Origin of the sequence: Streptomyces sp. SDr-06 (genome assembly GCF_003324565.1) — a bacterium.
Classification (GTDB): Bacteria; Actinomycetota; Actinomycetes; order Streptomycetales; family Streptomycetaceae; genus Streptomyces.
The window spans coordinates 1-49,774 of sequence record NZ_QOLA01000034.1; the positions used below are offsets into that span (position 1 = coordinate 1).

At 74.1% G+C, this 49,774-nt stretch carries 40 protein-coding genes; 26 read left to right on the plus strand and 14 right to left on the minus strand.

Annotated elements, in window-relative coordinates; translation table 11 throughout:
- Positions 1-148: 148 nt before the first annotated feature.
- A complete protein-coding gene (locus tag DT019_RS36355) occupies positions 149-1,750 on the minus strand; it encodes an MFS transporter (RefSeq protein ID WP_114041276.1) in 1,602 nt (533 codons plus the stop codon).
- A 246-nt stretch (positions 1,751-1,996) separates the two neighbouring features.
- On the opposite strand from DT019_RS36355, the gene DT019_RS36360 reads away from it, so the two are divergent.
- Together DT019_RS36360 and DT019_RS39975 are read left to right on the plus strand one after the other, a co-directional pair.
- Positions 1,997-2,374 (plus strand): SH3 domain-containing protein, encoded by a 378-nt coding sequence (locus tag DT019_RS36360; protein WP_114041277.1) that lies wholly within the window; start codon positions 1,997-1,999, stop codon positions 2,372-2,374.
- A gap of 148 nt (positions 2,375-2,522) precedes the next feature.
- Complete coding sequence (locus DT019_RS39975) at positions 2,523-3,245, plus strand: XRE family transcriptional regulator (protein ID WP_189390250.1); 723 nt, start codon at positions 2,523-2,525, stop codon at positions 3,243-3,245.
- A 10-nt stretch (positions 3,246-3,255) separates the two neighbouring features.
- On the opposite strand, the gene DT019_RS36370 is transcribed toward DT019_RS39975, so the two are convergent.
- The 3 genes from DT019_RS36370 to DT019_RS36380 all read right to left on the minus strand — a co-directional run bounded on the left by DT019_RS36370 (position 3,256) and on the right by DT019_RS36380 (position 5,415).
- Positions 3,256-3,924: a lytic transglycosylase domain-containing protein gene (locus tag DT019_RS36370; RefSeq protein ID WP_114041278.1), complete on the minus strand. Its 669-nt coding sequence runs from the start codon at positions 3,922-3,924 to the stop codon at positions 3,256-3,258.
- A gap of 71 nt (positions 3,925-3,995) precedes the next feature.
- The gene (locus DT019_RS36375; protein WP_114041279.1) at positions 3,996-4,934 is read right to left on the minus strand and encodes a zinc-binding dehydrogenase; all 939 of its coding nucleotides are present in this window, start codon (positions 4,932-4,934) and stop codon (positions 3,996-3,998) included.
- Between the two features lie 28 nt (positions 4,935-4,962).
- Positions 4,963-5,415 (minus strand): nuclear transport factor 2 family protein, encoded by a 453-nt coding sequence (locus DT019_RS36380; RefSeq protein ID WP_114041280.1) that lies wholly within the window; start codon positions 5,413-5,415, stop codon positions 4,963-4,965.
- A gap of 181 nt (positions 5,416-5,596) precedes the next feature.
- Between DT019_RS36380 and DT019_RS36385 the strand changes: the two genes are divergently transcribed.
- Positions 5,597-6,505 (plus strand): LysR family transcriptional regulator, encoded by a 909-nt coding sequence (locus DT019_RS36385; RefSeq protein WP_223279942.1) that lies wholly within the window; start codon positions 5,597-5,599, stop codon positions 6,503-6,505.
- A gap of 17 nt (positions 6,506-6,522) precedes the next feature.
- Here DT019_RS36385 and trpS read toward each other — a convergent pair whose 3' ends face one another.
- The 4 genes from trpS to DT019_RS36400 all read right to left on the minus strand — a co-directional run bounded on the left by trpS (position 6,523) and on the right by DT019_RS36400 (position 10,866).
- The gene (trpS, locus tag DT019_RS36390) at positions 6,523-7,566 is read right to left on the minus strand and encodes a tryptophan--tRNA ligase (protein WP_114041282.1); all 1,044 of its coding nucleotides are present in this window, start codon (positions 7,564-7,566) and stop codon (positions 6,523-6,525) included.
- Between the two features lie 254 nt (positions 7,567-7,820).
- Positions 7,821-9,947: an FG-GAP repeat domain-containing protein gene (locus DT019_RS36395; protein ID WP_114041283.1), complete on the minus strand. Its 2,127-nt coding sequence runs from the start codon at positions 9,945-9,947 to the stop codon at positions 7,821-7,823.
- 320 nt (positions 9,948-10,267) lie between these two features.
- Positions 10,268-10,396, minus strand: a complete 129-nt coding sequence (locus tag DT019_RS40560; RefSeq protein ID WP_223279943.1) for a DUF6126 family protein — start codon at positions 10,394-10,396, stop codon at positions 10,268-10,270.
- Positions 10,397-10,470: 74 nt separating this feature from the next.
- Positions 10,471-10,866 (minus strand): hypothetical protein, encoded by a 396-nt coding sequence (locus DT019_RS36400; protein WP_114041284.1) that lies wholly within the window; start codon positions 10,864-10,866, stop codon positions 10,471-10,473.
- A gap of 97 nt (positions 10,867-10,963) precedes the next feature.
- Here DT019_RS36400 and DT019_RS36405 point away from each other — a divergent pair, with 97 nt between their 5' ends.
- From DT019_RS36405 to DT019_RS36415, 3 genes are all read left to right on the plus strand, one after another.
- The gene (locus tag DT019_RS36405; protein ID WP_189390252.1) at positions 10,964-11,836 is read left to right on the plus strand and encodes a hypothetical protein; all 873 of its coding nucleotides are present in this window, start codon (positions 10,964-10,966) and stop codon (positions 11,834-11,836) included.
- An 85-nt stretch (positions 11,837-11,921) separates the two neighbouring features.
- A complete protein-coding gene (locus tag DT019_RS36410) occupies positions 11,922-12,926 on the plus strand; it encodes an endonuclease/exonuclease/phosphatase family protein (RefSeq protein WP_114041308.1) in 1,005 nt (334 codons plus the stop codon).
- Between the two features lie 192 nt (positions 12,927-13,118).
- Positions 13,119-15,077, plus strand: coding sequence for an FUSC family protein (locus DT019_RS36415; protein ID WP_114041309.1), 1,959 nt, complete (start codon positions 13,119-13,121; stop codon positions 15,075-15,077).
- A 505-nt stretch (positions 15,078-15,582) separates the two neighbouring features.
- On the opposite strand, the gene snpA is transcribed toward DT019_RS36415, so the two are convergent.
- A complete protein-coding gene (snpA, locus tag DT019_RS36425) occupies positions 15,583-16,236 on the minus strand; it encodes a snapalysin (RefSeq protein ID WP_114041285.1) in 654 nt (217 codons plus the stop codon).
- A gap of 221 nt (positions 16,237-16,457) precedes the next feature.
- On the opposite strand from snpA, the gene DT019_RS36430 reads away from it, so the two are divergent.
- The gene (locus tag DT019_RS36430) at positions 16,458-17,402 is read left to right on the plus strand and encodes a LysR family transcriptional regulator (RefSeq protein ID WP_114041286.1); all 945 of its coding nucleotides are present in this window, start codon (positions 16,458-16,460) and stop codon (positions 17,400-17,402) included.
- Positions 17,403-17,617: 215 nt separating this feature from the next.
- Complete coding sequence (locus DT019_RS36435) at positions 17,618-19,078, plus strand: VWA domain-containing protein (protein WP_114041287.1); 1,461 nt, start codon at positions 17,618-17,620, stop codon at positions 19,076-19,078.
- Here the strand turns inward: DT019_RS36435 and DT019_RS36440 are convergent.
- Entirely contained in the window at positions 19,059-20,189 is a 1,131-nt protein-coding gene (locus DT019_RS36440) for a sensor histidine kinase (protein WP_114041288.1), read from the minus strand. The genes DT019_RS36435 and DT019_RS36440 overlap by 20 nt on opposite strands.
- 19 nt (positions 20,190-20,208) lie before the next feature.
- Positions 20,209-20,862 carry a response regulator transcription factor gene (locus DT019_RS36445; protein ID WP_189390259.1) on the minus strand — a complete coding sequence of 218 codons (654 nt, stop codon included), beginning with the start codon at positions 20,860-20,862 and terminating at the stop codon, positions 20,209-20,211.
- 156 nt (positions 20,863-21,018) lie between these two features.
- Between DT019_RS36445 and metG the strand changes: the two genes are divergently transcribed.
- The 4 genes from metG to DT019_RS36465 all read left to right on the plus strand — a co-directional run bounded on the left by metG (position 21,019) and on the right by DT019_RS36465 (position 26,259).
- Positions 21,019-22,599, plus strand: a complete 1,581-nt coding sequence (gene metG / locus DT019_RS36450; protein WP_114041290.1) for a methionine--tRNA ligase — start codon at positions 21,019-21,021, stop codon at positions 22,597-22,599.
- A 225-nt stretch (positions 22,600-22,824) separates the two neighbouring features.
- Positions 22,825-23,502, plus strand: a complete 678-nt coding sequence (locus tag DT019_RS36455) for a helix-turn-helix transcriptional regulator (protein WP_189390253.1) — start codon at positions 22,825-22,827, stop codon at positions 23,500-23,502.
- A 103-nt stretch (positions 23,503-23,605) separates the two neighbouring features.
- Positions 23,606-24,280 carry a DUF4255 domain-containing protein gene (locus tag DT019_RS36460; RefSeq protein ID WP_114041292.1) on the plus strand — a complete coding sequence of 225 codons (675 nt, stop codon included), beginning with the start codon at positions 23,606-23,608 and terminating at the stop codon, positions 24,278-24,280.
- Entirely contained in the window at positions 24,277-26,259 is a 1,983-nt protein-coding gene (locus DT019_RS36465; protein WP_114041293.1) for an ATP-binding protein, read from the plus strand. The genes DT019_RS36460 and DT019_RS36465 overlap by 4 nt, the downstream gene beginning before the upstream one ends.
- Positions 26,260-26,597: 338 nt before the next feature.
- Here the strand turns inward: DT019_RS36465 and DT019_RS36470 are convergent, their stop codons facing one another.
- From DT019_RS36470 to DT019_RS36480, 3 genes are all read right to left on the minus strand, one after another.
- The gene (locus DT019_RS36470) at positions 26,598-28,031 is read right to left on the minus strand and encodes a hydrogenase expression protein (protein ID WP_147267397.1); all 1,434 of its coding nucleotides are present in this window, start codon (positions 28,029-28,031) and stop codon (positions 26,598-26,600) included.
- A 226-nt stretch (positions 28,032-28,257) separates the two neighbouring features.
- Positions 28,258-29,832, minus strand: a complete 1,575-nt coding sequence (locus DT019_RS36475) for a peptidoglycan-binding domain-containing protein (RefSeq protein WP_114041295.1) — start codon at positions 29,830-29,832, stop codon at positions 28,258-28,260.
- Between the two features lie 50 nt (positions 29,833-29,882).
- A complete protein-coding gene (locus tag DT019_RS36480) occupies positions 29,883-33,131 on the minus strand; it encodes an AfsR/SARP family transcriptional regulator (protein WP_189390255.1) in 3,249 nt (1,082 codons plus the stop codon).
- A gap of 292 nt (positions 33,132-33,423) precedes the next feature.
- Between DT019_RS36480 and DT019_RS36485 the strand changes: the two genes are divergently transcribed.
- The 14 genes from DT019_RS36485 to DT019_RS36540 all read left to right on the plus strand — a co-directional run bounded on the left by DT019_RS36485 (position 33,424) and on the right by DT019_RS36540 (position 49,227).
- Positions 33,424-34,878 carry a hypothetical protein gene (locus DT019_RS36485; RefSeq protein ID WP_114041297.1) on the plus strand — a complete coding sequence of 485 codons (1,455 nt, stop codon included), beginning with the start codon at positions 33,424-33,426 and terminating at the stop codon, positions 34,876-34,878.
- A gap of 182 nt (positions 34,879-35,060) precedes the next feature.
- Complete coding sequence (locus DT019_RS39980; RefSeq protein WP_189390257.1) at positions 35,061-35,216, plus strand: hypothetical protein; 156 nt, start codon at positions 35,061-35,063, stop codon at positions 35,214-35,216.
- A gap of 325 nt (positions 35,217-35,541) precedes the next feature.
- A complete protein-coding gene (locus DT019_RS36490; RefSeq protein WP_114041298.1) occupies positions 35,542-37,128 on the plus strand; it encodes a phage tail sheath family protein in 1,587 nt (528 codons plus the stop codon).
- 60 nt (positions 37,129-37,188) lie between these two features.
- Positions 37,189-37,632, plus strand: a complete 444-nt coding sequence (locus tag DT019_RS36495) for a phage tail protein (protein WP_114041299.1) — start codon at positions 37,189-37,191, stop codon at positions 37,630-37,632.
- A complete protein-coding gene (locus DT019_RS36500) occupies positions 37,632-38,081 on the plus strand; it encodes a hypothetical protein (RefSeq protein ID WP_114041300.1) in 450 nt (149 codons plus the stop codon). Before DT019_RS36495 ends, DT019_RS36500 begins: the two co-directional genes overlap by 1 nt.
- The gene (locus tag DT019_RS39985) at positions 38,078-38,236 is read left to right on the plus strand and encodes a DUF6760 family protein (protein WP_162952566.1); all 159 of its coding nucleotides are present in this window, start codon (positions 38,078-38,080) and stop codon (positions 38,234-38,236) included. The genes DT019_RS36500 and DT019_RS39985 overlap by 4 nt, the downstream gene beginning before the upstream one ends.
- A gap of 2,517 nt (positions 38,237-40,753) precedes the next feature.
- On the plus strand, positions 40,754-41,833 hold the full coding sequence (locus DT019_RS36505) for a hypothetical protein (protein ID WP_114041301.1): 1,080 nt from the start codon (positions 40,754-40,756) through the stop codon (positions 41,831-41,833).
- Positions 41,834-41,880: 47 nt separating this feature from the next.
- Positions 41,881-42,318, plus strand: a complete 438-nt coding sequence (locus DT019_RS36510; RefSeq protein WP_053724988.1) for a phage tail protein — start codon at positions 41,881-41,883, stop codon at positions 42,316-42,318.
- 2 nt (positions 42,319-42,320) lie between these two features.
- Positions 42,321-43,043, plus strand: a complete 723-nt coding sequence (locus tag DT019_RS36515; RefSeq protein ID WP_114041302.1) for a LysM peptidoglycan-binding domain-containing protein — start codon at positions 42,321-42,323, stop codon at positions 43,041-43,043.
- Positions 43,040-44,968 (plus strand): VgrG-related protein, encoded by a 1,929-nt coding sequence (locus DT019_RS36520; RefSeq protein ID WP_114041303.1) that lies wholly within the window; start codon positions 43,040-43,042, stop codon positions 44,966-44,968. Before DT019_RS36515 ends, DT019_RS36520 begins: the two co-directional genes overlap by 4 nt.
- 10 nt (positions 44,969-44,978) lie before the next feature.
- Positions 44,979-45,419 carry a GPW/gp25 family protein gene (locus DT019_RS36525; protein ID WP_053724991.1) on the plus strand — a complete coding sequence of 147 codons (441 nt, stop codon included), beginning with the start codon at positions 44,979-44,981 and terminating at the stop codon, positions 45,417-45,419.
- Complete coding sequence (locus DT019_RS36530; protein ID WP_114041304.1) at positions 45,419-47,365, plus strand: putative baseplate assembly protein; 1,947 nt, start codon at positions 45,419-45,421, stop codon at positions 47,363-47,365. The genes DT019_RS36525 and DT019_RS36530 overlap by 1 nt, the downstream gene beginning before the upstream one ends.
- On the plus strand, positions 47,362-47,928 hold the full coding sequence (locus DT019_RS36535; RefSeq protein ID WP_114041305.1) for a phage tail protein: 567 nt from the start codon (positions 47,362-47,364) through the stop codon (positions 47,926-47,928). Before DT019_RS36530 ends, DT019_RS36535 begins: the two co-directional genes overlap by 4 nt.
- Positions 47,929-47,934: 6 nt before the next feature.
- Positions 47,935-49,227 (plus strand): zinc ribbon domain-containing protein, encoded by a 1,293-nt coding sequence (locus DT019_RS36540; RefSeq protein ID WP_114041306.1) that lies wholly within the window; start codon positions 47,935-47,937, stop codon positions 49,225-49,227.
- Positions 49,228-49,774 lie beyond the last annotated feature (547 nt).

Sequence of the window (49,774 nt, forward strand, 5' to 3'; positions counted from 1 at the left end):
TGACGTTCCCCTCACCCTGTTTTCCCAGCGACCCCGCCGGCCCTTGCCGACACCACCGATACTCCCGCCGGGGGCAGGCAGCGCGGCAGAGCGAAGCGTCCTGAGTGCCGCAGGACAAATGTCATGGCCGACGCGGGCCCGGCCCGCCTCACATGTGGACGGGTCCCTCCGTGGGGCCGACCGCTGGGCGGGGTGGGCCCTTGCGGTAGAGGACCACCGACACCAGGAGGCCCAGGGCGAAGAACGCGGCCGACCACCAGTACGCCGTCGAGTAGCTGTGCAGCTGGGCCTGGACGCGGGCCGCGGGGGTGGGTTGGCGGCCCGCCAGGTAGCTGGTGGCGGCGCTCGTCGCGAGGGTGTTCAGGAGGGCCGTGCCGATCGAACCGCCCACCTGCTGGCTGGTGTTGACCATCGCGGAGGCGACGCCCGCGTCGTGCGCGGCGACTCCCGCCGTGGCCATGCTCATCGCTGGCGCGAAGATCAGGCCCATGCCGACGCCCATCACGAGCAGCGGGGGCAGGACATGGGCGGCGTACCCGCTCGTCGCGTCCAGGGCGGTCATCCAGGCGAGCCCCGCCGCGCCGAGTCCCATGCCCAGCGGCACGATCGGCTTCGCGCCCAGCCTGGGAACCAGCTTGTTCTGCGCGACGACCGAGCTCACGATCATCGCGAACACCATCGGCAGGAAGGCCAGCCCGGTCTTGACCGGGGAGTACCGCAGGACCTGCTGGAGGTAGTACGTCAGGAACAGGAACACGCCGAACATGCCCGCGCCGGAGATGAACATGGCGAGGTAGGACGCGCCCCGGTCCCGGTCCAGGACGACGCGCAGCGGCAGCAGCGGATGCCTCGCCCTCGTCTGCCACGCGGCGAACGCGATGAGCAGCACGCCGCCCGCCGCGAGGAATCCCCACGTCTGCGCGGAGCTCCAGGCGTGCGTCTCGGCGTTGGAGAACCCGTAGACGATGCAGAAGAGTCCGGCCGAGACGAGGACCGTGCCCGGGATGTCGAGCTTGGGGCGGTCCAGCGGCGCACCGGGGTGCAGCAGGCGCAGCGCGCCGAGGAAGGCCAGGGCCGCGAAGAGGAGGTTGACGTACAGGCACCAGCGCCAGTCGAGATACTCGGTGAGCAGGCCGCCGAGCAGCAGGCCCACCGCGCCGCCGGTGCCCGCGACCGCGCCGTAGATGCCGAACGCCTTGGCGCGTTCCTTGGGGTCGGTGAACGTGGTGGTGAGCAGCGAGAGCGCGGCCGGCGCGAGCAGCGCTCCGAAGACGCCCTGGAGCGCGCGGGCGGTGACCAGGACCTCGAAGCTGGGCGCTGCGCCGCCGATCGCGGAGGCCAGCGCGAAGCCGACCAGGCCGGTCAGGAAGACGACCTTGCGTCCGACGAGGTCGGCGATCCGGCCGCCGAGCAGCAGCAGCGAGCCGAAGGCCAGCGCGTACGCCGTGACGATCCACTGGCGGTTTCCGTCGCTGAAGCCGAGATCGCGCTGCGCGGAGGGCAGCGCGATGTTCACGATGGTCGCGTCGAGCACGACCATGAGCTGGGCGAGCGCGATGACGCCGAGCACGAGCCAGCGGTGTTCGTGCCGGGCCCCGGTGTGCGGGGGCGGCGGCACGCCCTCGCCCGCGTAGGCGGCGGCCGGTGGCGGGGTGCTCACGGGTGGCCGGGTGGTGGAAAGGTCCTCGGCCGCGGCCGCTATGCGCTCGGCGCGACCTACCTCGACAGAGTCCTTGGTGTGACGGCCCATGTGCCGGTCTCCTCGGTGATCTCCCGGTGGTGATCGCCCCTTCCTCACGCTAAGTGAGGCCCGGGGGTTCCGCCACGCGAGTGAACGCCCGGGGCGGTGCGCGGCTCAGCCACCGGTCCGCGCCCCGGCGGCCCCGTCCCTATTCGTCCCAGGCACGGCTGGGACGCTTGTGCGCGTCGCGCTCCGGACACAGGTGCTGACACAGGGTCACTTACTCGGGGACCCCGCACCTTGGAGAAGACACACATGAACCGAAGCACCGTGCGAAGCGGCGTCGTCGCCGTCGCCGCCCTGCTCGCCCTGTTCCCGGCCGCCGCGATGGCGGCGCCCGCCACCGCCGCCGCGAAGGCCCCCGTGGCCACGGCCCACCACCACAAGATCCACGCGCAGGGTGTCGTGGTCACCGGGCACGGCCGCCTGCTGCACATCCGCAGCGGCGCCGGGGTCACCTACCGGACCACCGGCACCCTGCGCTCGGGACGCCAGGTGTGGCTGGTCTGCAAGACGAGCGGCGGCTCGGTGCACGGCAACCGGGTCTGGTACCGGCTGGCCGGACACCACAGCCGCTACGTCTCGGCCCACTACGTACGGGTCTCGGCCGGATCCTCCGTGCCGTGGTGCTGAGCCGGCGGCCCTGACCCTCGGGGACGGTCGGTCAGGGCGCCGGTCCACAACTTCGCCCGTTCGCCCCAGGGGCCGGAGCTTGGCTCCGGCCCCGCTGGGGTACAGATGGCCCCTGAACGGGACTTTGTGGACTTATGGGAGGGACCGCGTGGCCCAATGGCGACAGCTGCCCGAGTCGACCCGACCCGAACTGAGGCTGCTGATCGAGGAGTTGCGGCACCTGAAAAAGGCCTCCGGGCTGAGCCTGGCCGGTCTCTCCGCCCGCACCGCCTACAGCAAGTCGGCCTGGCACCGCTATCTCAACGGCGACAACCTGCCGCCGCGTGACGCGGTCGACGCCTTCGGCGCCCTCGGCGGCGCCGAGCACCACGCCCGGCTGCTCGACCTCTGGGACCGCGCGGTACGGCCCCCCGAGCCCGCGGCCCCGCCCGAGGCGCCGCGCCCGGCGCCCCCGGCCGAGCCCGTCCGTGAACCGTCCGGCCGCCGCCCGCACCGGCGCACGGTGACCGTCGCCGCGGCGCTCGCCCTGGTGGGAAGCGCCGCCTGGGCCGCCCTTCCGCACCCGCCCGAGGCGACCCCCGCCGCGCCCGCGCCGCCCGCCTGCCGGGGCGCCAGCTGCCAGGGCGACGACCCCGCCGCCTCCCCCTGCCGCACCGACGCCCGCACTCAGAGCGCCCTGACCACGGCCTCGTACGCGGTGAAGCTCCGCTACAGCCCGTCCTGCGACACCATCTGGTCCGAGGTGCGCAACAGCTCGACCGGCGCCGACACCGAGAGCCCCATGCTGGTGGCCCCCGACCCCCGGCAGGCCGAGGCCTGCGCCGAGGTCAGCCACAAGATGCTGTGCACGGGCGACGTGCCGCCCGGCTAGCGGCTGCGGCTCAGCCCGCGACCACCGACCCGGCCTTCTTCCAGTTGTCCCGCAGCCGCGTCAGGTAGTCCGACGCCTGGCTCCCCATCTTCGCCCCCCGCGCGAACGCCGCCATGTTGCCGCCACCCGCGTTGTACCCGAGCGCCATCAGCTCCTCCCGCGTGTACGGACCCGCCCAGTGCGCGGGCAGCTCGGCGGACATGTCGTGCAGGTACCAGGCCGCCGCCTCCACCGCGAGCGCGCGGTCGTCGGGCAGCTCCTCCCACGAGCGCCCCGCGAAGTCGCGCCCCCGCTTGGTCTGGTCGAAGGCGGCCCGGTGCATGTTCGCGATGCCGAAGGCCGCGTCCGGCTTGTACTTCTGCCAGCTCCGCTCGAAGGCCGGATCGTGCGGCTTGTAGTCCTCGTTGTAGAGGATCGCCATCAGGAGCTGCGCGCTGACCCCGGCCTTCCTGGCGTACGTCCGCACCTGGCCCGCGTAGTCGGCGGGGTCGTACGTGCCGCTCTTCGACGGGGACGCGGACGGCGCGGGCGAGGCGGAGGCGCCGGGCTTCGCGGAGCGCTCCGGGCTCCCGCCGTCCGACGACGAGCCGCCGCCCCGCACACATCCCCACGCGACCAGCGCGACCACCGGCAGCACCAGCCATCGAACCCGCCCTCCGCGCCCGCGCTGTTCAGCCATCGCCGCCCTGTCCGTCCGGTCCGGGTCCCGTCGTCGCCGCCCAGTCTACGAATGGGCCTCTCCGGGCAGCATCAGCGAAGTGTCAGGACCGCGTTTCCGCGCACCCGGCGGGCCCTGAGGTCCGCGATGACCTCGGCGGTGCGGGACCAGTCCCGCACCGAGCCGATCTCCGGGTGCAGCCGCCCCGTCTCCACCAGGCGGACCAGCGCGGCGAGGTCACCGCCGTACGTCGTGTCGGAGACGGTGTAGTCGAAGTGGGCGATGCGGGCGCGGCCGGGTCCCTTGAAGAAGTCGAAGAAGTCGAGCGTCACCGGGGTGCGGCTCGCCTGGCCGAACCAGACCAGCAGCCCGGCGGGCCTGAGCCGGGCCAGCGCGGCGGGCAGCGAGTCGCCGCCGACCGGCTCCAGGACGATGTCGTACGGGCCCGTGGCCTCCGCGACCGACGTGACCACCTCGGCCGCGCCCAACTCGGCCAGCCGGGCGCCCCGTTCGGGAGTGGCGACGACGGCGGTGACGGCCGCCCCGGACGACGCGGCGAGCTCGGTGACGTAGTGGCCCACTCCGCCGCTCGCGCCGGTGATCAGGACGCGCCGGCCCGCGACGGGGCCCGCCGCGCGCAGCAGCCGCAGCGCGGTGATGCCCGCGAGCGGCAGGGCCGCGGCGGTCACCGCGTCGATGCTGTCGGGGAGTTCGGCGACGCCGGTGCTCGCCACCGCGACCCGCTCGGCCCAGCCGAACGCGGGCGGGTGCGCCACCACCCGGGTGCCGACGGCGGGGCCGCTCCCGTCGGCGGCGGCGCACACCACCGTGCCCGCCACGTCCTTGCCGGGCCGCCAGCCCGGCCACCTGCGGTCGAGCCCGCCGTCGAGCTGGAAGGTCTCGCCCCGGTTGACCGAGTAGGCCTCGACCGAGACCACCAACTCGTCGTCCTTCGGGGCGGGTTCGGGTGCCTCGCCCAGGAGGACGGGCTGATCGGCGTCGTCCGGGGAGCCGGGCAGGAGGGCTTTCATGACTCTTCCTCTCTCCGTGTCGGGGGGCTCAGACGAACACGACGTTCTTGGCGTGCAGGGTGTCGAAGTACTCGCGCACCTCGACGATCCGCCCGTCCCGCACGGTGAAGACCGCCAGGCAGTGCTGGTCGTAGGGCAGGCCCGACTTGGCGGTGGCCCGGGTGTTCCACTCGGCGAAGACGCGCTCCCCCTCGGCGATGACGCCCTCGAATTCGAGCTCCATCGAGTCCGCTTCGAGCCGCGACACCATCGCCGGGATGAACTCGTCGAGGATCGCGCTCGGGCCGACCCAGGTCCGCGAGAGCGGCAGGTCACCGGCGAGCGTCCAGGTCGCGTCCGGCGCGAAGAACGCGCGCAGGGCGTCGAAGTCGCCGGTGGTGAGGGTGTCCATGTAGCGCAGGATCACGGCCCGGCTGGCCTCGGTGACGTCCGCGGGGGTGGCGGTGGGGGTCTTCGCGGGGGTGGTGGTCGCGGTGGTCATGGCCTGCTCCTCAGGTGTTCGCAAGGGGTTCGCTCCGCCGTCGCGCGGGGCTCCGGGGGTGTCTCTTCCCGACACCTGAAACCCTAGGAACGGGGCCCCGCGCAAGGGAAAGACCAGTTCGCGAGAGGTCCATGCCGTACCGGCATAACGGCTGCTCAGCCCCGGTCGTATGCTGCTCGGCATGTCCGGACTCCGCCGTCTGCGCTCCTTCCTCGCCGTCGCCGACGAGCGGAACTTCACGCGCGCCGCCGAACGTCTGCACATCGCGCAGCCCGCGCTCAGCCGCCAGATCCGGCAGCTGGAGCAGGAGCTGGGGGTGCGGCTCTTCGACCGCACCACACACTCCGTCGAACTCACCGACGCCGGGCGGCTGCTGAGGGAGCGCGGCGGCGAACTGTGCGCCGAGGCCGACCGGTTGTGGCGGGACGTGCGCGGCTTCGCCGCGACCGAGCGGGACACGCTGACGCTGGGATACAGCACCAGCACCGGGTACGGCACCGCACCCGCCCTGCTCGCGGCGCTCGCCGAGCACCACCCGGCCCTCGCCGTGACCACCCGGCTGCTGCCCACCGCCGACATCGTGGCCGGGGTCACCGACGCCACCCTGGACGCCGGCCTGGTCCGCTGCCCGCCCCCGACCCCCGAACTCGTCCGCACCCTCGTACGCCTCGAACACCAGGGGGTGCTGCTGCCCGCGTCGCACCCGCTCGCGGGGGCGGAGAGCGTCGAGGTGGCCTCGCTCGCGGACGAGCGCCTGCTCGTGCATCCGCGCGAGGCCAACCCCGGGCACTTCGACGCGATCACCGCGATCTTCACCCGGGCCGGGATCACGCCCCGACTCCTGCTGCGGCAGCTCTCGTTCGACGCCGCGCACACGCCCGTCGCGCGGGGCGAGGCCGTCTCCGTGCTCGGGGAGTCGGCGGCCGACGGCCTGCCCGGCACGCTGGTGTGGCGGCCGCTGCGCCCGGCGGCCGCCGTCGAACTCCACCTGCTGACGCGGGGCCCGGCCCGCCGCCCCGCCGTGGCCCGCCTCCTGCGGACGGCGGCCGAGACCGCCCGCGCCGAGGGGTGGCTCCGCTCCCCGGCGTAGGCCCGGGCAAGGGCCGCTCAGGCCGCCGTCCGGAACGTGCCCATCGCCTGCCGCACCTCGTCGAGGGTGGCCTCGGCCACCGCGTTCGCCCGCGCGTTGCCCTGCTCGATCAACTCCCGTACGTGGCCCATGTCCTGGGCGTACTCGGCGCGGCGGGCGCGCAGCGGGGCGAAGTGGTCGTTGACGGCCTCGGTGACCGCCGCCTTCAGCGCGGCCGAGCCGCCGTCGCCGATCCCGGCCGCCACCTCGTGCGGGTCGCGGCCCTGGCAGAGCGCGGCGAGCAGGAGCAGGTTGCTCACCTCGGGGCGGTGCTCCGGGTCGTAGGAAATATGCCGGGTCGCATCCGTCTTCGCGCCCCGGATCAGCCGGGCCGCCTCGTCCGAACTCGCCCGCAGCGCGATCGCGTTGCCCCGGCTCTTGCTCATCTTGCCGCCGTCGGTGCCGAGCAGGAGCGGCGCCCGCGAGAGCAGGGTGCGCGGCTCGGGGAAGACCGAGCCGTACCGCTCGTTGAAGCGGCGTGCGATGGTGCGGGTCAGCTCCAGGTGCGGCACCTGGTCCTTGCCGACCGGGACGAGGGTCGCCTTGCAGAACAGGATGTCGGCGGCCTGGTGGGCGGGATAGGTGAACATCAGGCCCGACACGGCCGCCTGGCGGGAGTGGGCGATCTCGTCCTTGACCGTGGGGTTGCGGCTGAGTTCGGCCACCGAGACCAGGCTCAGGAAGGGCAGGAGGAGCTGGTTGAGGGCCGGGACCGCGCTGTGCGTGAAGATCGTCGCGCGGGACGGGTCGACGCCCGCGCCGAGGTAATCGAGTACCAGGCCCTCGACGGCCTCGGAGAGCCGGTCGGCCACGTCCCGGTCCGTGAGCACCTGGTAGTCCGGGATGACGAGGAAGAGGTCCACCCCCTCGTTCTGGAGCCGGACCCGGTTCTGGAGCGTGCCGAAGTAGTGGCCGAGGTGGAGGGGGCCGGTGGGGCGGTCGCCGGTCAGGATGCGGTCGTCCGTGGCGGCCGGGGTGGCCGGGGCGGCCGGGGCGGCGGTGCGGGTGATCGTGCTGGTCATGGTGGGCTCCTCGTAGGCAGTGGACGGGGCGGGCCTGGACGGCGCCCACTGCACATCCAGCGAGGGCAACAAAAAGGGACCGTCCGATGCGAACGGCCCGCTGACGATGTCGCGCGTGAGTCGTGGCCGCTCCTAGGAGGAGCGCCACCAGCAGAGCTGAGAGGGACACTGCGACGCGGACGACATGGATCCACTGTAGCCCGGCGGGCGGCACGCACCCAGGGTCTTTGGACACGCGCCGCCTCGGGCCCGGATCAGTACAGGCCCTGGTACATCTGCCAGCCGCCTCCGATCCGCACCCGGTCCGTGTACGCGCCGGCGCCGTTGCCGGGGTAGCGCCACAGCCCGCCGTCGCTGTCGCGGGCCACCAAATCCGGCTTGCCGTCGCCCGTGATGTCGCCGACCCCGGCGAGCGCGTTGTAGATCCCCCAGCCCGCGCCCAGGCGGACCCGGTCGCCGAAGGTGCCCTGCCCGTTGCCGTCGTAGCGCCACAGCACCCCGGCGGTGTCCCGGGCGAGCAGGTCGCCGTAGCCGTCGCCGTTGAGGTCACCGGCCCCGATCACGGTGTCGTAGATCCCCCAGCCGAACCCGATCCTGACCGGGTCCCGGAACTGGCCCGCGCCGTTGTCGGCGTACATGTACAGGTCGCCCGATGCGGTGCGGGCGATCAGGTCGGGGCGGCCGTCGCCGGTCAGGTCGCCGGGGACGGTGAGCTGGTCGAACGCGTTCCAGCCGCCGCCGAGCCCGAGGTGCGGCCCGCCCGGCGCGAACGGCTTGTTCACGGCGCCGTCGTAGCGGGTGAGCTGCCCGGAGGCGTCCCGTACGAGGAGGTCGTTGTTGCCGTCGTTGGTGAGGTCGCCCGCCGGGACGTAGCGGGAGGTGGTGGGCCAGCCCGGCGCCGAGGGGCCCGGGGTGACGTCGCCGCTGCCGTTGCCGGTGCGGATGGTGAGGGTGCCGCCGGGGGTGAGGGCGAGGAGGTCGCCCCTGCCGTCACCGTTGTAGTCCCGCCAGGTGGCGGGTCCCGGGGCGGTGGTGGCGGTCATCAGGCGGGTCGTGTACGTGCCGGTGGGGTCCTCCCACAGGGCGGTCGGGCGGCCTGCCGGACCGCCCACGGACATGCCGCCGCGCGCGTAGCCGGAGGTGTTGGCGCTGAGCTCCTTCGGCGTGCTCCAGACGCCGCCCATGCGGGAGGCCACCACGAAGCGGGTGGAGTTGCCGTCGTCGGCGGGCTGGCTCCAGCCGGCCTGCACCGTGCCGTCGGCGGCGATGTCGGCGCCGAACCCCGTCATGCCGGCGTATTGGGTCGACAGGGTCTGCACGGGCGCCCATGTGCCGGTGGCGGCGGCCCGGGTCGCGGTGCGGATCCAGAAGCCGTCCGTGCCGGACTGGTAGTCGGACCACACCAGCGTGACGTCACCGTCCGGGCCGGTCAGCGCGGACGGCACCGCGTCGCCGAAGGCGTCGGTCCTGGCCGCCGTCTCGACCGGCCCCCAACCGCCGCTCGCGGCCGGTCTCTGCGCGTACTTGAGCGCGCCGCCCGCGAGCCAGGTCAGCGCGAGGGCGCCGCCCGGGGCCGCCGTCAGCCGGGCCTCGCCGGCCGGGACCGGCTGGCCGAAGGTGTCGTGCGGGGCGCTCCAGGCGGTGGCCGACGCACCCTGCTCGGCGGACTTGAAGGCGGCGCCCGCGGGCCCGTACTCCGTCCACACCACCGACACCGAGCCGTCCGCGGCGACCGCGACCTGGGGGTAGCCGTCCTGCGCTCCCGCGGCGGTGTTGTCGAGCCGGGCCGGCGCCGACCAGGCGCCCGACGCCCCGGTGCGCTCGGCCGCGTACACCTCGTACCGCGGGTCGACGCTGTGCGCCCACACCACGACCGTGCGGCCCGAGGGGGTGCCCGCGAGCCGGATGTCCTGGATGCGGTCGGCCGCGGCTATCTGCACCGGCGACGACCAGGACGTGGCCCCGGCGGGCAGCGCCGACGTGCGCAGCACCGCACCGGTCGCGGCCACGTCGACCCAGGCCACGGTCACCGAACCGTCCGACGCCGCCAGGAGGTGCGCGTCGACCGGCGAGGACGTGTCGTAGGTGGAGCTCGCCAGCGTCCGCACCGGCCCCCACTTCGTCGTCCCCGCCGACCGCACGGCCACAAGCAGATCGCGCTGCGACCTGTTCGCGGCGAGTCTGGACCACAGGGCGACGACCGTGCCGTCCTTGGCCGTTCTGGTGTCGATCAGCGTCTGGATCGTCGTGCCGTCGGTGAGCGCGTACGGCGCGCCCCACTGGTCGGTCTGGACCGCCGGGGCGGGCCCCGGCCTGGCCTCGGCGCCGGTCGCGCCGAAGGCGCCGAGCGCGAGTGCGGACGTCAGCGCGGGTACTAACACCCTGCCTATCAGCGTGCTGCGTCGGCCGTGCCTGTTCTCTGCCACAAGTACTCCGCCTCATGCGTGGGAAGCATGCGGGGTACGCGAAGCCGCGCGTGCATGCCGCGCGAGGATAGGAAAGCCGCCCGGCTCGGGCCCAGCATGCGAGTGGCCGGGAGGTTAACAGCGGACGCGGAATCCCGAACTCCCCGGCGAGGACACTGGGTTGGTGCCCTGCGGGGACGTACCTCATGCGGGTGGAAGCAGCACGGCGCCGCCCGCGGGCGCGGGGCCGCCGGACGCGGCGGTACGTGGGGAGCGTGGCCCCGCGGGATCGGGCGCTACTTGTGCGCGTGGCTTCCCACGTAGAACAGGAGCCACACGAAACCGGCGAAGGCATGGGTGCCGAAGATATAGAAGCCCGCGCGCAGCGCGATGCCGCGCTCCTGGCTCTTCTCGCTGTCGGCCACCGGCCACCCGCCTCCTCGGTCCCGTCCAGGGTACGGGGACGGCACCGAGGGGGGCGCGGGTGGGCGGCCCGGGGTCAGTCCTCGTGCGTGTAGAACACGTAGAACGACACCAGGAACATCGCGCCGCCGAAGATCGCGCCGATCCCGGACGACCGGAACACGCTGTGCCCGGCCAGGCTGTACAGGAAGCCCATCCCGCTGCCGAACAGCGTCCCGTACGCCGCCGCGCGCAGCTCGCGGGGCAGGGCGGACTGGATGCTGAGGAGGCCCATGCCGAGGGCCATCAGGACGAGGCCCGACACGACACCGAGGACGATCTGGCCGCCGGTGAGCGCGCCGCCGCCCCGCTGGATGACCGCGGCGTAGATGCCGTACGCCACTCCCAGGACGACGGGGACCGCGAGGAGGGCCCTGCTCGGGTGGTGAGCCGTGCGGCGGCTCGGGGCGGGTACCGAAACGTGTGCGGCCATGGCGGCACTCCTTCCGCTTGCCCGGGGCACGTGTGCGCGTCCCCCATACAGCCCACACCCGCGCGCGCCGCTGGGCAACCCGGGATTTCGTGGACGGGTGCGCAGCTTCCTGTCGGCGGTGCTGATCGTGCTCGCGGCCGTCCTGGTGCCGCTCGGCGCGATCGCCGCCTGGGCGAAGACGGAGATCGCCGACAGCGACCGGTACGTGGCCGCCATGGCGCCGCTCGCTGGGAACGGGGCCGTGCGCGACGAGGTGGCCGCCAGGGCCACCGACGCGATCATGAAGAACATCGACGTGGGGCCGCTCCAGGCCTCGGTGGCCTCGCTGATCGGCGGGGCCGTGCGGTCCTTCACCACCACCTCCGCCTTCCGGGGTGTGTGGAACACCGCCAACCGGGCCGCCCACGCGAGCGTCGTGTCCGCGCTGACCGAGAACGGCGGCGGCAACGACGTGCGCATCGACCTGGCCCCGGCGATCCAGCAGATCAAGACCGAACTGGAGGCACAGGGCGTGCCGTTCGCGAACGAGATTCCCGTGGAGAAGACCGACCTGACCGTCGTCGAGTCGACGAAGCTGGGCCCGGTCCGCACCGTCTTCCGGTGGCTCCGGCGCATCGGCGTCTGGGGCGCGGTCGCCTGTCTGGCGGCGGCGGGGTCGGCGGTGCTCGTCGCGGTACGCCGCCGCCGCGCCCTCATCGGGGTGGGGGTCGGGCTCGCCGTGGGCGCGGCGGTCCTGCGCGTGCTGGTCGCGGTCGGCAGGTCGCTCACGCTCGACGGGCTCCCCGCGGACTCCGATCCGTCGGCGGCGGGGGCGGTCTACGACGCGCTCACCGACTTCCTCAGCACGGCCGCGTGGGGCGTGCTCGCGTTCGGTCTCGCGCTGGCGCTCGCGGCCTGGCTCGCGGGGCGGCTGGGGAAGCGGGGGCGCGGGCCCGATCCGGCCCCGGGAGCGGCGCGGGCAAAGGCTTGAACAACCCTGCCCGGCGCGGGGCCGTCCTTGAGGGAGGATGCGAGCGCCGTGACCAGCCAGCGGAGGGCGGACCGCCTTGGACACCATGGGCACCGGAACCATGCCGGACCGGGCGGCCGCGCCCGTACGGCGCCGCCACCCCTGGCGGGTGGTGTCCGCGCTGGCCGGGGCGCTGCTGCTGGCCGGGGTCAGCGCGGTGGTGGGGTGCCGGGCCGCCGACTCGGACGGGGTCACGCCCGTGCCGCAGGCCCTCGCCTTCCTGCCCTGGCTGCTCGTGCCCGGCGGCGCGGGGCTCGCGCTCGCGGCGCTGGGGCGGTGGCGCACGGGGATGGTGTGGGGCGTCGCGGTGCTCGCGGTAACCGGCTGGTACACCCAGCCGTACGGCGATGCCACGACCCGGCCGAAGGGTCCGGTCCTGGCGGAGCTCAAAGTCCTCACCTCCAACACCGAGTTCGGGTGGGCGACGGACGATCTGATCGCCACCGTCCGGCGTGAGAAGCCCGACCTCGTGTTCGTCGAGGAGTGCAGCTTCCGCTGCTCCGACGCGCTCGCCGCCGATCTGCCGGCGGCCGACTACCCGTACCGCGACGTGGTGCGCGAGGACGGCTCGGCCGGCTCCGCGATCCTGAGCCGGTACCCGCTCAAGCCCGCCGAGCCCATCGAGTCGGTGATGGCCATGCCGGGCGCGGTGGCCACCATCGGCGGGCGCGCGGTCCGCCTCCAGCTCGCGCATCCCTCGCCGCCGCTCCCGCGCGACGAGGGCAAATGGCACCAAGAGCTGGGCCGGGTAAGGGAGTTCGCGAAGTCGGCCGCCGGGCAGCCGGTGATCCTGGCCGGGGACTTCAACGCCACTCAGGACCACGCCCTGTTCCGCTCCGTGCTGGAGGCGGGCGCCCTGCACGACAGCGCCCGCCTCACCGGCCGGTCGCACACCTACTCCTGGCCCGCCGACCGCACCACCCCGCTGCGCACCCAGATCGACCACGTCCTGGTGAGCGACCACTTCAAGGTGACGTCCGCCCGCTTCCTGAAGCTGCGCGGCACCGACCACCGCGCCCTCCTGGTGGGGCTCAGCCTGTACGCCGGGTAGGACCGCGCGGACGGCGCGCGCGGCAGGGCGGCCTTCGCCGGGCGACCCGGGGTCTTCAGGGATGATCCGGAAGCGGCCACGCCCTCGACCCGATCACTTTCGTAGAATTTATCCACAGGCTGTGGACAAGTTTTACGGTTTTGTTGGGCGTCCCGTTTGCACCAAGTGATCTTTTTACGGTGTCGTGTGCTCATGGCTGATCAGAAGCGGGCGGGGGACGGGGTGCGACCGGGGCGGTTCGCGCCGCCGGAATGGCTCATCGGGGGGCTGCGGCCGGCCCCCACCCCCATCCCCTGGCCCGCCGTGCTCCGCGCCGCGATCGCCCTGGCCGCCCCGCTCGCCGTGGGCATGGCGACCGGCCACGGCGTGTACGGCGCGCTCGCCTCCATGGGCGCGCTCAGCGGAGTCATCGGCGACACCGCCGACGCCTACCGGATGCGGATCTTCAACATCGCCGTGCCGCAGCTCTTCGGCGCGCTCGGCGTGACCGTCGGCAGCCTCGTCTTCGGGCACGGCTGGCTCGCGGTCGCCGCGCTGACCCTGGTCGCGCTGGCCTCCGGAATGATCTCCTCGATCGGCGCGGTCGCCTCGGTCTCGGGCCTGCTGCTCCTGCTCAACGCGGTGGTCGGCGCGGGACTGCCCATGCCGTCCCCCTGGTGGAAGGCGCCGCTGCTGCTCAGCCTCGGCGGCCTGCTCGTCCTGCTCCTGAGCCTGCTCGGCTGGCCGCTGCGGCGCACCGAACCCGAGCGCGCCGCCGTCGCCGGGACCTATCGCGCGGTCGCCGAGGCCATCGAGGCGGCCGCCACCGACGGGTACGACACCAGACGCCAGGCCGTCACGCACTCCCTCAACACCACCTACGACCTCATCCTCGCCCGCCGCACCCGCGAACACGGCCGCCGCGGCGAGCTGGTGCGCCTGCTCGCCCAGCTCAACGTCCTCATCCCGATCGTGGAAGCGGCCCCCGCCGTGCACCTGCGCGGCTGGGGCGTGGACCCCGCGATCCCGGCCGCCGTACGGGAGTTGGCGGACGCGGTCGACGAGGGCCGCACCGGCACCGCCGAGCCCGAGCTGCCCGCGCCCACGACCCCCGCAGAGCGCGCTCTGGACACCGCGCTGCGGCACGCCTTCGCGGTGGTGCACCACCCCGACCCCGACCAGTCCAACATCGACGACCGCCTCGGCCGCCCGGCGGCCCTGCGCATCCGCTTCCGCCGCGCGGCCCGCAACGTCCTGCTCTCCGGCGCCTCCTGGCGCTACGGACTGCGCCTCGCCCTGTGCATCGGCCTCGCCCAGGCCCTGGTCTCCGTGGTCCCGGTGGAACGCTCGTACTGGGTCGCGCTCACCATCGTCTTCGTGCTCAAGCCCGACTTCGGCTCGGTCTTCGCCCGCGCCCTGATGCGGGCGATCGGCACCGCGGGCGGCCTCGTCATCGCCGCCGCCGTCCTCGCCGACGTACCGCGCGGCTGGTGGGACGTGCCGGTCCTGATGCTGCTCGCCGCGCTGATCCCGGCGTTCTCCGCGAAGGGCTACGCCTTCCAGACCGCGGCCATCACCCCGGTGATCCTGCTGCTCTCCGACGTCCTCAACCACCAGGGCTTCAACCTGGTCATGCCGCGCCTGTGGGACAGCCTCATCGGCTGCGGGATCGCGCTGGTGGCGGGCTATGTGCTGTGGCCCGAGAGCTGGCACACCCGCGTCGGGGCCCGGCTCGCGGACGCGGTGGCCTCGACCGCCGAGTACGTGGAGTACACCTTCGGCTCCGAGGACGACCGCACCGAGCGGGTCCGCCGCAGGCGGCGCCTCTACCGCGATCTGTCGACGGTACGCAGCGAGTTCCAGCGGGCGCTGACCGAGCCCCCGCCCACCGGGGCCAGGGCCGCCGCGTGGTGGCCGCTGGTCGTGGCGGTCGAACGCATCGTGGACGCGACGACGGCGGCGCGGGTCCGGGTCAACCACGGGGCGCCGTGGCCCGCGCCGGGCGAGGCGGAGGCGATCGCGGTCCAGCTGCGCGAACTGGCGGACGGGCTGCGGGAGAGTGTGACGCTGGTGGAGGTGCGGGCGGCGCTCCCGGGGGACGAGGAGTCCGTTCTCGCCCCGCTGCGGCAGGAAGTCCGAGCGGCCCGCGCCATCGCCTCCCCCACCCCCTGACCCCGGGGGTGAAGGGCCCCTGGGGCTCCGCCCCAGACCCCGTTCGCGCCTAAAGGGCGCTCGTCCTCAAACTCCCCCAAGGCCTTAAGGGCCAGGGGGGATCCCCATGACGGGCTGAAGATGCCCATGCTGGCCAGCACCCGTACTGCTAAGGGGCGCGGGGAACTGCGCGACCAGCCACGCACGGCGGGCGGACGAAATCGGGGTTAGGGGCGCGGGGAACTGCGCGAGAAGCGAGCACGGTCCGCAGACCGAAGGGGCCGTCAGAAGAGCGGCAACTGCCCCGGAAACGGGGGGAGTTCGAACCCGTCCAGGGTTCGCTGCGAGGCATCCGCGGGGGCCCGCATCTTGGACCCCGGGCAGAGCGTCAGCTCGCCCCCCACCCGCGTACGGGGATCGTGACGCACGAACCTGCCCGCCACCACGGCGACGGAACGACCGCAGGACGGGCAGGAACGGCGAGGAGAGACGCTGGACATCCCCCCATGCTGCCAGAGGCCGACGCCTACGCGGCCGGCTTGAACGCGGAGGCCAGCCCGTTGCGCCACAGGCTGTTCACACGCGACTTCTCCGTGCTGTTCGGGTACGCGTTGCGGCACGACGGGCCGGGCCCGCCGCCGGACATGAGCTCACTGCACGGCCCGGAGTAGTGGTCGGGCAGGCCGAGCACGTGGCCCGTCTCGTGCGCGACGACCCGCACCGAGTAGTACTGCTGGTTCTGGCTGTAGTCGAGGAAGATGTAGCCGCTGCCGTGCCCGTCGGTCGAGGCGTACGAGCCGTTCTGCGGGTCGTCGCCCTCGTAGTACTGGAAGTCCGCGCCCGAACCGCTCTCGGCGAGGCGGACGTTCTGCACCGAGGAGTTCCAGATCTGCGCGGCCTGCGCTATCTGCGAGCGGAAGCTGGGGGCGTTGGCGGCGCTGTAGTACACGGTGACCGCGGCGGCCAGCGGATTGGCGGCGCGCTTCTTGGCGACCGACTTCATGACCGCGTCGTAGAACGCCCGGTCGTTGGCGGCGGAGTGCTTGCCCGCGGCGGTGTAGTGCGCGGTGGGGGCATTGGTCTGGGTGGCGGCGGTGGCGGCGGTGGCGGGGATCGCGCCGAAGCCCGCGAGGGCCAGGCCCAGCGCGGCGGTCACGACAAGGGTGCGGGAGTGTCTCATGGGGGGTTACCAATCCTTCGGGGATCCGCGCACGGCTGGGTGGGCCGGGCACGGGTGTGGGGTGTTCTCCGTGACTGGATGACGACGGTGGCGCCGCCGTCCCGGTGATTGTGGAGGCCGCGGCGGCGTACGGGAATGATGCCGATCTGCGATAACTCCCGCGTATCAGAGGGGTTTTGGCCACCTGGCGCGATGGGTTAGCACGCCCTAACCTCAGCCGCATGGATCTGGAGGTGAGACATCTGCGGGTGCTGTGCGCCATCGCCGACGCGGGCAGTCTGCACGGCGCCGCCCGGGCCCTCGGCACGAGTCAGCCCGCCCTGACCACCCAACTGCGGCGCATCGAGAACACCTTGGGCGGGCGGCTCTTCTCGCGCGAGCGGACCGGCTGTGTGCCCACGCCCCTGGGCCGGGGCGTGGTCGGCCGGGCCCGTCCGCTGCTCGCCTCGCTGAGCGCGCTGGTCACCGAGACCCGCGCCGCGGCCGCCCGCAGGGAGGGCGGCGCGCGGCTGCGCATCGGCTCGACCGCGAGCCGCGCCATCCCGGGCTGGCTGCGCCGGCTGCGGGAGCGGCTGCCGGGCACCGAGACCCAGCTCCAGGTGGCGGTTTCGGCCACCGCGCTGCTGCGCGGCGTCGCCGAGGGCGAGTTGGACGTGGCCTTCGTGCACGAGGTCGAGGGCTGCCCGCTGCGGGTCCCGCCGGGCCTGGACGTGCGCACCCTGGTGGAGCGCGAGCCCCAGTTCGTCTGCCTGGCCGCCGACCACCCGGCGGCGCACCACCCCGTCGTGGACCTCGCCGACCTGGCCGCCGACCAGTGGATGGTCGACCCCAGCGTGGACGGCGAATGGGAGGGCCTGCGCCGGGTCCTCAGCACCGCGGGGCTCAACCCCCGCATCCTGCACGGCGATTACCTGACCGCGGCCGGTCTGGTCGCCACGGGAGAGGTGGTCACCCTCTGCCAGCCCACCTCGCGCCCCCGCCCCGACATGGCCGTACGCCCGCTGCGGGGAGACCCGCTGGGCGTACGTCTGCTCCTGGCGGTCCGCGGCGGGGCGTACGGAGGCGACCTGGCCGGGGTGGGCGCCGACCTGGAGTCGGCGTACTGGGAGGCCGCTTCGCACTCCCCGCCCTACCGGTCCTGGCTGACGGAGCGGGGGCGGCCCTAGCAGGGCTTCGCGCGGGCCGCGTCGGGGGGGGGCGGGTTCCGCCTGAGCCGCGACGGGCCGCCGCTGCTCCCTTTTGCGGTGCTCACCCGGCCCCTTCCGGGAAACGCCCCGCAGGGTCGCTAACCTTACGTGTCCGCGCTGGCCAGGGATCGGACCCCGGACCTGTGGCGCAGTGCGGTACGTATCGCACCCAACTCATGCGAAAGGCCTCGCCCATGGGCATTCGGAGCTTGCTGCGCAAGGTGTTCGGACGCGATCGCGCGGAGCGTGCCGAGCCGACGGCGGCTTCCGTACCGCCCCAGGCGGAACGCGCCCCCGAGACCGCCGAGACCCCCGCCCCGGCCGAGGCGGCCGCGCCGTCCGTTCCGGCCCCGGCGAAGGAAGTCACCCTCTCCTCCGCGGAGGAGCTGGTGGCCGCCGCCTTCGACGGCCCCCGCCCCCCGGCCTCGTCCTCGACCCCGGCCCCGACTTCCTCCTCCTCCGACTCCGCCACCAGCGCGGACACCTCGGACTCCTCGGATTCCTCGGACACCGCGGACTCCTCGGATTCCTCGGATTCCTCGGATTCCGCCGACGCTTCGGAGCAGCCGGTCGCCGAGGTGCCGCAGCCCCGTACGGAGGCCGAGCCGGAGCCGGTGGCCGAGCCGGTCGCGGCCGAGGAGCCCGTGCCGGTCGAGGAGACGGAGGCCACCGCCCCCGAGCCCGAGCCGGTGGTGGCTGAGGTTGAGGTCGCGGTTGAGCCCGTCGTCGAGCCCGAGCCCGCCGAGGTCGAGGCGGAGCCCGCGACAGCAGAAGCCGAGCCCGTCCAGGCAGAGGCGGAGCCCGAGCCCAAGCCGGTCGCCGCGGAGGCAGACCCCGAGCCTGAGCCCGTCCAGGCGGAAGCAGAACCCGAGCCCGAGCCGGTCGCGGCGGAGCCCGTCGTCGAGCCCGAGCCTGTGACGGCAGAGGCAACAGAGGAAGCAGAGGCAAAGGAAGCGGTCGAAGCCGACGCCGACACTCCTCTCCCCACCCCCAAGCCCGCCGTCTCGGCCGCTCGGGTGAAGTCTCGGGCGCCGGGGCTCTCCGGGGCGTACAAGGCGGCCGGGGCCGCGCTCAAGAAGGCCGGGATCAGTGGGGCGCGGGCCAAGGTGTACCTCGTGCTCGACCGGTCCGGGTCGATGCGGCCGTACTACAAGGACGGCAGCGCGCAGGGTCTCGCCGAGCAGGTGCTCGCGCTCGCGGCGCACCTCGACGAGGAGGCCACCGTGCACACCGTGTTCTTCTCGACCGACATCGACGGGTCGGTGGACCTCGGGCTCGACGCGTACGAGGGGCTCGTCGACGAGACGCACGCCGGGCTCGGGCGCCTGGGGCGCACCAGCTACCACCGGGCCGTCGAGGAGGTCGTCGAGCACGTCGAGAAGTCCGGGCACGACGAGCCGGTGCTCGTCGTGTTCCAGACCGACGGCGCCCCCGACGCCAAGCTGCCCGCCCGCCAGGCGCTCACGGACGTCGCCGACAAGCCGCTGTACTGGCAGTTCGTCGCGTTCGGCGAGGACGACTCGAAGGCGTTCGACTTCCTGCGCACCGCCGAGACGGACCACGCCCACGTCGGCTTCTTCCACGCCGGGCCCGCGCCCCGCGAGCTGAGCGACGCCGAGGTCTACCAGGGTCTGCTCAACTCGTTCCGCCCGTAGCGGCCGCCGCCTTCGGCAGCGAGACGGTCACGGTGAGCCCGCCCTCGGGGCCGGGCGCCGCCGTGGCCGTCCCGCCGTGGGCCACCGCGATGGAGCGCACGATGGACAGGCCGAGCCCCGCCCCCGGCCCCATCCGGTCGCGGCCCTCGCCCCGCCGGAAGGGCTCGAACAGGGCCGGGATGTCCTCCTCGGCCACCACCGGCCCCCCGGGGTTGGCCACCACGAGCCGGCCGCCGTACACGGTGACCTCCACCGCCCCGCCCGGCACGTTGTAGGTGACCGCGTTGGCGAGGAGGTTCGCGGTCAGGCGGGCAAGCAGCGCCCGGTTGCCCCGCACCACGGCGGGGACGGCGTTCACCTTGACGGTGTCGTGGCGCGCCGCCTCCTCCCGGACGACCTCCGCGAGGTCCACCTCCTCGCGCCGCTCCAGGCCCCGCTCGCTGCGGGCCAGCATCAGCAGCCCCTCGATGAGCTGCTCGCTGCGCCGGTTGTTGTCGAGCAGCGTCGTACGGGTGCGCTCGATGTCGCCGGGTCCGGGCTCACCGTCGAGGCCGATCTGGATCGCAGCGCGCTGGGTGGCGAGCGGGGTGCGCAGTTCGTGCGAGGCGTTGGCGATGAAGCGGCGCTGGCTGTCGAAGGCGGCTTCGAGGCGGCCGAGGAGGTCGTCGATGGTGTCGCCGAGTTCCTTCAGCTCGTCGTCGGGCCCGGCCGCCCCGATCCTCTCGTGCAGGTTGCTCGCCGTCAGCCTGCGGGCCCGCGCCGTCATGACGTGGACGGGGCGAAGGAGGCGGCCCGCCGTCCACCAGCCCACCACGACCGCGAGCAGCGCGATCGCGACGAGCGCCAGCGTGGACCACAGCGCGGTCTGGCTGGAGGCGGCGTCGCTCACGTCGGCGCTGAGCCGGTAGACGGTGAGCGGTTCGAGCGGGGCCGGGCCGCTGCGGTAGGCGGACACGCCCGACGGCATCCGGAGGGTGGTCGCGCGGGTCGCGATGGCCGTCGCCTGCTGTTCGGTGCCGGCCCGCGAGAGCAGGTTGACGACGGCCAGCAGCGCCGCCCCGAGCACCAGGAAGACACCGCCGAAGATCAGCGCTATGCGGGTCCTGATCACCTGGCGTGGCTCCCCGCGTTCACAGCGCGTACCCCACGCCCTGGACGGTACGGATCAGCGAGGGCTCGCCGAGCTTGCCGCGCAGCTTGCTCATGGCGACGCGTACCGCGCCGGTGAAGGGGTCGGCGTTGGCGTCCCAGGCGCGCTCCAGGAGTTCCTCGGCGGAGACGGCCGCGCCGTCGGCCTCCAGGAGGATCTGAAGCACCGCGAACTCCTTGGGCGAGAGGTCGAGCTCGTGCCCGTCGCGGTGCGCGGTGCGCCGCACGGTGTCCAGGCGCAGGCCGTGCCGCTCCAGGACGGGCGGCACCGGGCGGGCGCTGCGCCGGCGCAGCGCCCGGACCCGCGAGACCAGCTCGGGGAACTCGAAGGGCTTGCCCAGGTAGTCGTCCGCGCCCAGGTCGAGGCCCTCGACCCGGTCCTCCATGGACGCCGACGCGGTCAGCATGAGGATGCGGGTGCGGGAGGCGTCGGCGACCAGGCGGCGGGCCACCTCGTCGCCGTGCACGCGCGGCAGGTCGCGGTCGAGCACCACCACGTCGTAGTCGTGCAGGCCCAGGTAGGCCAGGGCCGCGTCCCCGCTGTAGACGGTGTCCACGGCGAATCCGGCCCGCCGCAGACCGGTGGCGACGAGCTCGGCGAGGACCTCCTCGTCCTCGGCGACCAGTACCCGCATGTTCTCGTCCTTCGTGTGCACGTGCCCCCTTCCGTCCCAGGATGCGTCCTTGCTACGGCAACGGGTGTTTCGCAAACCTCTCCGCGGCCTCCGGGGGCGTCCGCCATCCGGACATCCCGGGCGGTCGCGGTGACGTCGGCCGATAGGATTCCGCGCATGCCTTCGCCGACGTACTACGTTTCGACGCCCATCTACTACGTCAACGACGCCCCGCACCTGGGCCACGCCTACACCACCGTCGCCGGTGACGTGCTCACCCGCTGGCACCGCCAGCGCGGCGAGAAGGTGTGGTACCTGACGGGCACGGACGAGCACGGCCAGAAGATCATGCGCACGGCCGAGGCGAACGGCGTCACCCCGCAGGAGTGGTGCGACAAGCTCGTCGGCGAGGCGTGGCAGCCCCTGTGGGAGCACCTGGACATCGCCAACGACGACTTCATCCGCACCACCCAGAAGCGGCACACGGACCGCGTGCAGGAGTTCGTCCAGGACCTGTACGACAAGGGCGAGATCTACAAGGGCGGCTACGAGGGCCCGTACTGCGTGGGCTGCGAGGAGTACAAGCTCCCCGGCGACCTGGTCAGGGCGGAGGACGGCACCGAGCTGTGCGCCATCCACAAGAAGCCGGTGGAGCTCCTCAAGGAGGAGAACTACTTCTTCAAGCTGAGCGAGTACGGTCCGAAGCTCCTTGAGTTCTACGAGGCGAACCCGGGCTTCATCCAGCCCGAGTCGGCCCGCAACGAAGTACTGAACTTCGTGCGCCAGGGCCTTCAGGACCTGTCCATCTCGCGGTCGACCTTCGACTGGGGCGTGCCCGTGCCGTGGGACCCGCAGCACGTGATCTACGTGTGGGTGGACGCGCTGCTCAACTATGCGACGGCGGTCGGGTACGGCGCCGACCAGGCCCGCTTCGAGGAGATCTTCCCGGCGGACGTGCACCTCGTCGGCAAGGACATCCTGCGCTTCCACGCGATCATCTGGCCCGCGATGCTGATGGCCAACGGGCTGCCGGTGCCGGGGAAGGTCGCGGCCAACGGCTGGCTGATGGTCGGCGGCGAGAAGATGTCGAAGTCCAACCTGACCGGCATCAAGCCGCAGGACCTGACCTCGCACTTCGGCGTGGACGCCTACCGCTGGTACTTCCTGCGGGCCATCGCGTTCGGCCAGGACGGCTCGTTCTCCTGGGAGGACTTCACCGCCCGCTACACCTCCGAACTCGCCAACGACTACGGCAACCTGGCCTCCCGCGTCGCCGCGATGGTCGGCAAGTACTTCGGCGGCGAGCTGCCCGCGTCGAGTGCCGACGGGGCCGCCGAGCAGGCCGTGCGCGACGGACTCGCGAAGGCGGCCGCCGAGGCCGACCGGCGCATCGGCGACGAACTCGACTTCCAGGGCGGCATCCTGGCCGTCTTCGACTTCGTCAAGCAGGTCAACGGCTACCTCACCGAGCAGGAGCCCTGGAAGGTCGCCAAGGACGACTCCGCCGAGGGCCGGGCCCGGCTCGCGACGATCCTGTACACCGCGGCCGAGGCGCTGCGCGGCGTCGCGGTGCTGCTCAACCCGGTGATGCCGGACACCTCGCGCAAGCTGTGGGACTCGCTCGGCGCCGAGGCCGCGCTGGGCGCGCTCGCCGAGCAGCGGGTCCAGGACGCGGGCACCTGGGGCGCGCTGCCCGCCGGCGCGAAGGTCACCAAGGGCGCCGTGCTCTTCCCGCGCCTGGAGGAGAAGCCCGCGTAAAGGGCTTGTCCCGTACGGAGGTTGGGGCCGCCGGGGCCGATGGGTCCCGGCGTGCGGGGCGGGCGCGGCCGGGATCACGCCCGCCGCCCGCCGCCCTCCTTTCCGGACGAATTCTTTCCCTCTTGGCAGGATCTGTGGCCCATTCAACGGTTGTTGATTCGCTGTTGATCGGGTGCGACCAGAGTGTTCCGGTCGGTACGCACGGGGAGAGGGAAAGGACAGGGAATGCCATTGCTCGCGAATCGTGTCACCGTGACCGTTCACGCCTCCGATCCGCTGAGCCGGGCCGGGGTCATCAGTCATCTGCAGCACCAGCCGACGGTGGAAGTCCTGCGGGACACCAGAGAGGCCCGCGAGACGGACGGCCGCCCGGCCGACCCCACGGTCGCCGTCATGCTCGTCGACCAGGTCGACGACTCGGCCTCCGCGGAGCTGCGCCGCGTGGTGCGCGGCGGGGAGCAGCGCGTGGTGCTCATAGCCCGCGAACTGCGGGAGCCCGATCTGCTGACCGTGGTCGAGTACGGGGTGCGGGCCATCCTGTGGCGCCACCAGGCCACCGAACAGCGACTGTTGAAGGCCGTGCACAGCGCGGCGCGCGGCGAGGGGGAACTGCCGCCGGACCTCATCAGCCGACTGCTCGTGCAGGTCGGACGGTTGCGCCGCTCGGAGACCACCTCGGCCTCGGCCGGGTCCGCGTCGGCCGCGCCGCTGTTCGGGATGGCGCCGCGCGAGGTCGACGTGCTGCGGCTCGTCGCCGAGGGCCTCGACACCCGGCAGATCTCCGAGAAGCTCGCCTACTCGGAACGCACCGTCAAGAACATCCTGCACGCCCTCATGACCAGGCTGCAGCTCACCAACCGCGCGCACGCCGTGGCCTACGCGCTGCGCGAGGGCTACATCTAGCCGGTACGGCGCCCGGCACACCTGCCCGGCCGCCGCAGACCGCTCCATCGCCGCCGGACCCACCCGGGTTCGGCCGTGTCCGGCAACTCGGGAAATTGGCTCAATGATCCACGAAATCGACGAGGCGCTGCGGCGCATCCTGCGCGGCGGGGCGCTGCCCGAGGGAACGGGGGACGTCGTCTTCGAGGCGCCCACCCGCGACTGGGCGGCCCGGCGCAACACCCCCACCCTGAACGCCTATCTGTACGACATCCGCGAGGACGTGGCCCGCCGCGAGCGCGGCTCGTACGCGGAGCGGGACGCCAACGGGGTGGTGCTGCGCAGGCGCCAGCCGCCCCGCTGGTACCGGCTCTCCTACCTCCTCACGGCGTGGACCAGCCGTCCCGAGGACGAACACCGCCTTCTCTCCGGCGCGTTGGCCTGCCTGCTGCCGCACGAGATGCTGCCCGAGGAGCACGTGCCCCAGGCCCTGGAGGCGTACAAGGTCTCGCTGCCGCTGACGGTCGCGGTGCCGCCGGCCGAGTCCCGCTCCCTCGCCGACATCTGGTCGGCGCTCGGCGGTGAGCTGAAGCCCTCGCTCGACGTGGTCATCACGACGCCGTTCCCGGTCACCCCGGTCTACCCGGTCGCACCGCCGGTCACCGAGGGCGTGATCACCGTACGGGGCCGCGACGGCGTGCCGGACGACGCGAAGCCGCGCATGATGCGGACCTCGCGGGACGGCACTCGGCGCGACACCGCGCGGGACGGCGGCGGGCGCGACGGGGGCGCCCGGTGAACGAGGCCGCCCGCGCCCTGCTGCTCCGGCTCGAGCACCTGCGTACCTCGGTCGCGGCCCTGGTCGAGGCCCGCTCCGCCGACGACCCGACGGCCCAGGACCCGCTGCGGGGCCTGTACGTCTCGGCGGAGACCGCGGCCCGCCTGGCCAGCGGCCCGGCGCCCGCACCACCGGCCGAAACGGAGCCGTTCACACCCGCGCCCGGCGACCGCCTCACGGCGCTCGCGCGGGGCTTCGGGCTCGGCCCGCTCGACGAACTGCTCCTCGTCGCGGCGCTCGCCCCCGACGTGGACCGGCGCTTCGAGCCGCTCTACGGCTACCTCAACGACGACGTGGGCCGCCGCAGGGCCTCCGTCGCCCTCGCCCTCGAACTCGCCGGGACCGGCCCGCACGACCCCGAGGCGCGCGGCCGGTTCCATCCGGCGGCGCCGCTGATCACGGGCGGCCTGGTGGCCCTGGAGGACGAGGACCGCCCGCTGCCGGGGCGGGCCCTGCGCGTCCCGGAACGGGTGGTGTCCCACCTGCTGGGCGACGACACCCTGGACGGCCGGCTCACCGACGCCCACATCGAATTGCTGAAGCCCGTCGGCGCCGCACCGGCCGAGGGCCTCGCGGCGCGGATCGCCCTCGCGCCCCCGCCCCTCGCCGTCCATCTGCGCGAGCGCAGGGCCGGGAGCGGCGCGGACGCGGTGAGCGCGGCCCTGCGCGGCGCCGGGCGGACCGTGCTGCGCCACCGCCCCGAGCAGGCCGACCGCGCGGCGGCCCGCGCCCTGCTGCGTGAGGCACGCCTGCGCGGCGCCGGAACCGCCGTGGTGGTCGAGCTGCCCAGTGAACCCGGGCCGCTCATACGGGAGTTGACGGAGCCGTCCGGGGTGACCGTGGTGTTCACCGGTACCGACCCGTACGACCCCACGTGGGCGCCCGGGGCGGCGCTGCTCGCGCTGGAGGACACCACCGCCGAGACCGACCCGCTGACCGCCTGGCACGAGGAACTGCCCGGGTACGAGGGTGACCTCGCGGAGGCCGTCGGGCCCTACCGGCTGGGGGCCGGGCAGGTGCGGCGGGCCGCACGGGGGGCGCTCGCCCTCGCCGGGTTCGAGGGGACGCCGGTGGGCCTCGGTCACGTCCAGACGAGCGCCCGGCAGCTCTCGGCGCCGCTGCTCGACCGGCACGCCCGCCGGGTGCGGCCCGCCGTCGGGTTCGCGGACCTCGTGCTGCCCGAGGAGCCGCTCGGCATGCTGCGGGAACTCGCGGGCCGGGCCCGGCACCGGGACCGGGTGCTCGGCGAATGGCGGCTGCGTACGGGGGGCGGGCGCGGCCGGGGTGTGGTCGCCCTGTTCGCGGGCGACTCCGGCACCGGCAAGACGCTGGCCGCGGAGGTCGTCGCGGGCGAGCTCGGCCTGGACCTGTACGTGGTGGACCTGTCGTCGGTGGTCGACAAGTACGTCGGCGAGACCGAGAAGAACCTGGAGAAGATCTTCGTCGAGGCGGACCGGACCGACTCGGTGCTCCTCTTCGACGAGGCGGACGCGGTGTTCGGCAAGCGGTCGGAGGTGAAGAGCTCGCACGACCGGTACGCCAACCTGGAGAGCGCCTACCTCCTCCAGCGCCTGGAGGCCTTCGACGGCATCGCGGTCCTGACGACCAACCTGCGGGCCAACATCGACGAGGCCTTCACGCGGCGGCTCGACCTGGTGGTGGACTTCCCGTTCCCCGACGTGGAACTGCGCGCCCTGCTGTGGCGCGCATGCCTGGCGGGGGTGCCGCAGGAGGACGGCCTGGACGCCGCGCTCGACGCGTGCGCGAAGGAGTTCGAGCTGGCGGGCGGGGCGATTCGCTCCGCGGCGGTCACGGCGGGGTATCTCGCGGCGGGGCGGGGGGCGGGGGTGTCGGCGGAGGATGTTCGGGTCGGGGCGCGGCGGGAGTATGTGAAGTCCGGTCGCCTCGTCCCCGGCACGGGCCTCGCCTGGTCCCCCTGACGGGGCGCCCCCCTTGGCAGGGTGCCCGTACGGGGTTGCCCTTGCAGGGTGCGGATGCGGGGCCCTGCGGCCCCGGCCCGCCTTCGGTCTGCGGACCGTCCCCGCTTCTCGCGCAGTTCCCCGCGCCCCTCAACCCTCGTTCACCTGCGGACCGTGGACGGCTGGTCGCGCAGTTCCCCGCGCCCCTTGGCGGCATCGTGCTGGCCCGCATGGGCAACCTCAGCCCGTCATGGGGGTCGCCCCTGGCCCTTAAGGCCTCGGGGGAGTTTGAGGACGAGCGCCGTTCAGGCGCGCACGGGGGTCTGGGGGCGGAGCCCCCAGACAGCGAGGGGCCAGGGTTACTGGAGGATCTTCCAGCGCTGCTGGTCGTCCGGGAGCGCCCCGCAGGGCCGCACCTCGGCCACCTGAAGGTTCTTCCGGTCGTTGGGCGTCAGATCGGACAGGCACCAGTTGTCGTCCCGGCTCACCAGCCGCACAAACCCGTCCGCCCCGTTGATCGGCTGGATCGACCACTTCTGGTTGGCGGTCATGGACCCGTTGGACAGGCTGGCCTCGCCACCCGACGCCCCCCACATCTGGATCTGGTTCCCCTCCCGGGTGTTGTCCGCGACAGCCCACGGCTCGGACGACGACGTGAAGGCGAACTCGTTGTTCGGCAGGGGCCGTACGTGCCAGAACTGGTCCCAGGGCGGCGAGTTGAAGCTCGTCGGCGCCGTGTAGACGTACCGGCCCTCCGCCTTCTGGTCGGTCGCCGTGACGAGGAGGTACCCGAGCCCGGACTGGATCCGCACCAGCTTGTTCGGGTCGTACTTGGGCTGCTTGGGAGCAGGGTTCCCACCGCCGCCCCCGCTGCCGCCGCCACCGGGGTCCTTCGGCTTCGGCTGGCCGCCGGGGTCGGGCGCGGGCGGCGCGGGCTGGGAGGGGGGCGGGGGCTGCTTCGAGGGCGGGGGCGGGGCCGACGGCAGCGGGGTGTTGGAGCCCTGCGGGAGCGGCTCCTCCTTGGCCGGTGCCTTCTCGGAGGCCTGGCTCTTGACGCCCATGTCGTGCTGGAACCAGACGACGGCGAACGCGACGATCGCCGCCACCAGGACCGAGCCGACCGCGAGGACCCAGCGCGGGAACACGGACGGCTGCACATAGGTGCCGCGCAGCTCCTGCGGCGCGGGCTCGCCGGACCTCAACACCGAGATGGTGAAGGGGTGTTGGCGGATGCCGCCGACCCAGCTCACATTGACCGCGGTGAGCTGCACCTCGGCGAAACCGGCCCGGCCCGGGTCGACCTGGACCGCGGTGGGGTTGGCCTCGACGGTGACGGCGTCCCCGTTGTCGCGGGTGGAGAAGGAGGCGGTGAGCGGCTGGTTGCCCAGGTTGTCGACGGCCACCCGGCCGCGCGCGCGACGGCGTCCCTTGACGGTGCGCGGGACCAGCTCGGCGCGGAACTCGGCGAACGGGCTGATGGTGAGCCGGCCCTCGACGACATCGGCCTCGCCGGGATGTTCGCGGGGCTCGACGCGGATGCCGAAGGGGGTCGGGCCCGCCAGTGCGTCCGGGGTGCGCGGCGGTGCGAAGGTGACCTCGGCGGTCCCCTCCGCCCCGGGGTAGAGCCGCAGGACGGTCGGCTCCACGCTCGCCCACCCGGCGGCGTCCCCGACCGGTGAGAGCCGGTACTCCTCGACGGTGTCCCCCGTATTGCGCACGCGCAGCCGTACGGCGGTGCTCTCACCGGGGGCCACGGTGGTGGCGGGGGGCTCCAGGGCTGTCCACATACTCACCCCCCGAGTTAATTGCGGTGGCTGGTGAAGTACAGGGACACGAGGGGCAGTTCCGGGGGCAGGACCCGCTGCCCTAGCGGCCATAGCCGCTAGTCAGGCGGCCCGGGCCGGGCCGCCGTCAACGGTGGACCCGGGCGGTTGCGGGGGAACAACCGCCCGGGAGTCTGGGATGCGAGCAGCCTTTCAGCCCTCGATCAGCAGCGCCTAACGCGCGCTAACGCCCGCGCTAACGGCCCGGCTTGCCGGGCCCGTTCACCGAGCCGCCGACCAGTTTCCCGATCGTGGCCCCGTCGGCCACGCCGGTCTTCGGGAGGCCGACCTGGCCCTGGTACTGGGCGATCTTGTCCTTGAGCGAGCTGTCCGACACCATCGGTTGGCTGCTCTTCTGACCGCTCTTGAAGTAGGCGATCCCGGTCTGGGCGAAGCCGCGATCGCGGTTCAGGTCGTCGTTGGAGATGGCGGCCTGGGACGCCCACCAGAACGCCGCGTTCAACTGCGTCACCTGGTAGTTCTTCGCCCCGCTCTTCACGTCGTCCGGCCGGATGCCCTGCGCCCACAGCGAGGTGAGGGTGGCCCGGCCCAGGGTGCCGTAGGGGTCCGTCCTGGTCAGCTCCCGGCTGCTGTTCCTGTCCCGCATGACGTGCTCCTGGTAGCAGCGCAGCGAGGTGTCGGTGAGCTGGTCGATGACGCCCGCGGTCCAGCCCGGCTTCAGCTGGCAGGGGTTGCTGTTGCCGAGGGTGGCCAGGCGGTACTGCGCGAACTCGACGATGTCGTCCGGCTTGTAGCCCATCTGCCAGGGCGGGCCCGACTTGGCGTTCGCCTTCGGCGGGGGCGGCGCGTGGGGCGGCGGCGGCACGACGGGCGGGCCGCCGTCGGGCGCCGCGTTGTCGCCGCCTCCACCACCGCCACCGCCCGCACCGCCGCCGGAGCCGCCGGGCGGGTTCTGCGCGGGCGGCGCCGCGGGCGGGGCGGACGAGGGGGCCGGGGGCAGCGGGGACTCGGCGCCCTGCGGCACCGGCTGGGCGCTCGGCCCGGCCTGGAGTTCACCGCTCGCGGTGGTCACCTTGGGCTGGAAGCCCAGCCACAGCACCGCGAACGCGACGGCCGCCGTGACCAGCGCGCTGCCCGTGACCAGCAGCCAGCGCGGCAGCACGGGGCGCTGGTCGAAGGTGCCGCCGAGGTCGAGACCGGTGTCGTCGCCGGAGCGGCGCACCACCACGGTCAGGCGGTGGTGTTCGGCCGTACCGGTCCAGCGGACCCGCTGCGGCCGGACGTTGAGCTTCGCGAACGCGGCGCGCCCGGGCGCCACCTGGACCGAGTTCGGCGCCATGTCGTAGGTGAGCCGGTTGCCCTCGTCGCGCAGGGTCAGCGACGCCGTGAGCGGGGTGTTGCCGAGGTTGTCGACGGCCACCGAGGCCCGGGCCCGGAACCGGCCCACCAGGCTCGGCGGCAGCAGTTCGGCGCGCACCTCGCTGAAGGGCGCGACCGTGACCTGCCCTTCGAGCACGTCCCGCAGGTCGGGGTGCTCGCGGGGCTCCACGCGGATGCCGTACGGGGCCGGGCCCGCCAGCGCGTCGGGGGTGCGCGGCGGCGCGAAGGAGATCTCCGCGGTGCCCTCGCTGCCCGGGTAGAGGCGCAGGGTGTCGGGTTCCACCCGGGCCCAGCCCGCGGGAGCGCCGACGATCGACAGCCGGAACTCCTCGACCGTGTCCCCGGTATTGCGCACCCGCAGCCGTGCGGTGGCACGCCCACCGGGATCAACGGCGACGGCGGCCGGGTCCAGAGACGTCCACATGGTCATGACCGAAGGCTAGGGGGCGCGCCGGGCCGCCCCCTGCCCGAAAGGCTCTGTCAGAGGGCAGCACCGGCTGCACTCGTGGCCCCGGCGACCGAGCTGCCCGGCGGGCCGGTCGACTGTCTGGGCACCGTGGCCGCGGGGCCCAGCGGCGAGGTCAGTTCGTCGGCCTCCGCCGCGCCCCGCGTGCTGAGCAGCCGGTGAGCGGTGCGCAGCGAGGCCAGCGCGGACAGCGCCGGTGTCTCGCCGAGCACCAGCAGGGCCCGGCCCCGGGCGGCGAGCGCGAGGCCCCGGCAGAACGGGTCCCCGAGGTCGCCCTCGATGGACAGCGCCTGCGTCGCACAGGCCGCCGCCTCGCCGGGCCGCTCCCTGGCCAGCGCGCAGTGCGCGAGGCGGGCCCAGGCCAGCGCCTCCCAGCGCAGGTCGCCGACCCACTGGTGGTGCTGGCGCGACTCCCGCAGGTGGGCGGCGGCCCGCACCGGACGACCGCCCGCGAGCAGGGCGCAGCCGATCTGGTACAGCACGTGTCCGAGCGTACCCCGGTCGCCCAACTCCCTTGCCGCTCGAATCACTTCATCGGCCGCCGCCTCCGCGCTCTCCTTGTGGCCGAGCAGCATCCGGGCGCGTACGACATGGGCCAGGACCCGTACCGCCTCGCCCCGGCTGCCCAGCTCCACGAACCGGGCGTAGGCCTGCTCGAACAGGGGCAGCGCCTCGGCGGTGCGGCCCATCGCGCCCAGGATCATGCCGAGTTCGTGCGCCGCCTCCGACTCGGTCAGCGGATCGCCGGCCAGGGCGGCGAACCGGAGCGCCTGGCGCAGGGTGCGTTCGGCGCGCCGGTAAGTGTCCGCGTGCTGCTGCGGCGCGGCGGCGATCAGGCGCAGCGCCCGGCCGACCGAGCGGGAGGCGCCGGCGCAGTGGGCGGCCGACAGGGCGAGCCGGGCCGGGCCGTGGAGCTCGCGGCGCCGGGCGGTGCCGAGGACGAGGTGCGCCCACCCGGTGAGCAGGTCGACGGCGGGCCGCAGCGCCTCGTCGCCCAGGTCCTCCCAGGGTCCCTTGCCGAGTGCCTGCTCGACGGTGGCGCGAATGAGCCGGTGCGACTCCTGGAGCCAGGCCCGCGCGGCCTCGGCGCCGGCCGGCCGGTAGCCGGGCGCCTGCGGCGCGTACAGCAGATCGGGTACGCCGCTGAGCGGGCGCAACAGGCCGATGGTGGTGCGGACGGTGGCCAGCACGTGGTCGAGGAGCCTGCGCTGGGCGGCGGGCCGCTCGGCCGCGTCCGGCGAGTCGTCGAGGACCCGCCGGGCGAAGATCCGTACGAGGTCGTGGAAGCCGTAGCGGCCCACGCCGCGGGCCTCCAGGAGACCGGCGTCGACGAGCGCCTCCAGGGCCTCCTCGGCCGCGTACTCCTCGACGTCGAGCAGGGCGGCCGCGGTGGCGCGGTCGAAGACCGGCACGGCGGCGGCGGAGGCCAGGCGGAAGGCGCGGGCGGCGTGCGGGTCCAGCCCCTCGTAGCTGAGCCGGAAGGCGGCGTCGACGCCGAGCCCGTCGGCCTCCAGCTCGTCCAGGCGGTGCCGTTCGTCGCGCAGCCGGGCCGTCAGGTCGGCCAGCGCCCAGTCCGGGCGGGCGGTCAGGCGGGCCGCCGCGATGCGCACCGCGAGCGGCAACCGGCCGCAGGCGGAGACCAGTTGACGGGCGGCCTCCGGCTCGGCTCCCACCCGCTCCTCGCCCACGATGGCTTCGAGCATGGCCAGTGCGTCCTGCTCGGTCATCGCCTCCACGTCCAGGAGCCGGGCCCCGGGCAGTCCGGCGATCCGGGTGCGGCTGGTGACGAGGACCGCGCTGCCGGGGGTGCCGGGGAGGAGGGGGCGCAGCTGCGCGGTGTCGTGCGCGTTGTCGAGCAGGACCAGTACGCGCCGGCCCGCGAGCAGCGAGCGGTACAGCGCGGCCCGCTGGCCCGCGTCGTCCGGTACGGCGCCCTCGGCCACGCCGAGGGAGCGGAGCAGCTGGGTCAGGACGTCCGCGCTGTCGGCGGGGTCGGGGTCGCCGCCGCGGAGGTCCGCGTACAGCTGTCCGTCGGGGAAGGCCCGGCGCACCGCGTGGCCCGCGCGGACGGCCAGGGCGCTCTTGCCCGCGCCGCCCAGGCCGGTGAGTACGGCGAGCGCCGGGGTGCGGGTGTCCTGGGCGTCCTGGAGGACGGCGCGCAGATCCTTGAGCAGGCCCTCCCGGCCCGTGAAGTCCCGTACGGGCGGCGGAAGTTGCGCGGGGCGATGTGGTGTGCGCGGTTCCGGGGCGGGAGCCTGGGTCCGCTCTGCGGGGGCGGGCGCGGACATGGAGGTTCCGGCGGGCGGGGTTCGCCGCGCCCGCCCTTCGCCGGGGCCGCGGCTTCGCCCGGCCGGGGCGGGCCCCGGCCGCTCCGCGGACCGGCCGTCCGCGACGGGGGCGGGACGGGGGGCCGCCACCGTGCGGGCCGGTGCGTTCGCGGGCGCGGCCCTGGCGGTGTGCGGGTCCTCGGCGGGGCGGCTCAGCAGGCGGGTGTGCAGGGCGGTCAGTTCGGGGCCCGGGGGGACGCCCAGTTCGGCGTCCAGGGTGCGGCGCGTGGCCTCGTACACCGCGAACGCGTCCGCCTGGCGGCCCGCCCGGTGCAGGGCCAGCATCAGGAGGGCCTGGGTGCGCTCGCGCAGGGGGTGTTCGGCGGCGAAGGAGCGCAGCGAGGCGATCGTCGCCGCGTGGCGGTCCAGGGCGAGGGCGCCGTGGAAGTGGTCCTCGCGGGCGGAGAGCCACAGTTCGGTGAGCCGGTCGCGCTGGCGCTCCGCGTGCGGTCCCGGCAGGCCCGCGAGCGGGCTGCCGCCCCACAGGGCGAGCGCGCCGGTCAGCTCGCGGTGGGCGCCGGCGGTGTCCCCGACGCCGCGCAGCCGGGCGGCCTCGGCGAGCCGGGTCTCGAACAGCGTGGTGTCGAGCGCCGTGGAGGGCACCCGCAGCGCGTAGCCGTCGTCGGCCGACACCAGGAGCCGGGCCGGGGTGCGCGCGGGGCGGCCCGGTTCGAGCAGGGTGCGCAGCCGCGACACATAGGTGCGCAGCGTGCCCACGCCGCGCGGGGGCAGCCGCTCCCCCCAGATCGCGTCGAGGAGTTCGGGCATCGAGACCGGACGGCCCACGCGCAGCAGCAGCACCGCGAGCAGGGCGCGCTGCTGGGGCGGGCCGAGGCGCAGGGGGCGGCCGTCGAGCTCTCCTTCGACGGGCCCGAGCATCCGGAACCGCAGTCCGTCGGTTGTGCCGCCCTCGCCCGTTGGGCCGGATTCCGTCACGCGCCGCCGCCTCTTCCTCTCACTCGACCGGCCGGTTCGTCCCCCGACGCTTGCCCTTTCGGCCCTCCGGATCTTGTTCGTCCGGTCCACCGAAACGCTACGCCAGGAGCTCCCATGGGCCCGCATCACCGCATGTATCGCACAAGGAGTTGGCTTGAACTGTCCCCTGTATCCCGTGGGTAACCGGTCGAAAGGGCACCCTCCCTGCCCCCAAGACGGTCCGGGCGCCTCCTGCGTTCCGTAGCGCAGGCCCCAAGAATCGCGAGGCGACGACCGAGGGGAGTGGACCAGCGTGCGGGTCCAGCAGGAACAGCAGACCGAGCGGCGTCCGGGCGCCACGGCGGCCCGCCCCGGGAGGTCCGGCTCCCGGCTCGCCGAGCTCCAGCACACCGCCGGCAACGCCGCGGTCGCGCGGCTGCTGACGCCTTCCGCCTCCCGCACCGATCGGGCCGTGTCCGTCCAGCGGATCACCACCCACCCCGGCGGCACCTACGACGCGGAGCCCCAACCCGGCGAACGGGGGCCGCACTTCGTGGCACAGGGCCCCGAGCCGCGGGTCGCCCTGGGCGGCGGCGGCGAACCGCGCGACATCCGGGAGCGGCTGCGGTACGAACTCGCCGAGGTCGGCCCCGCCAACGCCCCGCTGCGCGTGGCCGACGACGGGACGCTCGCCGTGCACGGGGTGGACGAGCCCAAGGAGTTCTACGCGGTGCAGGCCGTCGTCGACACCGCCAACACGGCGCTGCGCGCGGCCAACAGCACCGTCGAGCTGGTCACCGGCGGCCGCAGCATCGGCGTCGGCGGCCTGCGGCTGCTGCGGGTCCAGCCCAGCGTCGTACGGGACACGACACCGACCAGCCAACTGGGCCCCTTCGTCTCGCTGTTGCGCTCGACCTGCATCTCGGTGGCGTGCAGCCTGATCGGCTCCGAGCACGCCAAGCGCGCGCAGGCGGTGCTCGGCGGCGGGGACGGCGGCTTCCTGCTCACCCCGAACTCCGACAGCGACGCCCGCGCCAACCGCCTGGCGGACGCGGTCGCCCAGGACACCACGTCCTCACTCGGCCTCGACGGCGCGGTCACCGCCGCCAACGGCGGGCAGGCCCTGGGAGACGACCTCGGCCGCCGCTACGGCGAGGCCACCCGCGACGGCGGCCGGGACGCCACCGAGCAGCGCCTCGGCATCAACAAGTACGCCTCCCCCGCCCCGGGCGAGGGCTTCGCGATCTTCAGCATGCTGGCGAAGGACGGCCTCGACCACTCGGTGGCGCCCGCCGTGGAGCGCGGCGAGAACGTCTGGGGCTACCACTTCGCGGCGGTCGTCGCCCGCTCCCTGGACGGCAGCTGCCAGGTGACGCTGGAGAACTACGCCCGCAACGAGTTCGACGCGAAGGCCCGCTCCGAGCTGTACGAGGTGCTGTACCAGCGGGCCAAGAGCGGCGGCGGGTGGTTCAGCCAGCTCAAGCCGCTCCTGGAGAGCGACGACCAGCAGGCCTTCAAGAAGAAGTTCGACGAGGTGCTCGCCGCCCTGGTCACCGACCCCGAGGTCAAGAGGAAGCGGGGCATGCCCCGGCTCCAGTTGCAGCAGGACTTCGAGGACCACACCTGCCGCTCCTGGTTCTTCCGCGTCTACGGCGGCGGCCCCGGCGAGAGCTTCCACGAACAGCAGGCCGCCTCGGGCTACTTCAACAATCCGATGACGCTGCGGGTGGCCCGCCCGCCGTCGTCGCCCGACACGGCCGGCCAGTAGGGGAGTTCCGGCCGCTCCCCGGCCGCCGGTGGCGCACCCCCGCCCCGAGTCGCGGGCCGCGCCCCCTGTTCAGGCCGGGCATCGGGGGGGCACGCTGCTGGATGTACGGACAGCTACTGCACGATCACGGACCGGGGCGGCGTGGACGGGGAGCCGGCATACGTGCCTAGGGGGTGCGCGCCATGGGTGACAGCAGTGCGGAACAGCAGGCGGCCGAGGACAGGAGGCGGCGGGAGGAGTTGTTGGAGAAGGTCCGTGAGGCGAACCGGCTGAGCACCGGCCGACCCTGCTCGCCGGCGGGCCCCCTCACCCTCGCCGAGGACGAGGACGAGGCCTGACCCGTTCCCTTCCGGACGTCCCGGCACGGGCCCAGAACCGCCCGGTCACGGCACCCGCCGTACCCGATCCGGCCGGACGAACCCGCGCCGATGACCGGAAGGGCACCTTGTGCTGCCCTCGCCCACGCACCTTCTCCCCTCCCCGCGCGCGCCGGGCCGCGCGAGGCTGGAGGGGTAATTGGCCGGTAGCAGCGTTTCGGGGGGCGGGACAGCCGCATGCAGCTCGGATTCGGAGCGAGCCGTCCACCCCGCGCTCAGCTAGGCCCCACGGTCGTCGGGCGCTAGCCCACACCTCCGTACACCCAGCAACAAGGAGCAGCTTCCCGTGCCCAACTACCTGTCCCCCGGCGTCTACGTCGAGGAAGTCGCCAGCGGATCCCGGCCCATCGAAGGGGTCGGCACCTCGGTGGCCGCCTTCGTCGGGCTCGCACCCGTGGGGCCGCTCAACGAGCCGACGCTGGTGACCAACTGGTCGCAGTACGTCGCCGAGTTCGGCGAGTTCACGGACGGGTACTACCTGGCGCACTCCGTCTACGGCTTCTTCAACAACGGTGGTACGGCCGCCTACGTCGTGCGCGTCGGCGGTTCCGACGGCGGCGCCGGCCAGGCCGCCCCGCAGGCCGCGGCCACCGCCGCGCCGCAGGCGATCACCGCCGGCGAGGCCGTGGCGCTCGGCACCTTCAAGGTGTCCGCGATCGCCTCCGGCTCCGCCAACGGCGGCGCGCTCACCGTCGAGGTGCAGGACGCCGAGGGCGAGTCCAACGGCGACCGCTTCAAGCTGGTCGTCAAGGACGGCGAGACCGTCGTCGAGAACTTCGACGTCAGCGCGAAGAAGTCGGCCCGCAACTTCGTCGTCACGCAGGTCAAGCAGCGCTCCAAGACGATCACCGTCGAGGAGGCCGTGGCCGGTGGCCAGCTGGCCAAGCCGGACGCGCAGTCGGTCACCCTGGCCCCGCCGACCGCCGCCCCCGCGCCCGCCCCCACGGGCACCGCGGTCGCCCGCATCGAGTCCGGCCAGTTCATCGGCGACTCCGCCGACCGCACCGGCTTCGGCGGCCTGGAGGCCCTCGACGAGATCAACATGGTCGCGGTGCCGGACCTGATGGCCGCCTACCAGCAGGGCCTGATCGACCTGGAGCAGGTCAAGGCCGTCCAGCTGGGCCTGGTCGCGCACTGCGAGCTGATGGGCGACCGCATGGCCGTCCTCGACCCGCCGCCCGGCCTCAACGCCCGCGACATCCGCAAGTGGCGCATGGAGGTGGCCGGTTACGACTCCCGCTACGCCGCCCTGTACTACCCCTGGATCAAGGTCTTCGACCCGTCCAGCGGCCAGACCCAGATCGTCCCGCCGTCCGGCCACATGTCCGGCATCTGGGCCCGCAACGACGCCGAGCGCGGTGTGCACAAGGCCCCGGCCAACGAGATCGTGCGCGGCGCCGTCGACCTGGAGCTCCAGATCACCCGCGGCGAGCAGGACCTCCTGAACCCGGTGGGCGTCAACTGCATCCGCGCCTTCCCGGGCCGCGGCATCCGCGTCTGGGGCGCCCGCACGCTGGCCTCCGACCCGGCCTGGCGCTACCTGAACGTGCGCCGGTACTTCAACTACCTGGAAGAGTCGATCCTGATCGGCACCCAGTGGGTCGTGTTCGAGCCGAACGACCACGCCCTGTGGGCCCGCATCCGCCGCAACATCTCCGCTTTCCTGGTCAACGAGTGGCGCAGCGGCGCCCTGTTCGGCCAGCGCCCCGAGGACGCCTTCTACGTGAAGTGCGACGAGGAGACCAACCCGCCGGAGTCGGTCGACCTCGGCCGCGTGGTCTGCGAGATCGGCATCGCGCCCGTCAAGCCCGCCGAGTTCGTCGTGTTCCGGCTCGCCCAGTTCTCGGGCGGCGGCGGCGAGCTGGAGGAGTAGGCAGCACCCTCCAACCCGCTTGTCCCCCAGCCGTTTTCGCACGAACAGGAGTAACCCAGCATGTCGCTTCAGCCCGGTGACGCTCTCACCACACACAACTTCGGCCTGCAGATCGACGGTGTCATGGTCGAGTACCTGCAGGAGGTCAGCAGCCTCTCGATGGAGCAGGACGTCATCGAGTACCAGCAGGTCTCGGCCGACGGCAAGCCGATCATCAAGAAGCTGCCCGGCGTCAAGAAGGCCGGTGAGTGCACGGTGACCCGCGGCGCCACGCAGTCCTCGACGTTCTCCGAGTGGATCAAGCAGTCCATCGACGGGAACATGGGCTCGGCCCGCAAGAACGCCTCGATCATCATGATGGACTACATGGACAGCCCGGTGAAGCGCTACCACCTGCGCAACGCCTGGTGCACCAAGGTCGAGGTCAGCGCGGTCAAGGCCGGCGACGCCTCCGCCATGACCGAGCAGGTCACCATCACCTTCGAAGAGCTGGTCATCGAGTAATGCGCCGCGAAGGTCCTGGAGTTCCGGGGGGAGCGGTCCCCGGTTTCGACGCTCCGTCCGCCTCGGGCGCCCGGGAGACCCTGCGCACCGAGTTCGAGTTCGAGCTGCCGCGCGGGTACGTCGACGAGGCGGGCACCGTGCACCGGCGCGGCGCGATGCGGCTCGCGACGGCCCGCGACGAGCTGGTGCCGCTGCGGGACGTCCGGGTCCGCGAGAACCCGGCGTACCTGTCGGTGGTGCTGCTCGGGCGGGTCATCACCCGCCTCGGCACGCTCGGTGACGTCCACGACGGCACGGTGGAGAACATGTTCGCCTCCGACCTCGCCTTCCTCCAGGACTTCTACCGGCAGATCAACGCCGAGGGCCACACCCGGGCGGCCGTGGCCTGCCCGCACTGCGAGCAGGCCTTCGAGGTCGAACTGGCCGGGAGCCGCCTGGGGGAATCGTGACGTACGCGGCCGACCGGATCGAGGAGGAGACCGCGTACCTCGCCTACCACTTCCACTGGGACATGGACTCCATCCTCGACCTGGAGCATGCGGACCGGCGGGCGTACGTACGGCGGGTGGCGGCACTGGTGGAACAAGGCGAAGGGGAGCGGTGACGGGGGATGGGCCTGTTCAAGCGCCGGCGTAGCCGGTCGACGGAGTCCGTCGCGAACGCCGCGAACGCGGCGGCCGCCACGGTCGCGGCGGCCTCCGAGGGCGCGTCCCCGGCCCCGTCGTCGTACCCCGCCCAGGGGGACGGCGGCTGGGCCGCCGCGCCCCCGATGCAGCGTGCCCTGGCCGCGCCCCGCCTCACCGCGGAGCCCGGCTTCGGCGCGACCCTGGCCGCCCACCAGGACCTCTCGGTCGTACGCCCGCTCACCCACGCCGTCTCCCCGACGGCTCCGCACGGCGTCCTCCACAACGCCCTCACCCCGGTCGCGGGCGCCCCGTCCGCCCTGCCCCTCCCGCAGCTGCGCCTCCCGGTGGCGGGAAGGCCGCCGGAGCCCCCGGCGGAGACCCCCTCCGCCCCGACGGCTCCGTTGCAGCGAGCGGCCACCCCGCCCGCGCCGGGCTCCACCCCGGGGACGACGAACCCCGGACCCGCCGTCCAGCGAGCGGTGACACCCCCGACGGGCTCCACGACGCCTCCCGCGAGCTCGGGTCCCCCTGTCCAGCGTGCGGTGACGCCGGGCACAGGTTCGGCCGCGCCCGCCAACCCGGCGCGTGCGGAGGGTGGTTCGGCACCCTCGGGACCCGCTGTCCAGCGTGCGGCCACGCCTGCGAAGGCCCCCACCCCGAGCACCGGCCCGGCTCCGGCTCCGGCTCCGGCTCCGGCTCCGGGGAACGCTGGGCCTACCGTCCAGCGAGCGGTGACGCCCACGACGAACACGGGTCCCGCCGTCCAGCGGGCAGCTACACCTGCGACCGGCTCCGCCCCGGCTGCGGCAACCCCGGGGACGGGGAACACGGGCCCCGCTGTCCAGCGCACGGCCCAGACCGTCACCGGCCCCACGCCGAGCACCAACTCGCCCTCGGCGAACGCCGGTCCGGCGAGTGCGGCTCCGGCGAGCGCCGGGCCCGCCGTCCAGCGCGCGGTCAAGCCCACGAACGCCCCCACTCCGAACTCCGGCTCCACCCCGCCTCCGGCGACCCCGGGACCGACGAACACCGGTCCCGCTGTCCAGCGCGCGGCGAAGCCCGCGACCGGCCCCACCCCGAGCACCAACTCGACCCCGGCACGTACGAGCCCGACCAACGCGGCTCCGCCCAACGCGGCTCCGCCCAACGCGGCTCCGGCCAACGCAGGTCCCGCCGTACAGCGAGCGTCCACGCCCGCGACCGGCTCGACCCCCGCCCCGGCAACCCCGAGGACGATCACTCCCGGCCCCGCACAGCGCGCGGCGAACCCCGCGCCCAGCTCCACCCCGGGACCGACGAACCCCGGCCCCGCCGTGCAGCGGACGGCGAAGCCCGCCTCCGGTGCCACCCCGTCCCCGGCCACCCCGGGAGCGTCGAGCACCGACCCCGCCCCGCGAAAGACGGCGGCGAAGTCCGCGCCCAGCTCCACCCCGTCACCGGCAACCCCGGGAACGACGAACACCGGGCCCGCTGTACAGCGCGCCGCCAAGCCCGCCACCGGCTCCGCCCCGGCCCCGGCTCCTGCGAGCGCGGCTCCGAACAGCGCGGTCCAGCGTGCGGCCACGTCGGGACCCGGTGCGGGACCGACCGCCCCCGCCGTCACCCCGCAGCCCTCCCCCCGGACCGACGCGCCGCAGGCCGACCGCCCCCTGTCCAGCGAGGCCGAGCCTCTGGGGCAGCACAGCACCGCTCGCTCGGCGGAGCCCGCGCCCTCGGCCTCAACCGGGCCTGTTCAGCGAGCAGTTGAGCCTGTCGTGGGTACCCGGAACGCCACCGGCACGCCCCCATCGCCCGCACCCTCCGCCGCGCCCTCCGTTCAGCGGAGGACCGGCACCGACACCTCCCGTACGGCCGCCGCCCCGGCGGGCCCGCAGCCCGTTGCCCCCGCGCGTGACGCGGCCTCGACCGGCCCGACGCCCAGCCCGGTCCAGCGGAGTGCCCGGCCCGGCGCGACCCCCGCCGTGCAGCGTGCGGCCGAGCCCGCCAAGGGTTCGGCTCCGGCAGGCCCGGCTTCGCCTGCCGCCGTTCGTCCCGGCGCGAGCCGCTCGCCGGAAGCGTCCGGTCCCGGCTCAACCGGGCCTGTGCAGCGCGCGGTCGCACCCTCCGCGTCCGGAACCACGAGCCCCCGCCCCACCTCGGCAAGCCCCGCGTCCGGGCCCGCCCAGGGCACCCCGAGCAGCCCCGGCACGGCCGTCCCGCCCGTACGCCCCCGGTCGGCCACCCCGATCGGACCGCCGATCCAGCGCGCCGCCGCCGTTCCCCCGCGCGCGGGGACCAACCCCTCCCGCGCGGCTTCCAGTGCCGACCCGACTCCCGCTGTACAGAGGGCCGTTGAGGCTCCATGCAGCCTTCCGGCCAACCCCGTCCAGCCCCCGCCGGGCAACCCCGGTGTCGGCGGGCCCGGGGGCGGGCCTCGTGGTGGCCTGCCTTCGTCCGGCCCGGCGGGTCCCCGCTCGGCGCAGGCGCCGCTCGCCGCGGACCGGGCGACTCCCGCGGTGCGGCGGGTCGTCACGGCCACGCCGAGCCGCTCCGGTCCCGGGGCCGCGCCGGACGCACCCGCCCTGCCCGTGCAGCGGGCCGCCGCCGCGGCCGGCCGGCGGTCGCTCACGGCCGCGCCCCGTGCCGTGCGGCCCTCCCACCACCTCGACCCCGTCGGCGTGGTGCGGCCCCCCGCGCAGGCGCCCGCCCCCGCGGCCGCCCCCTCCGCCGTCGCCCACGACGGCCCCTCCGACGTCCCCGCATCGGTTTCCCCCGCCGATGCGGGGACCCCCGCGCCCCCCGTGCAGCGCAAGCCCCTCGTGCGGCGGGTCAGCCGCGTGCAGAGCGCGGCTCCGGACGCGGCCAAGCGGCGGCCGCTCATCGGCGCGCCCCTCGCCCCGGGCACCGTGCCGCCCCCGGCGCCGGTCCAGGCGCCCACCCCGGCAGCCGCGCCGGACCCGGCGCCGCCCGTCGTCCAGCGTGCCGCCGCCCCGGCCCCGGCGGAGCCGCCCACCCCGCTCCGCAAGGTCCGCCTGCCCGGACCAACGCCCTTGCAGCGCGCGGCGGTCGACGGTCCTCCGCTCGCCTCCGCCCGGCCCCTGACCACCCGGCACCGGGGCGCCGACACCCCGGGCCGCCCAGCGAGCGTGCCCGCCGCCGCGCCCGTCCCGCTCACGCAGGTGCTTTCCGGCGACGACAGCCGACCGGTCGTGCCGCTGCGCCGGCCCGCCGACCGGCCCGGCACCACGCGGCCGTCCGTGCAACGGGCCGCCGAGCAGGGCCCGGCACCCGTCGTCCCCGTACGCCGGAGCAGCCCGCCGCCCGCGCCTCCCACACCCGCACCCGCGCCCGCCCCGCAGTACTCCGCCCCCGTACAGCGCCAGGCCGTGCAGCGGCAGGCCGATCCGCCCGCCGCCCAGCGCTCCACGACGCCACCGGCGCCCGCGGCCGCCTCCGCCCAGCCCGCCGCCGCCGAGGCCGAGCAGGGGCCCGACATCGACGCGTTGGCCCGGCGGCTCGTCGCGCCGCTGTCCCGGCTGCTCCGGGCCGAGCTGCGCGGTGACCGCGAACGGATCGGGCGCCTGCGCGACCGCTGACCCCCACGACCAGCCCGTAACCACTCCCACCGACGGAAGACCACCCCATGCCCTCCACCCTTGACCCCGGATCCACCGTCTTCTTCAAGCTGACCATCGACGGCCAGAACCTCGGCCTGTTCAACGGCTGCGACGGTCTCGCGTCCGAGGTCGAGGTGGAGCAGCGCCAGGAGGGCGGCAACAACGGATTCGTGTGGCAACTGCCCACGCGGGTCACGTTCTCCACGATCCGGCTGACCCGTCCGCTGACCGCGGACACCTCCAAAGTCGCGTCCTGGATCTCCTCGCTCGCCTCCGGCATCACCCGGCCCACCGCGCAGATCGCGGCGCTGCGCGCCGACGGCTCGATCGTCGCGCAGTGGGGCCTCATCGAGGTGCTGCCGGTGCGCTGGACGGGGCCGAGCCTCGACCCGGCGAGCCCGAGCGTGGCCACCGAGACCCTGGAGATCGCCCACCACGGCTTCACCGACGCGGGAGGTGCCTGAGCATGGCCGCTCCGACCGGAGGCAAGGCGGCGGGTCTGTCCCGCGCCACCCTCGCCATCCACCAGCCGCCCACCGACCTCGGCGGCGCGGTGGGCGGGCTCATGGGCGAGGTCAAGTTCCAGTTCAACCCGTCACAGGTGCAGCTCGGCCGCTCGTCCAGCTGGGTCGTCATGCCGGCCATCGCCTACACCCGCGGCGCGCCCGCCAAGTTCACCGGCGCGCAGCCCGCGGCCCTCCAGCTGGAGGTGTTCCTCGACGCGTCGGGCACGCCCAGCTCCAACACCGTGCAGAAGCAGGTCGACCTGCTTCTGTCGTGCTGCGAGGTCACCCCGCAGAGCGTGGCCTCCAAGGCGCCCTCGCCGCCGTTCGTGAAGTTCAGCTGGGGCTCGTTCTCGACCGTCGAGTTCACGGCGTACGTCACGAACGTGAACGCGAACTACACCCTGTTCAGCCCCAACGGCACGCCCCTGCGCGCCACGTGCAACCTCTCCCTGACCGAGGTCGCGACCAACACCAAGGGCCAGAACCCGACTTCGGGCGCGCTCTCCGCGCGCCGGGTGCACCGCACGGTCGCCGGGGACACGCTGGCCTCGCTCGCCTGGCGCGAGTACGGCGACGCCACCCGCTGGCGGGTGATCGCCGAGGCCAACGAGATCGACGACCCGATGCGGCTGCGCCCCGGCACCGAGCTGCTCCTGCCCGCTTCCTCGGAGGGTGCCGCGTGAGCGAGAAGACCTTCACCACCGTCCTGCACGTCCAGATCAACGGGGCGGTGCTGCCCGACCCGCTGGCCGTGCGCCTGATCGAGGGCTGGGTGGACGCCTCCGTCAACGTCCCCTCCGCCTTCCAGCTCACCTTCAGCGACAAGGACGGCGTCGTCACCACCAAGTACCCGATGCTGAAGATCGGGGCGAAGGTGGTCCTCAGCCCGTTCACCGACGGCCGCCGCGGCGACCCGATGCTGACCGGCGAGATCACCGCGCTCGAAGTGGACGCCGAGCCCGGCACCGGCCGCCAGCTCGTCGTGCGCGGCTACGACCCCGGCCACCGGCTGCTGCGCAACCGCCGCGTCGAGGGCTACCCGAGCATGACCGCCTCCGACATCGTGCGCCGCATCGCCGGGCTCAACGGCCTCACGCTCGGCAAGATCGACTCGACGTCGACGGTGTACGACCTGGCGACCCAGCCCAACATCACCGACTGGGACTTCCTGTCGCGCCTGGCCGCCGAGAACGACGTCCGGCTGTCCTTCGACACCCTGGGCAAGCTCAACTTCGCCGAGCTGAAGCCCGCTTCCGGCGCCCCCTCCGACACGACCCCGGCCGCCCAGAGCCCGTACGTCCTCGACTTCGGGACGAACACCCTGCACAGCCGGATCGCGATGACCTCGGCCGGACAGGTCAAGAAGGTCAGCGTGCGCGGCTGGGACATGCGCACCAAGCGCCAGCTCGCCGCCCCCGCCCCGGCCGTCACCAGCAAGGACATCGTCGCCGACATCACCCCGGCCACGGTGACCGCGCCCTTCGGCGCGGCCGAGCTCACCGCGACGCAGATCCCGTACACCACCCTGTCCGAGGTCACCCACGCCGCGCAGGCCCTCGCCGACGACGTCACCGGCGCGTTCGCCGAGCTGGAGGTCGCCGTCACCGGCAACCCCGACCTCAAGCCCGGCACCCCCATCGCCGTGAAGGGCGCGGGCTTCCCCTTCGAGGGCAAGTACACGGCCACCGGCGTGCGCCACGTCTTCGCCTCCGGCGAGCAGTACACGACCTGGCTGACCGTCTCGGGCCGCCAGTTCCGCTCGCTGTACGGGCTCGCCGCGGGCGGCACCGAGCAGGCGCCCCCGATGCCGGGCGTGGCCGTCGCCCTGGTCACCAACACCAAGGACCCGCTGCGCCTCGGCCGGGTCCGGCTGCGCTTCCCGTGGCTGTCCGAGACGTACGAGAGCGACTGGTGCCGGGTGGCCCAGTTCGGCGGCAAGGGCGGCGGCGGGCTGCTGCTCCCCGACGTCAACGACGAGGTGCTGTGCGCCTTCGACCGGGGCTCCCTGGAGCACCCGTACGTCATCGCCGGGCTCTACAACGGCGTCGACAAGCACACCCGCGAACCCGACAACATCCCGGCCGTCGACCCGACCAGCGGGCAGATCAACTGGCGCTCGGTGACGGCCCGCAGCGGGCACACCGTCGAGCTGCTCGAAGAGGGCGGCGCGGCCCGCCTGTCCAGCGGCATCCGGCTGCGCACCGGCAAGGGCAGGCTGCACATCCAGCTGAACGAGGCCCGCACCTCCCTCACCATCAACAGCGACGGCAGCGTCGACATCAAGGGCACCCGCAGCGTCGACATCGAGGCGGGCGGCAACCTGTCCCTGAAGGCCGGCGGCATGCTGAGCCTGAAGGCGGGCGCCGGCATCGAGATGGACGCGGGCATGGCCATCAACGTCAAGGCGGGCCTCGCCTTCGACGTGAAGGCCGGCGGCGAGGCGTCCATCGCCGCGGGCGGCGCGGTGTCGGTGAACGCGGCGGGCGAAGCGGCCATCACGGCGATCGCCAACGCCAGCATCACCGCGGCGACCGTCGCCCTCAGCGGAGCGGCCGCCATCGAGCTGACGTCCGCGGCCCCGCTGGTCAACGGCGCCCCCATCATCTAGGAGAGTTGAGATGAGCGAACACTTCGTCGGGGCCGGCTGGGCGTTCCCGATGCGCACCGACCCGGGCGGCGGCATCGCGCTGGCCCGGCGCGACCGCGAGATCGAGGAGTCCATGCGGCTGGTGCTGGCCACGGCGCCGGGCGAACGTCCCATGCGACCCGAGTTCGGCTGCGCGGTGCACGACCTGGTGTTCGCGCCCGTGAACGACGCCACCGCCGGGCGCATCCGCTACGAGGTGCGCACCTCGCTCGACCGCTGGGAGCCCAGGATCGAGGTCGAGGAGGTCACGGTGACCCCGGCGCCCGACGAGCCGACCGTGCTGCACATCGACGTGCGCTACTCGGTGCGCGGCACCAACAACCCGCGCAGCCTCGTCTTCCCCTTTTATGTGATTCCCTCCGAGGGCGGCGACCAGCCAGGCCCGACGGCCGGCGAAAGCGAACGACACTGATGGCCCTGCCCGCACCCCATCTCGACGACCGCCGCTTCCAGCAGTTCGTCGACGACGCCAAGCGCTACATCCAGCAGCGCTGCCCCGAGTGGAGCGACCACAACGTCTCCGACCCGGGTGTCACCCTCATCGAAGCCGTCGCGCATATGGCCGACCAGCTCGTGTACCGGCTCAACCGGGTCCCGGAGAAGAACCAGCTGGCCTTCCTCGACCTGCTCGGCGTGACGCTGTTCCCGCCGTCGGCGGCCAAGGCGTCGGTGACGTTCTGGCTGTCGGCGCCGCAGACCGAGCCGGTGCTGCTGCCGCGCGGCACCGAGGTCGCCACCGGCCGCACCGAGACCGAGGAGGCGGTGGTCTTCGCGTCCGACGACGATCTGACGATCGTGCCCTGCCAGCTCGACCAGGTGTTGCGCCAGCCCGCCGGCTCCGCCCCCGAGAACTGCTCGCAGGACGTGCTCGGCGGCAACGACGTCTCCGTGTTCAGCTCCGGCCCGCTCCCCGGCGACGTGCTCCTGTTCGGCCTGTCGGCGGCCCTGCCGCACTGCACGGCCGCGCTGCGCCTGGACAGCCGTGTCGACGGCGTCGGCGTCGACCCGCGCCAGCCCCCGCTGGTGTGGGAGGCGTGGACGGCCGACGGCTGGGCCGAGTGCGAGGTCGCCGAGGACACCACCGGCGGCCTCAACCGCCCCGGCGAGGTCGTCCTGCACATGCCGGCCGCGCACACCGTGTCCCGCATGGGCGGCCTGGACGCGGGCTGGGTGCGCTGCCGGGTCGTGGAGGCCGCGCCCGGCCAGCCGTTCTACAGCGTCTCGCCGACCGTGCGCGGCGCCTCCGCGTTCACCATCGGCGGCACCACCCGGGTCTCGCACGCCGAGACGGTGCGCGACGAGTCCCTCGGCGACTCCGAGGGCGTCCCCGGCCAGCGCCTGATGCTGGCGCACGCGCCGGTCGTCGGCGGCGTACGCCTGGAGATCTCGGCGGGCGAGGGCTGGGAGGAGTGGGAGGCGGTCGACGACTTCGCCTCCTCGGGGCCCTTCGACCGCCACTTCACCCTGGACGCGGCGACCGGCGAGCTCGCCTTCGGCCCGTCGGTGCGCCAACCGGACGGCACGGTACGGCAGTTCGGGGCCGTCCCCCTCAAGGGCGCCGCCATCCGGGCCTCCCGTTACGGCACCGGCGGCGGCCGCTCCGGCAACGTGGCCCGGGGTTCCATCCAGGTCCTGCGCAGCTCGATCCCGTACATCGCCCGGGTGGAGAACCGGGAGGCGGCGCGCGGCGGCGTCGACGGCGAGACCGTCGAGGAGGCCAAGACCCGCGCCCCCATCGCGCTGCGCGCCCAGGAGCGCGCCGTGACCGCCCGCGACTACGAGGAGCTGGCCCGCCGGGCCGCGCCCGAGACCGCGCGCATCGCGTGCCTGGCGGCGGACGCGGCCGAGTCCGGCGACAACGCGGTCCGCGTCCTGGTCGTCCCGCAGGCCGTCCCCGACCGGGGCGGGCGGCTCCGCTTCGAGCAACTGGTGCCCGGCGATGAGCTGTTGGGCCGCGTCACGACGTTCCTCGACGACCGCCGCCCGCTGGGCACCCGCCTGGCCGTGGGCCCGCCGTTCTACCAGGGCGTCACGGTGGTGGCGACCCTCCACGCGTTCCGCGCGGCGAAGGCGGACCACGTACGCGACGAGGCGCTCAACGCGCTGTACTCCTACCTGGACCCGCTGACCGGTGGCGCCCACGGCACCGGCTGGCCCTTCGGGCGTCCGCTGCGGGCGGGCGAGATCTTCGCGGCCCTGCAGCGCGTGCCGGGTGTGGAGCTGGTGGACGAGGTCCTGCTCCACCCGGCGGACCCGCTGACCGGCCGCCGGGGCGACGCGACGGACCGCATCGAGCTCTCCCCGTCCGCGCTCCTGTTCCCCTTCGACCACCGCGTCCGCGTCATCGAGGCCCGATGAGCGCGCGCGGAACGGTCGAAGGGCTCGGCTCGTCGCACCCGCTGGGCGGCCAGCTGCCCGCGGTGTACGCGGACGACGACTTCGCCCAGCGCTTCGTCGAGGGCCTGGACGTGATCCTGGCCCCGCTGTTCAACGTCCTGGACTGCCTGGAGGCGTACTTCGACCCGGCGCTCGCCCCCGAGGACTTCGTGGACTGGCTGACGGGCTGGGTCGGCACCGAGCTCGACGGCACCGAGCCGCTGGAGATCCGCCGCCACGCGGTGGCCACCGCGGTCTCCCTGCACCGGGTGCGCGGCACCGCGCAGGGTCTGGAACGGGCGGTCCAACTCGCCTTCGGGGTACGCCCCGAGATCACCGAGAGCGGCGGCGCGACCTGGTCGGCCCGCCCCCTCGGTCCCTTCCCGGGCGCCCCCAAGGCCTCCCTCCGGGTGACCCTGAGGGTCTCCGACCCGTCCGCCGTCGACCCCCACCGCCTCCAGGCGGTGGTGGCGGCGGCCCGCCCCGCCCACCTCCCTTTCACGGCCGAGGTATCCGCGAAAACCCTTACCCACGAAGGGAACTGACCTTTCATGTCCACCCCGGCCATGGTCCCCTGCCCCGACTGCGGCACCCCGGCGCGCGCCACGGGCCAGTCGTTCTGCGACTCCTGCGGGGCCTTCCTGCGCTGGACGGCCTCCACCACCCCGCCGGCGTCCGCGCCCTCGGGGGACGCGGCGCGCCCGGCGGCCCCGGCGGCTCCGTCGGCCTCCTCGGAGAAGGCGACGCCCGCCCCGGAACCGGCCCGGCCCGCCGCCGAGCCGGCCGAGGAGCCCGCCCGCGAGAGCGCCGCACGGAGCATCGCCCCGGACGCGCCCACGCCGCCCGCGGGCACCCCCGTCTTCGTGCCGGGCGCGTCCGGCTCCGCGGAACCGGCGGCCCCGGCCGCGCCGCCCGCCCGGCCGGAAGCGGTGACCGTGCCGACCCCCGCGGTGGCGGACGACGCCCGGGAGACCACCCCCCTGCCCGAGGCGCGCACCACCTCGGCCGCGGACGCGGCCCGCGCCCTGCTGGTGCCCGTGGCGGAGGCCTCGGCCGCCCCGGCCCCGGAGGCCCCCGGCACCGTCCTGCCCGGCCGTCCGGAGGCGGCCCGCCCCAAGGTCCGCGCGACGGCCGCGCCCGAGCCGGAGAGCGGCGCCCCCTGCCCCGCCTGCGGCACCGCCAACCACGGGCACCGCAACTTCTGCCGCAGCTGCGCCACCCCGCTGACCCCGCGCCGCGAGGACAACGCGACGGGCCCGTACGCGGGCCAGCGCCCCCCGCTGCACCGGGACAGGAAGCGCTGGATAGCGAGGGCGTTGGTGGCAGCGGCGGTCGTGGCCGTGGTCGTCGGCGGCATCATCGGCGGCCCCCCGGCGGCCAGGGCCGTACAGGACCACTTCGCCAAGCGGGTGGCGGTGCATCCGACGGCGTGGACGGCCTCCCACTGGGACCCGAAGCACGGCCCGGAACTGGCCGGCGACAGCTACTCCAACACCTGGTGGGGCACGGGCTACGCGGGCGACGCCCAGGGCACGTACCTGGAGGCGACGTTCGGCCAGCCCACCGACCTGCTGGCCCTGCTGATCACCCCGGGCACCTCCACGCGCCAGGGCCAGCAGTCGGAGCAGGCCCGCCCCCAGGAGTTCGACCTGGTGGTGACCGACTCCAGCGGCAAGCAGCACACCTCGCACCGCGCGATCAACGACGGCGGCGTCCAGCGCATCGACGTCCGCGTACGCAACGCGGTCTCGGTCCGCGTCATCCTGCGCTCTGCCTTCGGAGCGGCCAAGGACAAGCAGGTGGCCATAGCAGAGCTGGAATTCTTCGCCCGCTCAAAGAACTGATCCCGCAGGCATGCAGGGGGCGCAGCCCCCGCAGATCCCCTCCCACGGAACCCCGGCCCCACTCAACCCCCGCAGGGGTGCCGGGGGGGGCGCAGCCCCCGCTCGGGGGGAGCGGGGACGAGCCCCGGGAACTTTCGCCCGGCCCAACCCCCGCACGGACGCCGGGCCCGCAGCCACGAAACGCCGACCCACCCACCCACAGGCGACCGGGCCCCCGCCCAACCCCCCGCAGGGGTGCGGGGGCGCAGCCCCCGCTCGGGGGGCGGGGCGGAGCCCTGTGAACTTTCGCCCGGCCCGACCCCGCAGGGACGCCGGGCCCGCAGCCGCGGGACGCCGACCCACCCACCCGCAGGCGACCGAGGCCCCACCCACAACCCCCCGCAGGGGTGCCGGGGGGGCGCAGCCCCCGCTCGGGGAGAGCGGGCACGAGCCCCGGGAACTTTCGCCCGGCCCGACCCCGCAGGGACGCCGGGCCCGCAGCCGCGAGACGCCGACCCACCCACCCGCAGGCGACCGAGGCCCCACCCACAACCCCCCGCAGGGGTGC

Coding starts and splice junctions, on each gene's coding strand:
- DT019_RS36355 (WP_114041276.1), bottom strand. CDS start 1,750: ATGGGCCGTCACACCAAGGACTCTGTCGAGGTAGGTCGCGCCGAGCGC.
- DT019_RS36360 (WP_114041277.1), top strand. CDS start 1,997: ATGAACCGAAGCACCGTGCGAAGCGGCGTCGTCGCCGTCGCCGCCCTG.
- DT019_RS36370 (WP_114041278.1), bottom strand. CDS start 3,924: ATGGCTGAACAGCGCGGGCGCGGAGGGCGGGTTCGATGGCTGGTGCTG.
- DT019_RS36375 (WP_114041279.1), bottom strand. CDS start 4,934: ATGAAAGCCCTCCTGCCCGGCTCCCCGGACGACGCCGATCAGCCCGTC.
- DT019_RS36380 (WP_114041280.1), bottom strand. CDS start 5,415: ATGACCACCGCGACCACCACCCCCGCGAAGACCCCCACCGCCACCCCC.
- DT019_RS36385 (WP_223279942.1), top strand. CDS start 5,597: ATGTCCGGACTCCGCCGTCTGCGCTCCTTCCTCGCCGTCGCCGACGAG.
- trpS (WP_114041282.1), bottom strand. CDS start 7,566: ATGACCAGCACGATCACCCGCACCGCCGCCCCGGCCGCCCCGGCCACC.
- DT019_RS36400 (WP_114041284.1), bottom strand. CDS start 10,866: ATGGCCGCACACGTTTCGGTACCCGCCCCGAGCCGCCGCACGGCTCAC.
- DT019_RS36410 (WP_114041308.1), top strand. CDS start 11,922: ATGGGCACCGGAACCATGCCGGACCGGGCGGCCGCGCCCGTACGGCGC.
- DT019_RS36415 (WP_114041309.1), top strand. CDS start 13,119: ATGGCTGATCAGAAGCGGGCGGGGGACGGGGTGCGACCGGGGCGGTTC.
- snpA (WP_114041285.1), bottom strand. CDS start 16,236: ATGAGACACTCCCGCACCCTTGTCGTGACCGCCGCGCTGGGCCTGGCC.
- DT019_RS36430 (WP_114041286.1), top strand. CDS start 16,458: ATGGATCTGGAGGTGAGACATCTGCGGGTGCTGTGCGCCATCGCCGAC.
- DT019_RS36435 (WP_114041287.1), top strand. CDS start 17,618: ATGGGCATTCGGAGCTTGCTGCGCAAGGTGTTCGGACGCGATCGCGCG.
- DT019_RS36445 (WP_189390259.1), bottom strand. CDS start 20,862: ATGCGGGTACTGGTCGCCGAGGACGAGGAGGTCCTCGCCGAGCTCGTC.
- metG (WP_114041290.1), top strand. CDS start 21,019: ATGCCTTCGCCGACGTACTACGTTTCGACGCCCATCTACTACGTCAAC.
- DT019_RS36455 (WP_189390253.1), top strand. CDS start 22,825: ATGCCATTGCTCGCGAATCGTGTCACCGTGACCGTTCACGCCTCCGAT.
- DT019_RS36460 (WP_114041292.1), top strand. CDS start 23,606: ATGATCCACGAAATCGACGAGGCGCTGCGGCGCATCCTGCGCGGCGGG.
- DT019_RS36475 (WP_114041295.1), bottom strand. CDS start 29,832: ATGACCATGTGGACGTCTCTGGACCCGGCCGCCGTCGCCGTTGATCCC.
- DT019_RS39980 (WP_189390257.1), top strand. CDS start 35,061: ATGGGTGACAGCAGTGCGGAACAGCAGGCGGCCGAGGACAGGAGGCGG.
- DT019_RS36495 (WP_114041299.1), top strand. CDS start 37,189: ATGTCGCTTCAGCCCGGTGACGCTCTCACCACACACAACTTCGGCCTG.
- DT019_RS36500 (WP_114041300.1), top strand. CDS start 37,632: ATGCGCCGCGAAGGTCCTGGAGTTCCGGGGGGAGCGGTCCCCGGTTTC.
- DT019_RS36510 (WP_053724988.1), top strand. CDS start 41,881: ATGCCCTCCACCCTTGACCCCGGATCCACCGTCTTCTTCAAGCTGACC.
- DT019_RS36515 (WP_114041302.1), top strand. CDS start 42,321: ATGGCCGCTCCGACCGGAGGCAAGGCGGCGGGTCTGTCCCGCGCCACC.
- DT019_RS36525 (WP_053724991.1), top strand. CDS start 44,979: ATGAGCGAACACTTCGTCGGGGCCGGCTGGGCGTTCCCGATGCGCACC.
- DT019_RS36530 (WP_114041304.1), top strand. CDS start 45,419: ATGGCCCTGCCCGCACCCCATCTCGACGACCGCCGCTTCCAGCAGTTC.
- DT019_RS36535 (WP_114041305.1), top strand. CDS start 47,362: ATGAGCGCGCGCGGAACGGTCGAAGGGCTCGGCTCGTCGCACCCGCTG.
- DT019_RS36540 (WP_114041306.1), top strand. CDS start 47,935: ATGTCCACCCCGGCCATGGTCCCCTGCCCCGACTGCGGCACCCCGGCG.